General features: G+C 60.1%; 46 protein-coding genes and 12 pseudogenes (1 of these 58 only partly in view). 17 read left to right on the forward strand and 41 right to left on the reverse strand.

Translation table 11 applies throughout. The annotated features are described in order from the left end of the window. Both merP and BAY1663_RS23345 read left to right on the forward strand, forming a co-directional pair. Positions 1–237, forward strand: a 237-nt coding sequence (merP, locus tag BAY1663_RS06380; RefSeq protein WP_037038747.1) for a mercury resistance system periplasmic binding protein MerP, incomplete at its 5' end; no start/stop codon positions are given. A gap of 7 nt (positions 238–244) precedes the next feature. Continuing rightward, a complete protein-coding gene (locus BAY1663_RS23345) occupies positions 245–457 on the forward strand; it encodes a GDCCVxC domain-containing (seleno)protein (RefSeq protein ID WP_003089113.1) in 213 nt (70 codons plus the stop codon). Positions 458–469: 12 nt separating this feature from the next. Here the strand turns inward: BAY1663_RS23345 and BAY1663_RS06385 are convergent, their stop codons facing one another. From BAY1663_RS06385 to BAY1663_RS23350, 4 genes are all read right to left on the reverse strand, one after another. Further along, positions 470–3463 (reverse strand): Tn3 family transposase, encoded by a 2994-nt coding sequence (locus tag BAY1663_RS06385; RefSeq protein ID WP_037038750.1) that lies wholly within the window; start codon positions 3461–3463, stop codon positions 470–472. 3 nt (positions 3464–3466) lie between these two features. Next, complete coding sequence (locus BAY1663_RS06390) at positions 3467–3877, reverse strand: putative toxin-antitoxin system toxin component, PIN family (protein ID WP_003150546.1); 411 nt, start codon at positions 3875–3877, stop codon at positions 3467–3469. Further along, on the reverse strand, positions 3877–4116 hold the full coding sequence (locus BAY1663_RS06395; RefSeq protein ID WP_003089107.1) for a ribbon-helix-helix domain-containing protein: 240 nt from the start codon (positions 4114–4116) through the stop codon (positions 3877–3879). Before BAY1663_RS06395 ends, BAY1663_RS06390 begins: the two co-directional genes overlap by 1 nt. 192 nt (positions 4117–4308) lie before the next feature. Continuing rightward, positions 4309–5202, reverse strand: a complete 894-nt coding sequence (locus BAY1663_RS23350; protein ID WP_003291594.1) for an integrase — start codon at positions 5200–5202, stop codon at positions 4309–4311. 571 nt (positions 5203–5773) lie between these two features. Here BAY1663_RS23350 and BAY1663_RS06400 point away from each other — a divergent pair. After that, complete coding sequence (locus BAY1663_RS06400; RefSeq protein ID WP_017246346.1) at positions 5774–6208, forward strand: hypothetical protein; 435 nt, start codon at positions 5774–5776, stop codon at positions 6206–6208. A 257-nt stretch (positions 6209–6465) separates the two neighbouring features. Continuing rightward, positions 6466–7097: pseudogene (tcmP, locus tag BAY1663_RS06405) on the forward strand (three-Cys-motif partner protein TcmP); the annotation flags it as partial. A gap of 90 nt (positions 7098–7187) precedes the next feature. On the opposite strand, the gene BAY1663_RS06410 reads toward tcmP, so the two are convergent. Then, entirely contained in the window at positions 7188–7868 is a 681-nt protein-coding gene (locus BAY1663_RS06410) for a heavy metal response regulator transcription factor (protein ID WP_003292635.1), read from the reverse strand. A gap of 429 nt (positions 7869–8297) precedes the next feature. Here BAY1663_RS06410 and BAY1663_RS23355 point away from each other — a divergent pair, with 429 nt between their 5' ends. From BAY1663_RS23355 to BAY1663_RS06435, 7 genes are all read left to right on the forward strand, one after another. After that, positions 8298–8507 carry a co-regulatory protein PtrA N-terminal domain-containing protein gene (locus BAY1663_RS23355; protein ID WP_015275566.1) on the forward strand — a complete coding sequence of 70 codons (210 nt, stop codon included), beginning with the start codon at positions 8298–8300 and terminating at the stop codon, positions 8505–8507. Positions 8508–9055: 548 nt separating this feature from the next. Then, positions 9056–10897: a copper resistance system multicopper oxidase gene (locus BAY1663_RS06415; protein WP_019407031.1), complete on the forward strand. Its 1842-nt coding sequence runs from the start codon at positions 9056–9058 to the stop codon at positions 10895–10897. A 24-nt stretch (positions 10898–10921) separates the two neighbouring features. Then, positions 10922–11212 carry a hypothetical protein gene (locus BAY1663_RS23360; RefSeq protein ID WP_170934340.1) on the forward strand — a complete coding sequence of 97 codons (291 nt, stop codon included), beginning with the start codon at positions 10922–10924 and terminating at the stop codon, positions 11210–11212. Beyond that, complete coding sequence (locus BAY1663_RS06420) at positions 11202–12200, forward strand: copper resistance protein B (protein WP_037002812.1); 999 nt, start codon at positions 11202–11204, stop codon at positions 12198–12200. The genes BAY1663_RS23360 and BAY1663_RS06420 overlap by 11 nt, the downstream gene beginning before the upstream one ends. 9 nt (positions 12201–12209) lie before the next feature. After that, the gene (locus tag BAY1663_RS23365; RefSeq protein WP_017245517.1) at positions 12210–13025 is read left to right on the forward strand and encodes a c-type cytochrome; all 816 of its coding nucleotides are present in this window, start codon (positions 12210–12212) and stop codon (positions 13023–13025) included. Positions 13026–13494: 469 nt separating this feature from the next. Next, on the forward strand, positions 13495–13824 hold the full coding sequence (locus BAY1663_RS06430) for a four-helix bundle copper-binding protein (RefSeq protein WP_017245518.1): 330 nt from the start codon (positions 13495–13497) through the stop codon (positions 13822–13824). Beyond that, positions 13803–14528 carry an IS3 family transposase gene (locus BAY1663_RS06435; RefSeq protein ID WP_051497084.1) on the forward strand — a complete coding sequence of 242 codons (726 nt, stop codon included), beginning with the start codon at positions 13803–13805 and terminating at the stop codon, positions 14526–14528. The genes BAY1663_RS06430 and BAY1663_RS06435 overlap by 22 nt, the downstream gene beginning before the upstream one ends. Before the next feature lie 97 nt (positions 14529–14625). On the opposite strand, the gene BAY1663_RS06440 is transcribed toward BAY1663_RS06435, so the two are convergent. The 12 genes and pseudogenes from BAY1663_RS06440 to BAY1663_RS06475 all read right to left on the reverse strand — a co-directional run bounded on the left by BAY1663_RS06440 (position 14626) and on the right by BAY1663_RS06475 (position 28222). Beyond that, entirely contained in the window at positions 14626–16227 is a 1602-nt protein-coding gene (locus BAY1663_RS06440) for a hypothetical protein (RefSeq protein ID WP_238586985.1), read from the reverse strand. A 171-nt stretch (positions 16228–16398) separates the two neighbouring features. Further along, positions 16399–16734 (reverse strand): sensor histidine kinase KdpD, encoded by a 336-nt coding sequence (locus BAY1663_RS25045; protein ID WP_256206572.1) that lies wholly within the window; start codon positions 16732–16734, stop codon positions 16399–16401. Continuing rightward, positions 16700–17773 (reverse strand): histidine kinase dimerization/phospho-acceptor domain-containing protein, encoded by a 1074-nt coding sequence (locus BAY1663_RS06445; RefSeq protein ID WP_256206570.1) that lies wholly within the window; start codon positions 17771–17773, stop codon positions 16700–16702. The genes BAY1663_RS25045 and BAY1663_RS06445 overlap by 35 nt, the downstream gene beginning before the upstream one ends. Positions 17774–17989: 216 nt before the next feature. Next, positions 17990–18304 carry a co-regulatory protein PtrA N-terminal domain-containing protein gene (locus BAY1663_RS23370; RefSeq protein WP_041016062.1) on the reverse strand — a complete coding sequence of 105 codons (315 nt, stop codon included), beginning with the start codon at positions 18302–18304 and terminating at the stop codon, positions 17990–17992. Between the two features lie 140 nt (positions 18305–18444). Continuing rightward, positions 18445–18801, reverse strand: coding sequence for a copper-binding protein (locus BAY1663_RS06450; protein WP_017245526.1), 357 nt, complete (start codon positions 18799–18801; stop codon positions 18445–18447). 98 nt (positions 18802–18899) lie between these two features. Beyond that, positions 18900–19208, reverse strand: a complete 309-nt coding sequence (locus BAY1663_RS23375) for a hypothetical protein (protein ID WP_017245527.1) — start codon at positions 19206–19208, stop codon at positions 18900–18902. Positions 19209–19272: 64 nt separating this feature from the next. Then, positions 19273–19449, reverse strand: coding sequence for a hypothetical protein (locus BAY1663_RS24415; RefSeq protein WP_164838432.1), 177 nt, complete (start codon positions 19447–19449; stop codon positions 19273–19275). Further along, positions 19446–22603, reverse strand: a pseudogene (locus BAY1663_RS06455) (efflux RND transporter permease subunit). The gene BAY1663_RS24415 and the pseudogene BAY1663_RS06455 overlap by 4 nt, the downstream one beginning before the upstream one ends. Next, positions 22600–24050: pseudogene (locus BAY1663_RS06460) on the reverse strand (efflux RND transporter periplasmic adaptor subunit). Before BAY1663_RS06460 ends, BAY1663_RS06455 begins: the two co-directional pseudogenes overlap by 4 nt. Further along, a pseudogene (locus BAY1663_RS06465) lies at positions 24047–25299 on the reverse strand (TolC family protein). Before BAY1663_RS06465 ends, BAY1663_RS06460 begins: the two co-directional pseudogenes overlap by 4 nt. 92 nt (positions 25300–25391) lie before the next feature. Further along, positions 25392–25772: a hypothetical protein gene (locus tag BAY1663_RS06470; protein ID WP_014822249.1), complete on the reverse strand. Its 381-nt coding sequence runs from the start codon at positions 25770–25772 to the stop codon at positions 25392–25394. Positions 25773–25858: 86 nt separating this feature from the next. Continuing rightward, entirely contained in the window at positions 25859–28222 is a 2364-nt protein-coding gene (locus BAY1663_RS06475; RefSeq protein WP_081002777.1) for a heavy metal translocating P-type ATPase, read from the reverse strand. 668 nt (positions 28223–28890) lie between these two features. Between BAY1663_RS06475 and BAY1663_RS06485 the strand changes: the two genes are divergently transcribed. After that, a complete protein-coding gene (locus BAY1663_RS06485; protein WP_026006656.1) occupies positions 28891–29142 on the forward strand; it encodes a hypothetical protein in 252 nt (83 codons plus the stop codon). A 95-nt stretch (positions 29143–29237) separates the two neighbouring features. Next, positions 29238–29855 carry an HAD family hydrolase gene (locus BAY1663_RS06490; protein WP_019407037.1) on the forward strand — a complete coding sequence of 206 codons (618 nt, stop codon included), beginning with the start codon at positions 29238–29240 and terminating at the stop codon, positions 29853–29855. Positions 29856–30380: 525 nt separating this feature from the next. Here the strand turns inward: BAY1663_RS06490 and BAY1663_RS06495 are convergent. From BAY1663_RS06495 to BAY1663_RS06555, 13 genes and pseudogenes are all read right to left on the reverse strand, one after another. Beyond that, entirely contained in the window at positions 30381–30710 is a 330-nt protein-coding gene (locus BAY1663_RS06495; RefSeq protein WP_037038764.1) for an XRE family transcriptional regulator, read from the reverse strand. Between the two features lie 3 nt (positions 30711–30713). Further along, positions 30714–31066, reverse strand: a pseudogene (locus tag BAY1663_RS06500) (type II toxin-antitoxin system RelE/ParE family toxin). A gap of 48 nt (positions 31067–31114) precedes the next feature. Next, positions 31115–32098, reverse strand: a complete 984-nt coding sequence (locus BAY1663_RS06505; protein ID WP_037038837.1) for a tyrosine-type recombinase/integrase — start codon at positions 32096–32098, stop codon at positions 31115–31117. Beyond that, positions 32098–33377, reverse strand: a pseudogene (locus BAY1663_RS06510) (hypothetical protein). The gene BAY1663_RS06505 and the pseudogene BAY1663_RS06510 overlap by 1 nt, the downstream one beginning before the upstream one ends. A gap of 69 nt (positions 33378–33446) precedes the next feature. Continuing rightward, positions 33447–33725, reverse strand: a complete 279-nt coding sequence (locus tag BAY1663_RS06515; protein ID WP_256206573.1) for a hypothetical protein — start codon at positions 33723–33725, stop codon at positions 33447–33449. A 108-nt stretch (positions 33726–33833) separates the two neighbouring features. After that, the gene (locus BAY1663_RS06520; RefSeq protein ID WP_037038769.1) at positions 33834–34223 is read right to left on the reverse strand and encodes a hypothetical protein; all 390 of its coding nucleotides are present in this window, start codon (positions 34221–34223) and stop codon (positions 33834–33836) included. Beyond that, positions 34216–34434 (reverse strand): hypothetical protein, encoded by a 219-nt coding sequence (locus BAY1663_RS06525; protein WP_045429955.1) that lies wholly within the window; start codon positions 34432–34434, stop codon positions 34216–34218. Before BAY1663_RS06525 ends, BAY1663_RS06520 begins: the two co-directional genes overlap by 8 nt. Continuing rightward, positions 34431–34649, reverse strand: a complete 219-nt coding sequence (locus tag BAY1663_RS06530) for a hypothetical protein (protein ID WP_037038776.1) — start codon at positions 34647–34649, stop codon at positions 34431–34433. The genes BAY1663_RS06525 and BAY1663_RS06530 overlap by 4 nt, the downstream gene beginning before the upstream one ends. 609 nt (positions 34650–35258) lie before the next feature. Beyond that, a complete protein-coding gene (locus tag BAY1663_RS06535) occupies positions 35259–35948 on the reverse strand; it encodes a hypothetical protein (RefSeq protein ID WP_128576115.1) in 690 nt (229 codons plus the stop codon). 523 nt (positions 35949–36471) lie between these two features. After that, positions 36472–38100, reverse strand: a complete 1629-nt coding sequence (locus BAY1663_RS06540) for an NADP-dependent glyceraldehyde-3-phosphate dehydrogenase (RefSeq protein WP_037038782.1) — start codon at positions 38098–38100, stop codon at positions 36472–36474. Positions 38101–38162: 62 nt separating this feature from the next. Then, on the reverse strand, positions 38163–38849 hold the full coding sequence (locus BAY1663_RS06545) for a bifunctional 4-hydroxy-2-oxoglutarate aldolase/2-dehydro-3-deoxy-phosphogluconate aldolase (protein WP_051497085.1): 687 nt from the start codon (positions 38847–38849) through the stop codon (positions 38163–38165). Between the two features lie 165 nt (positions 38850–39014). Next, positions 39015–40839: pseudogene (edd, locus tag BAY1663_RS06550) on the reverse strand (phosphogluconate dehydratase). A 102-nt stretch (positions 40840–40941) separates the two neighbouring features. Continuing rightward, positions 40942–41972, reverse strand: a pseudogene (locus BAY1663_RS06555) (LacI family DNA-binding transcriptional regulator). Between the two features lie 345 nt (positions 41973–42317). Here BAY1663_RS06555 and BAY1663_RS06560 point away from each other — a divergent pair. Then, entirely contained in the window at positions 42318–42851 is a 534-nt protein-coding gene (locus BAY1663_RS06560; RefSeq protein ID WP_037038785.1) for a gluconokinase, read from the forward strand. A gap of 52 nt (positions 42852–42903) precedes the next feature. After that, on the forward strand, positions 42904–44280 hold the full coding sequence (locus tag BAY1663_RS06565; RefSeq protein WP_037038789.1) for a GntP family permease: 1377 nt from the start codon (positions 42904–42906) through the stop codon (positions 44278–44280). A 90-nt stretch (positions 44281–44370) separates the two neighbouring features. Here the strand turns inward: BAY1663_RS06565 and BAY1663_RS06570 are convergent, their stop codons facing one another. The 9 genes from BAY1663_RS06570 to BAY1663_RS06605 form a co-directional block, all read right to left on the reverse strand. After that, complete coding sequence (locus BAY1663_RS06570; RefSeq protein ID WP_037038791.1) at positions 44371–44970, reverse strand: nitroreductase family protein; 600 nt, start codon at positions 44968–44970, stop codon at positions 44371–44373. A gap of 177 nt (positions 44971–45147) precedes the next feature. After that, positions 45148–45288, reverse strand: a complete 141-nt coding sequence (locus BAY1663_RS24420) for a hypothetical protein (RefSeq protein WP_164838433.1) — start codon at positions 45286–45288, stop codon at positions 45148–45150. A gap of 61 nt (positions 45289–45349) precedes the next feature. Continuing rightward, positions 45350–46288 carry a VTT domain-containing protein gene (locus BAY1663_RS06575; protein ID WP_037038793.1) on the reverse strand — a complete coding sequence of 313 codons (939 nt, stop codon included), beginning with the start codon at positions 46286–46288 and terminating at the stop codon, positions 45350–45352. A 195-nt stretch (positions 46289–46483) separates the two neighbouring features. Next, positions 46484–46888 carry a DoxX family protein gene (locus BAY1663_RS06580; protein WP_037038795.1) on the reverse strand — a complete coding sequence of 135 codons (405 nt, stop codon included), beginning with the start codon at positions 46886–46888 and terminating at the stop codon, positions 46484–46486. 245 nt (positions 46889–47133) lie between these two features. Continuing rightward, on the reverse strand, positions 47134–49146 hold the full coding sequence (locus tag BAY1663_RS06585; RefSeq protein WP_128576117.1) for an amidohydrolase: 2013 nt from the start codon (positions 49144–49146) through the stop codon (positions 47134–47136). A gap of 92 nt (positions 49147–49238) precedes the next feature. After that, positions 49239–49511, reverse strand: a complete 273-nt coding sequence (locus tag BAY1663_RS06590; protein ID WP_037038799.1) for a XapX domain-containing protein — start codon at positions 49509–49511, stop codon at positions 49239–49241. Positions 49512–49588: 77 nt separating this feature from the next. Then, the gene (locus tag BAY1663_RS06595) at positions 49589–50281 is read right to left on the reverse strand and encodes a hydrolase (protein ID WP_037038802.1); all 693 of its coding nucleotides are present in this window, start codon (positions 50279–50281) and stop codon (positions 49589–49591) included. Between the two features lie 108 nt (positions 50282–50389). Next, the gene (locus BAY1663_RS06600; protein WP_037038804.1) at positions 50390–51094 is read right to left on the reverse strand and encodes a pirin family protein; all 705 of its coding nucleotides are present in this window, start codon (positions 51092–51094) and stop codon (positions 50390–50392) included. 307 nt (positions 51095–51401) lie between these two features. After that, positions 51402–52319: a LysR family transcriptional regulator gene (locus BAY1663_RS06605; protein ID WP_037038806.1), complete on the reverse strand. Its 918-nt coding sequence runs from the start codon at positions 52317–52319 to the stop codon at positions 51402–51404. A gap of 176 nt (positions 52320–52495) precedes the next feature. Here BAY1663_RS06605 and BAY1663_RS06610 point away from each other — a divergent pair. Continuing rightward, positions 52496–53199 (forward strand): annotated as a pseudogene (locus tag BAY1663_RS06610) (pirin family protein). A 142-nt stretch (positions 53200–53341) separates the two neighbouring features. Next, positions 53342–54858, forward strand: a pseudogene (locus BAY1663_RS24730) (MFS transporter); the annotation flags it as partial. Positions 54859–54954: 96 nt separating this feature from the next. Here the strand turns inward: BAY1663_RS24730 and BAY1663_RS24740 are convergent. Both BAY1663_RS24740 and mdtD read right to left on the reverse strand, forming a co-directional pair. Further along, positions 54955–57025: pseudogene (locus BAY1663_RS24740) on the reverse strand (AsmA family protein). Positions 57026–57171: 146 nt separating this feature from the next. Then, positions 57172–57246: pseudogene (gene mdtD / locus BAY1663_RS06625) on the reverse strand (multidrug transporter subunit MdtD); it runs 1349 nt beyond the window's last position.

Consider the following 57246-nt stretch of genomic DNA (forward strand, 5'->3'; position numbering starts at 1 on the left):
TTCGTGGCGCTGGCGGCTCCCCCGAAAACCGTCACGCTCGACGTGCAGAACATGACGTGCGGACTCTGTCCGATCACGGTCAAGAAGTCGCTGGAGAAGGTGTCCGGCGTGAGTGACGTCCAGGTCAATTTCGACCAGAAGACGGCGACCGTCACCTACGATCCCGATAAGGCCCAGCCCGAGGCACTGACTGAGGCGACCGCGAACGCGGGATACCCCTCCACAGTGCAGAAGTGAGGTCACGATGAGCGCCATTGTCCTTGAGTCCGTGCTGACTTGCCCGCGCTGCGGCTTCGCCAAGCCGGAAACCATGCCCACGGACGCCTGCCAGTTCTATTACGAGTGCAGCAACTGCAAGGCGCTGCTGCGCCCCAACCCAGGGGATTGCTGCGTTTTCTGTTCGTTCGGCTCGGTGAAGTGCCCGCCGATCCAGCAGCAGCTTGGGTGTTGCTCATAGCGTTTAGGGGGATCACAGGTCGTCGTCTGGATTACGCAGTGGCCGCAGCTCGCCGCGCGCAACTTCTTCCGGTACCGCAAAGGAATACCGCCCGAGCATGTTGATGTGCTCGTAGATCAGCGGCGATAGCCGGGCCAAATCCTCTTCCAGCACTGGATAGCCGTGCTGCTTGAGCCGTTCCACGGCCGCCGTCATGTAGAGGGTGTTCCACAGCACGATGATGTTCACCACCAGGCCCAGAGCACCGAGCTGGTCTTCCTGGCCTTCGCGGTAGCGCTGGCGGAGCTCGCCGCGTTTGCCGTGGAACACGGCGCGGGCCAGGCTGTGCCGGCCTTCGCCTCGGTTCAACTGGGTCAGGGTGGCGCGGCGCTTGGACTCGTCGTCGATATAGGTCAACGTGTGCAGAGTCTTTTCGATCCGCCCGAATTCGGCCAGCGCCTGGGCCAGCCGGGTGGGTCTATCTCCCGTTTGCAGCGTGCGCATGATGCCAGTCGCCGGCACCCGGCCGAGTTTGAGCGAGCCGGCCAGGCGCAGCAGGTCGTCCCAGTGCTCGGCGATCAGGTCGAGTTTGACCGACTGGCGGGCCAGCCCGTTGAGCTTGCCGTAGTCCGCGTCCGGGCGCGTGCGCCAGAAGCGGGTACCGCCGACATCGGCCAGCCGCGGACTGAAGTGGTAGCCAAGTAGGCGGAAGAGCCCGAACACCACATCGCTGTAGGCCCCGGTCTCGGTCATGATTTGCGTCGGCTGCAACTCGGTCTGCTGTTCCAGCACGACCGCCAGCAACACCAGGCTGTCGCGCAGCGTGCCGGGCACGGTGATGGCGTTGAGGCCGGAGAATTGGTCGGAAATCAGGTTGTACCAGGTGACACCCCGGCCGGTGCCGAAATACTTCGGATTGGGGCCGGCATGCACGGTGCGCACCGGTACGACGAAGCGCATGCCATCGGCGGAGGCGACCTCGCCGCCACCCCAGACTTGGGCCAGTTCCAGTTGGCTTTGCGCTCCGACCAGGATGGCGTTAGCCGCTGACAGGGTGTCGTCGCGGATATAATTCTGGCTGACCCAGGACAGCCGGTCACGGCGCAGCGCCGGGTTGTCGGTGCGGATCAAGGGCTCCAGGCCGGTGTTGCAGGCCCCGCCCAACAGCACCGCGCAGAGGCTGGTGACCAGGTTGTCGGCGCGTGCATTGCGTTCGGAGACATGGGTGAAGGCCTCGGAAAAGCCAGTGCGGGCGGCGATTTCCAAGAGGATTTCCGGCAGATCGACACGCGGCATCAGGTCAGACACGGCCGCCCGCAGTTGCAGCAACGAGCAGGGCTCGTCCAGCTTGTCCAGCGCCCCGAGCGACAGTTCGGTCTTGCCCTCGGTGTTCTCGCTCAGTTGAATCGCCGGGTTGTCGGGCAGGCGCGCGGCTACTGCCAGCCAGGTTGCATCCAGCTCGACGGACAAGGCGTCCAGGGTGGTTTTGGCGTCGATGGTCAGGCCCAGTGACCGGCAGATGATCGGTCGCGCCGCCAGCCATTCGGCACCGTCGAGCAGGCCAAGGCGCGGGTCGGCATAGCGCCAACTGGGCGAGACGAAGACATCGCGGCGGCGCAGGGCCGTGCGCAGCGCATCGAGCGTGCAGAACACATAGGCACCCATGTCGAGGGAGCCATCTTCGCGGGTGATGTGCTTCTGCCAAGCCTTGGCCACGATCTCCTGCGGCGCGTCATCCTCTGGCTTCCGGCGCGGCAGGTTCAGTTGCAGCCACTCCAGACTAGCCGCCACGCCCTTGCCGGCCGGGCTGAAGCCGAAGCGGATGTGCTTGAGCAGGTCGGGCAGGAAGCGGCGCACGCTGCGGTAGCGCGCTTCCAATGCAAGAAAATAGACGTCATCTACCGGGCGGATCAGCGCGTTGACCTCTTCCAGGGCCTTTTCCAGGGTGGTCCTCGGCAGGTCGTTGAACAGCCGGGCGCGCACGTTGTCATCGCTGATCGAGCTGTCCAGCACGACCTTGCACGCGGCGGCGAGCGTCGCGGCCGACCGATCCAGGTCTTTCAGGCTGCGCATGCGGGCTTTCTTGTCGGCCTTCTCCGCGTTGCTGAACAGGTCGCGCAGCAAGGCCTCCAGGACTTCCAGTGCGTCGTCGTGCGCAGTCGCCTCCAGGCAGAGTGCGAAGGCCACCAGTGTCGCCATCCGCCGCGACGCCGGCAGCCGATTAATCGCGGTGACCTTGGCCGTGTTGGCGAAGCGGGCCAGGGCGGCGATACGGCTGGGAGGGATGTGCGCCGCCGCCGGCAAGGTGATGCCGATGCCGCGCACGTCATCGAGCCGGCGCAGTGCCCGAATCAACGCGGGGCCACTGACCATGACCGGGCCGGAGCGCAATTGATCCAGCCGGGAGCTGCGGTTGCCTTCGGCCACCGTCAGCAAGTCTTGCAGTTGCAATCGCTGTTCCTCAGTCACGCTGCGGCCCAGCGTAAACCAGAGGCGTTCTTCGACCCGACTGCGCAACTGGGCGATAAAGCGCTCTAGTTGAGACACACCAGGCAGGAGGACTTTCTGTGTGAACAGCCACGAGGTGGCTCGCTCAAACAGCACTCCCGGCCGGTCGGTGCCCGTCCAGCAGAGGGCATACAGCCAGCGGCTCAAGCGAAAGCCGATGCCCGGATCGGTGAAATGACGATAGCCAAAGCGGTTCTGAATATCGGTGGCATGTATCCAGCGGCGATGATCGCTATAGCGCTGGAGGCAGTCGGGGTCTGGAATCGCCAGTTGTCGGCAAAGCACCTGCAGGACTTCCACCGGCACGGCGGCGGGCTTGTCCGGCAGAACGCCAACGAAGCGGACGGTGGTCAGCAGAACGGCATAACCCAGACGGTTATGGTTACCCCGCAGCACCTGGATGGCTTCACGGTCTTCATCGCTCAGGTGGAAGTAACGTTCCAGCTCTTCACGGCTGGGCGAATCAACATAGCGGCCAAAACCGTCGCGTTGCTCTTGAGTCAGAAAACCGACCGGCATTGATCACAGCACCTCGACGCAGAACACGGCGGGCGTGACGATCCGCGTGCGTTCGATGTGCCCGCGTTGCAGCAGGCCGGCGCGGCGATCACCGGTTACCAGGTAGTCCGCATCGCCCGCCAAGGCCATGGCCAGCAAAAACGAGTCATCCGGATCATCGGCTTCGACCTCGATGGTCAGGCGCTCCAGTACCACAGCCCGTTGCAGGTTATTGATCATGGCGCCCACCTTGGCGGGCTGTAGGATGGCCTGAAGCTTGGGATAGCGGCTGGCTCGACGAATTTCATCGAGTTGCATCCGCGAGGTCACCACCTCGAAACGCGCCGCCCGCCAGGCACGGTAGATCGCATCGGGCGCGCCATGTGGCGAGATCAGGGCGCTGAACAGGATGTTGGTATCCAACACGACCCGCATCAGCGCTTACGTGCCCAGTCGAGCGCTTCGTCAACCGCGTTGGTCAATTCTGCCTCACTCAGATGGGCGTTAGCGGCCTTGGCCTGCTCAGCGCTCAGCTCCAGGATGTGTGCCCGTACCGCTTCTTCGATGAAGCGCGACAGGTCGCCCTTACGGCCGCCGCCCTGGCTGGCCAGAAACATCCGAAGCGACTGGTCGGTGTCGGCCGAGACGGCGACATTCCAGCGAATGGTATTCATAGCGTTCTCCGCTAATAGGTGTTTGTGTGTTTATACGCCAATCACAAAGGGCGATGCAATGGTTCGACAAAACGAACAGATACCTGAGCGTTGACGACGTAAAGGTGGAAACCGCTATCAAAACCAGAGCTAGATACAAACGCTCTATAGCCTAAGGAATTCATGATTGTCCGCTGAAATGACCACATCACCTCAGCCGTCAGCGACCTCAGTCCTACGATCCAAGTCTCGCTGATCATTAAGAGCCACGGCGTCCGCACGCATTCGAGCAGGCACTGTATCTCTCACCTTTGAAAAGTCAGCATCGCTTGCAGGCTTAACCTTAACCGCTTCTGCACGTCCAAATCTTTTATCGCCATAGCGGCTAATCGAATCGGTAGCCTGGTGCCCCATGACGTATGCCATTTCAATTGCGGACATGCCTGAGGCTTTCAGATTTGAGCCGAACTGGTGACGAAGTGTGTACATACTCGGCACCTTCCTCCTACCGAATAGCTCAGTAGCGACTTGGTGAAGCGCAACGCGTATTGAATCCATACTGCGCGGCTGACATTTAAAAGCAGCGAGAGCGTTTCTCAAGATATTGCAGACGTCTCCATCAGCCTCAAGCGTTCGGCTAGCGCCGCGTAAACCGTTGTGGCTAAGCTTTGCACCGGATATATGGATGCGCCGGCCATCGATAGAAATTCCGTTAAGCTCGCATGGTCGCGCTCCGGTAAGAGATATCACCATTAAAGCTCCCGCTTCGACAGGCATATCTCGTTCAGCCAGACACCGTAGCCACGCTTCGAAATCAGCGGTAGAAAGCTTCTGCGGACGTCGCTGCTTTTTCTTTCGCGGCAGATTTAACACAGTGACCGGATTGAGCGTACGATTGATTTCTTGGGCAGCCCAGAAATTTCCTCGATGCTTTTGATCAAACGCCAAAGCGTTACGTAGGCGCCGATAATAATCCGGGCGGTAATCAGGGGCCGCCCGTAGTAAAGCACCAATAATATTGAGCTCATCAAGCTCAACGCCCTGCATCCGAGTCGCATAAAAATTACTGGCCAAACTAATATAGGCGCTTTGAGTCTCTGCATTCATATTATTCTTCTAATTATTATTTGCGTGACACATGCCACACAATCAATTATTGCAAATACGAAAACAAAAAAAACAACAACCAGAGCATTATTTTTTATATAACCCCAAAAGCCAAACATTGCAAAGGTGCAAAAATTCTATCCTTTCTATATCGCATTCCGGACTTTGGTTCGTTGGCCAAGAACGCACCATGTTACCTGACCCATCAAGACAACCCGCCGGGAGCAGCACATAGACCGACTGGATAGCGTCGGGTATCAGCAGGTGCTTCCACTCTTTCAGCCGATTCACATTTTAAAATGCGAGAACCAAGTAGAGTAATTTTAAATTGCGCTCACAGCCTGGGTCGGCGACGGACTGGCGCGATCGCTTACCGAGACACCACTGCCCACGACATACTGCTTGTGCCACTTTTAAATTATGAGTTTTGGGTCGAACACTCTACTAGATAGCCAGCCGAACGGCCTCCGGGGCATTAACCAGAGACTGCATAAAAATACAGTTAGCCTATTGCCTTTTTTAAGCAGAGCAACTTAGAATTATGAACAGAACAACAACCTGAGGAAAAATCATGTCTATCCTAATTCTTAACTGCGAGCGCGACGAAGTCGGCGGTCAATACCTAGTAGCAAGCATTCACGGTGTGGAACACTGCGTATCACTTGATGATGACTATCCGGAGAAAATCCCAGATTCAGATGATATAGTCCACCGCATTAATGCAGATGACTTCAATGAGCTTTCTGAGAAGGTACGCTCCTACGTGCGCAAGCACAGCATAGCCCCCATTCATTCACTCGATGACGTTAGGCTGCTGGCGATGCAGCTCGGCGATATGAAAGCAAAGACCTACGAAATCGACGAAGAAGGTCATGGCCTCACGCTCCGTGACTGTAGCGTAGATAAAGGTGTACGCATCCTAGCTCGTAAATTTCAGAGTACATATCAGGCGCATCGCTGGCTGACCGAGCAACTGGATATTTTGAGTTTCAATGCACCACGGTAAGCGTGCACGCGCTAATGTCCCGCCATTGCATTCCCAATCAAAAGCCGCATGCAACCGAGGCGCGCTATATATAAAGACGTTTAATCGACTAAATTGACTTCAATGTGACTCGGTTAGACGTTGGCTTTATTGTAGATCGCCTGATTAGCTTGAAGACTGCCCACTTCAAATCTTTACTGTCTCGGTAGCCTTTCATTTACTAATGCCCGGCAACCGACGCACGCTTATAGATTGCACCAACAAAAGCGCATGGCATGCTGAAAGAGCTGAAGGCACATCAGCCTCGCAATTGGCAGTACCTGATCCAACGCCATCTGTCTGAAGGGATCAAACAGGAAAGCGGTGCCCAGTACATGACCGTGTTCTTCATCCGCCCTGCTGGCAGCAACCCGATGGCCTATTGGTTTATCCATCTGGCGGACAACTACCGCGCCAACGATGTGATGAAGAAGATCCACTGGAAATACGGCAACAACTTTTCCCATATGCTGTCGCCTTCCAGCTTTTTCGGCTACGACGCCAATCGGATATCGCCGTGACAGGCCAACACGATTTGCTGTTGGATGAGCATCACTTCGACGATGCCACCGATGACCGCGTCCGAGGAGAACTTTCAGAGCTCTTGCCCAAACAGGTCTACGAGGTAGAACGGCAACCTTTTTTGGGCCTGATGAGCGGATTGACCAACTACACCATGGCTGACGAGTTTCGCGTAAAGCAGGCGCTCGATATCGCTGTTGCGACCGGTGATTTGCTGGCGGTCGGTAAGGATGGCAAGACCAGGCGTCGCAAGGGCACTAGCATCAAATCCAGTGATATTCTGATAGCTCCCCCGCAGAGCCCCATCTTCTTCGTGCCACAGCTGAAGAAATCCAGCTCGGAGAACTGAGGTTCGGCACCGCTCCTTGCTCGGTGGCTCGCCTTAACCGCATCGGTACCGGTAGCTTGGCCCATCGCGTGAAATGCCGAGCATTTCGCTCTAGGGGTCTGGCGCGTCGATCAAATAGCCCATCCCACGCGCGGTTTGTATGAGCTTAGGTTCGAACTCATCATCGATTTTTGCTCTCAGCCGTCGTACCGCCACCTCAATCACATTGGTATCGCTGTCGAAATTCATGTCCCATACTTGGGAGGCGATAAGGGACTTTGAGAGCACTTCCCCGCGACGCCGAAGTAATAGCTCAAGAAGTGCGAATTCCTTTGCAGTTAGGTCTATTCGTTTCCCCGATCGCGTAACTCGACGCCTGAGCAGATCGACCTCAAGGTCGAGGAGTTTGAGTATTGTTTGGTTGGGGACATTATTGCCGCGGCGAAGCAACGTACGGATCCTGGCTAGCAATTCGGAGAAGGCAAACGGCTTGATGAGATAATCATCAGCGCCCAACTCCAATCCCTTTACTCGATCCTGAACCCCGTCTCGGGCGGTGAGAAAGAGCACGGGAACCTCATTACCAGCAGCGCGGACTTTCTGTAAAACCTGCCACCCATCCAGGCCAGGCATCATCACGTCTAAGATGAGCAAGTCGTATGTGGTATGAAGCGCGTGCTGAGCAGCATCGGTCCCGTTTTCAACTCTATCGACTGTGAAGCCTGCCTCTGAAAGCCCCTGCTGTAGGTAGGTGCCTGTTTTCGGCTCGTCTTCAGCAACAAGAAGCTTCATGAAAGTATTCCCTCCGGCATTTGGAGCAGTGTGCCGATTGTCAGGGCGTGCAGCCAGTACCTTACAGAAACGTAATGCTCGCATCATCTGTCTGACAGCTTGTAGCGTTAACGTCTACATCAGCAGTTGCTCCCACACTCTGCTTTTTGGCCTTTTCCATGCTCCTTTGGCCTATCGGCGCTAGATGGCGCCCTTTTTTTGCCCGCTGGAAACAAGACCTATTTGCCTGAACGAAAAGGCACCATGCACGCTACCTGCGCTTTCGCTTGGGCTCACTGCCTTTATGCATTACTGACGAAACCGTAATGTCTAAATCAGGGTTCTGACAGGAACGCTCGGTTAGCTTAGACACAAGACCAAGCCAAAGCCAAAGCCTCTATTTATGGAGCTGCGCTGGGTCTCCCATGTCTTCGAACGAGGTAACAAGTAATGAAATTCTTCAGATCCGTTTCTGTACTGCTCGCCATCGCAGCAAGCTCTTCCTATGCAATGGCAGAAGGTGGTGGTGATCGTACCTTTGCTCGTATGGAGCAGGCTCGCCAAATAGCGATCGCTAGTTATCAGGCTGACCAGAAGGACCAAGCCCAGGAGGTAGCCTCAAAAGCAACTTCAGCGAAGCACGCCCACGCTAATTGCTGAAGCGAAACCTTACGCAACTGTGACCATGCACCTCTCGGAACTGTGGCAGCTTTCTCGGATGTTGTAGTTGCCACGGTGTTGGTAGTTGTAACATTCGTTGGAAGAACCGGCGATATCAGTATTAACAGCGCACATTATTTTAAGCGATTATTATCAAAGCTGCAGCCTAAATTAAACTATTAAGATGATCGGAATATAATAATGTGAAGGCAGCGGTTAGAGGCTGATGGTATTAGCCGTACATTGAGCAATCTTTGACTTCAATGAGTATCGTTGCAACCGGATCCTTGCACGGAAATCAAAAGCCATTGCGCAGCTTCCACCTGGAGATTGACATGCTCACAGGCGATTTTTTGGGCGATTTCTGAAGCGCTTTAAGCTTACAAAAATGTAATCCCGCGTCTTTCTTAGGCATGCCATATTTACGATTAAAGGCGAGTCGCTTGATAAGACAGACCGTGCGCGAGTTTCTAAGATCAATTAACGCTGGCAACACCAACCTTACGGCTGGTTTCGGCTTGGCTCCTTAGTTTGATTGGAACCTACACATGCAACGTAAAACCTCTAGGCGAACCTTTGTTAAAGGCTTGACTGCCGCAGGCATCCTTGGCGGTCTTGGCTTGTGGCGAGCTCCGGTCTGGGCAGTGACTAGCCCAGGCCAGCCCAGCGTACTAAGTGGCACGGAGTTCGATCTGCTGATTGGGGAGACGCCGGTCAATATCACCGGCGCGGCCCGGACAGCGATGACTATCAATGGGACCATCCCAGGGCCGCTTCTACGTTGGCGTGAAGGGGATACCGTCACGCTGCGAGTCAGAAATAAGTTGAGCGAAGATACATCGATTCACTGGCACGGCATGATCCTGCCGGCCAACATGGATGGCGTGCCTGGATTGAGCTTCCACGGCATCGCTCCCGATGGCATGTATGTCTACAAGTTTCAGGTTAAACAGAACGGTACCTATTGGTACCACAGTCATTCAGGCCTACAAGAGCAGCTTGGTGTCTATGGTCCCTTGGTCATCGATGCGAAGGATCCCGAACCGTTCAGCTATGACCGCGACTATGTGGTGATGTTGACTGATTGGTCCGATGAGGATCCCGCTCGAATCCTTTCTAAGCTCAAGAAGCAGTCCGATTATTACAACTTCCACAAGCGCACTGTCGGAGACTTCATTAACGACGTGAGCGAAGACGGCTGGGCCGCTACGATTGCGAATCGGAAAATGTGGGCTCAGATGAAAATGAGTCCCACCGACCTCGCCGACGTAAGCGGCTACACCTATACCTATCTAATGAACGGCCAAGCACCCGACGGGAACTGGACCGGCATCTTTAAGCCCGGCGAGAAGCTTCGTCTGCGGTTCATCAACGGCTCGGCCATGAGCTATTTCGATGTCCGCATTCCAGGGCTGAAGATGACTGTAGTCGCAGCCGATGGCCAATACGTCAACCCAGTTAGCGTCGACGAATTCCGCATTGCCGTGGCAGAAACCTACGATGTGATTGTCGAGCCTGCGACCGAGGAGGCTTACACGATCTTCGCCCAATCGATGGATCGCACAGGATACGCCCGTGGCACGCTAGCGGTTGCCGAAGGGCTGAGCGCTCCTGTTCCAGAAACCGATCCTCGACCACTAATCACCATGGACGACATGGGGATGGATCACGGCAGCATGGGCGGTATGGCGGGCATGGACCATGGCGGCGACATGGGCGCGATGGACCATAGCAACATGTCCGGCATGAACCACGGTGACATGCAAGGGATGGGCGACATGGGCGCAATGGCCGGCATGGATCACAGCAAAATGGGTGGGATGTCCGGGATGGACCACTCTGGAATGGCTGGGATGAGCGCAGGTATGCAATCGCACCCGCCCTCAGAGTCCAATAACCCACTGGTGGACATGCAGACCATGAGCCCAACTCATAGGCTGAACGATCCCGGTATTGGCTTACGAGACAACGGCCGCCGAGTCCTGACCTATGGCGACTTGAGAAGCACTTTCCCCGATCCGGACGGCCGTGAGCCCAGTCGGACGATCGAACTCCATCTCACCGGCCACATGGAGAAGTTCTCCTGGTCATTTGACGGCATAGAGTTCTCTGATTCGGAGCCCCTGCGGCTCAAATATGGCGAGCGGGTACGCATCACTTTGGTCAACGACACCATGATGACCCATCCGATTCATCTGCATGGTATGTGGAGCGATCTTGAGGATGAGAATGGAAAGTTCATGGTTCGCAAGCACACGATCGACATGCCTCCAGGTTCGAAGCGCAGCTACCGCGTGACAGCCGATGCACTCGGGCGTTGGGCTTATCACTGTCACCTACTGCTTCACATGGAAATGGGCATGTTTCGTGAAGTCCGAGTGGACGAGTAAGAGGAACTTTATATGGGAAATTTTATGAAGCGTAAAACTCTTATCGGCAGCGCGTTAATGTTCAGTCTGCTGGGCGTAATGAATATATCAGCTGCGTTTGCAGAGCAAACGCATGATCAGCACAAGCAACCATCGGCTTCGTCGCAAAATTCAGGCAACAAGCCGGCATCTCAGACACAAGGCTCCTCTAACTCAGAAATGGACCACGGCGACATGGGTCATGGCTCGATGGACCATGGTGAAATGGACCATGGCAAGATGGATCATGACCCGAAGGCTACTGGTACTGAGGTGGATTCGCACCATGACCACTAGATCTTCTCGCTTTGCTCTTATTGCGCTCGGAGTTTCGTTGAGCGCAGCGGCTGGACGGATAGCCAACGCCGCCGAGATGATGGATCACTCGATGCATCAAACCCCTCCTATTCCGGCAGCTCAAGCCCCTGCATCTTCTGCCAAGCCCGCGGCAATGAATCATGGCTCCGGTGGGCAAATGGACCATTCTGCAATGGGTCATGGTGCGATGGACCATAGCAAGATGAACCATGGCCAAATGAAGCATGACGATACGCTCGAAATGCCCGGCATGGTTCATCCCTCGTTCATTCCAGTATTGACCGATGCGGATAGAGAAGCGGCTTTCCCTGGTCTTCAAGGTCATACGGTCCATGACAAGTATCTGGCCTGGTTCCTTCTGCTAGATCAACTTGAGTACCAGGACGCAAATGAAGGTAGCACCCTCAGTTGGGAAGCTACTGCCTGGGTTGGTGGCGATATCAATCGGTTCTGGTTTCGCTCGGAAGGTGAGCGAACGAATGGCGTTACTGAAGACGCGGAAATTCAGGCGCTTTACGGGCGTGCAATCAGTCCCTGGTGGGATGTAGTAGCAGGTGTTCGCCAGGACTTTAAGCCCGAGTCGCCGCAGACGTGGGCGGCTTTAGGCGTCCAGGGGATGGCGCTGTATGGGTTTGAGGCGGAAGCCACCGCCTTCGTCGGTGAAGGTGGGCAGACAGCAGCACGTTTTGAAGGCGAGTACGACATTCTCCTAACTAACCGGCTCATCCTCCAACCAACTGCCGAGCTCAATTTCTATGGCAAGGACGATCCTGCACGCGGAGTGGGCGCTGGTCTAGCAAATACAGAGGTGGGGCTCCGCCTCCGATACGAAATCGTTCGTGAGTTCGCACCGTACATCGGCGTCACGTGGAGCCGGGCATACGGTAATACCGCTGATATGGCGAGAGATGAGGGCGAAGACCTAGATGAGGCGCGGTTCGTTGCTGGCGTCAGGCTTTGGTTTTAAGGACCTTCGATGAAAAGAATAATTATTAGCTTCGCTGCCTTCTGTGCTCTGGGCCTGTTGGTAGTGGCCGGAGTTGTTTTCTCAGGACTGATTAGCGTTGCCGCGGATGATCCTCATACGGGAGTCGTGCACGCATTCCTGGAAACTGCTCGCAATCGCTCGATTGAGGTTCGTTCCGAAGACATAGTCGTGCCATCTCTCGACGATGAAGACCAAATCCGCGCCGGGGCGGGGAACTACGACTCGATGTGTGTGGGTTGTCATTTGGCGCCAGGCATGGCTGAGACCGAGCTAAGCAATGGCCTTTATCCCGCACCACCCAGCCTGGCTGAAGCGGGGCTATACGGTGACCCAGCAAAAACATTTTGGGTCATCAAGCATGGCATCAAGGCCACTGGGATGCCTGCGTGGGGTAAAAGCATGGCTGACCCGTACATCTGGGGAATGGTGGCTTTTCTGCAGAAGCTTCCTGAGTTAGATGAAGGAGCGTATCGAGCACTCGTTGCGTCTAGCGGTGGTCACCAGCATGGTGGTGGGGAGACCCCAGCTGGGCACGGTCAACAACATGGTGAGGTGGCCTTGGACGACCACCATCAGGGCGACAGTGGCGACTCGGATCACCATGGCTCTAGCAGCTCAAGTGATGCAGCCGGCCAATCAAACTTTGGTCACCATGGTAATAATGAAAGCGATGACCATCATGCGTCAGAGGAGCCCCAGGCGGTTAAACACAGCAATGGCAATGGCGGTGACAACGCCGATGCGGAAGGCAAATCTCCTTCAAAAAACCATGTACACGCAGACGGGAAGCAACACGACCACTAACATCCGGTATGTCTGTACCTAAGCGGTTCTGACCAGGCTCTTAGAAAGACGCCTCGGCACAAGCAAAGGGGGTCGGTCTTAGGCCATCCTAATTCGACGCAACGGTACCGGAGGGCTTTTCACAACCATTAGGCCGCAGGTCTAGTGACTCTCATAGTTAAGGGCTTTCGCTCCGGCCGTTCCCCATTGGATGCTCCCAGTCGTGGCGACCGGGAGCTCCCCATACCCCACCGGTTATCTAGAACAGACTAGCGAAGCCGGCTAAGCCATCGGAAGTTTGGCTCATCGTCTCCAACTGTCACCGCATACATCATATTCGGTACCGTTGCGCACCTTACAGCATTGTAATGAAGTTGGTCGAAACGGGCTCGGTAGGAGCGTGTCGTAATTCAGTGCCTGCTAATACGCTTATGAGGTATTTGGCTAGTAGGCACCGACGACATACCACTATCGAACCCTGGAGAACGCAATGACAAACTCAATGTTCGCTTCCTGTATCCAAGCTTGTTCGAACTGTGCCCTAGTGTGCGAAACGTGCGCCTCTGCTTGCCTGCGTGAGGATGACGTAAAAATGATGGCTCGCTGCATCGAGTTGGACCGTGACTGCGCAGACATTTGTAGGTTGGCCGCCACACTGATGAGCCGTGAAAGTGAGTACGCCAAGGAGTTCTGTGCCCTTTGCGCCAAGATCTGCCGCGCATGCGGTGAGGAATGCGCGAAACATCAGATGGATCACTGCCAAGAGTGTGCCAAAGCGTGCATGAAGTGCGCTGAAGAATGCGAGCGCATGGCTGCGTAACAATCTCGACTTGCTGCTCTGGCAAAGCTCATATCTCCTACCGCCGGGTCTGGGCGCTCCTGCGTAGGCAGGCCGAACCGGCGGTCAATGTGAAACGGGTTTATCGGGTCATGCGCGACCATGACCTGCTGCTGGAGAAACGCCGCAAGCAGCCCGGTGTGGCTCGTCGTCATGAAGGCCGAGTGGCAGTGGGCGAGAGCAATACCCGTTGGTGCTCGGACGGTTTTGAATTTCGTTGTGACGATGGCGCCAAGCTGCGTGTGACCTTTGCCTTGGACTGCTGCGACCGTGAGGCCATCAGCTGGGTAGCCAGCCCGAGTGGCTACAGCGGTGACGACGTCCGTGACGTCATGCTTGAAGCCGTCGAGAAACGTTTTGGACAGGCACTGCCTGTCACTCAGATTCAATGGTTGAGCGATAACGGCTCGGCGTACACCGCCGAACAGACGCGCGCCTTTGCTCGGGAAATCGGCTTGATACCGCTGACCACGCCAGTGCGCAGCCCGCAGAGCAACGGCATGGCGGAGAGCTTCGTGAAAACGATGAAGCGCGATTACATCGCCCATATGCCACGGCCGGATCGCCAGACAGCGCTACGCAACCTGGCGATTGCTTTTGAGCATTACAACGAAGAGCATCCCCACAGCGCACTGAAGTACCGCTCGCCTCGGGAATTCAGGCGGTTGGCTGTAACATCAACTTAACAGGGTTACGATGTCCGGTTTGATAGGGGCAAGTCCAGGCAATGTTCATTTGGCTCTGCGCCCCGTAAGGAACATCTGGGCTGTGCGAGACAGGCTCTCACCCGCTTTTAAACAACAGTGCCTCAATTCGATCGTGTTCTTCCCGTGTCGGTAGAGCGGTTGAATTTACCTTGTCATCACTATTCGGCTGGCGATTTTCCGGTGGGCCAATTTCAGGGTGGTAAGCGCCATCTGCGTCGAATGCAACCCAGCCGTACCATTCTCGGATGACTTTGGAAGGATGGCCATCCTCCATTGCGACATACCAGTCCGCCAATCGGAAACGCTTACCGGCAAGCTTAGAAGTAGCCATTTCGGCTCGAACCAGCGCCAGATATAGCGGGTGCGGCAGTTCCTCTACGGCGCTGGTTTCGTCGAGCAAGAACGTGAACGAGGCGTGCGACGGTTGCTCTGTAGAACCGGCTCGCTCCTCTTCCTCGCCTAAGGTAAACACAGGAGCAAAACCGCCCCCCTCTGTTCTGAAGTTGGTCGTCTGGCCTTGGTAGACCCTGGCAGCGTTCCACTGCACCTCGCCAGCATAAGCGTACGCGCGCAGGTCAAACTTCATCGGTCGTACCTGAGGGTCGGCGACGGTTCTACGCTCGCCAGGAGCTACAAGGGACTGGGCGACGTAGTTTCCGCCAACGATTTCTTCCCAAACGCGCTTGGTGAGCTTGTCTCCTCGGTATGCACCGCGACTACCAAACCCGCTGACGGGCTTGAAGAAGAGGCTACGGCGGTTTTGCCAGAGGTGCTCTGCGTTACCATGCCCGACAGGCACGGTAAGCGGGACGTATTGGGCCAATACGGCTCGGATTTGCTGACCAACGCCAATCTCTTCCAAAAAACGTCCGTTGGTTAGGTCAACCAACCGGCGTTTGTCGGCATAAAGGGCATAGGCCTGAGGGTGCGGCGTTACCGTCACGACATCAGCCAAATAAGCGCTGCGCAGCGCGCTGCAATTGTCACCTTCCAGATAGAAATCGGTGAGTCGGTTATAGACGAGATCCACAGGCTTTCCGTCGACCAAGAGGCACTCGTTGTGAAAGGCCAGATCGGCTGGGTCTGCGATTAGGCAGTCGATTCCTGCTGACTCGAATAACCGCTGAAAAAGAAGGAACTCCGGATACAGGTATTGGGCTTGTGGGCTTTCATCCAAGATCACCACGCGCGTGAGCGGACGTTGCTCGCCGCTCGCAGACCATTCTTGGGCGAACATATGCAGAATCGATTGTTCGAAGCCTCCGGGCCATTCCTGCCCCGGCGATAGTCCGACTACGCCGCTGCAACAACTGCGCTGCGCGCGGGCGAGCAATACGTTTAGCATCGCTCCGCCCGCATTTGTGTTTATTTCGATGAGCCCAAGCTTGTCCTCATCCAGATGAAAATCGTAGCCAAAGAAGACGCCCCGCGCGCGACGAGGGTTGTGTTGCGCAATAGGGGGGGCGGAATCCAGAGCATGCTCGCGCCAAGCGGGCAAACTCACGGTTCGCTCGATGGCTTGGATGACCTCACGCACCTGACGCAGTCGCGACGGCGAAACAAATACCGGTCGAGCAGCAAATACATGGGGGCAACGTGACTTCAATAGCTCTGACAACTCGGGATTTCCAAGCTGTTCGGACAATGCATTTGTGAGCGCAACCTGATCCAGGCTCACGCAGAAGCACGCTTCGTTGAGCGCTGCGGCCGTCGTACCGCATTTTCTCGATGAGGACGCTGTCACGGGAACCTCCAGGATCAAACATACAGGTTCGAAAGGCGTGACCTCTTTCGGTTCAGCCAGGCATTTCTCTAAAGCGTAGGTCAGGGTCGTTGTGGGCATCTGCCATTAACTAGACATAAGCCTTGGAAGCGTCATTGTAAAAGTCGTGCGTCCCTCCGCTGATTCACAAGCGATGCGCCCTTTGTGCGCTTCTACTATTGAACGAGTGATAGCCATGCCGAGGCCCGCGTTCAACGTAGTACCTTCGCGCCTTGCGGTGTCGACCCTGTAGAAACGGTCGAATATCCGGGTTTGAAGCTCGGCTGGAATAGTTATGCCGCGGTTGGAAATAGCCGTGGAAACCGAAGCGCCGCTCTCGCTTATTTCAACGCTTATGGTGCTGCGTTCCTCCGCATACCGAACTGCGTTAGAGACTATGTTTGAAATAGCCCGTCTTAGCATTGATTTGTCCCCATTCACCGATCCATCGCCTGAAAGAGCGATTTTTACATTTTTTTTCCTCGGCTGCTAGCTCGTAATATTCGATAACGCTAGCGGCAATCTCAGCTATGCTGGCATCTTCGGCACTGGGCGTAATCTTTCCGTTGTCCGCCTTGGCTAGGAACAGCATGTCATCGACCATCTTTGACATGCGCCTAAGTTCTTCGAGGGCGGAATACAAAATGTTCTTGTAGTCGGTATTCTCGCGGTCGCGCAAGAGCGCGACCTCCATTTGGGTAAGCATGCTGTTCAGCGGCGTTCTTAGCTCATGCGCGATGTCCGCTGAGAAACCTGACAGCCGGAGGAAAGAATCATCCAAGCGCGAGAGCATTTCATTGAAGTTAGCAACGAGTTCATGAAGTTCGCCTGGTACTGACTCGGTCGGAATCCGCGTATCTAAGCAGTTGGCGGTTACGGTTGAAGATGTCTTGGATAGTTCGCCAATGGGCTTCAAGCCCTTTTTGATCAGAACAACACCTAGTGCCCCACTTAGAAGCGCACTGATCACGAGCGTATAAGCAAACCATTGCTGAATCATCTCGAAGAAGTGGACTCGATGCGTTACATCCAAAGCCAGATAGATGACTGCGTCTTGCCCTTCGACCCACTGATCTACTTTTCTGGTAATGCCACTGTACCGGTGCCCATCGAAATTTACTGCCCAGCGTTCCTCTTGATTATCCGTGACGAGAGGAAGCAAGCGCTCAGAAAAATTGTGGTGTGAGTAAACCGTTTTGCCGTCTATCACTACCGCAGTTGCAAACCCGAAAGAGTGCTCAATGACCGCATCGATCTTTGAGGTGGCCTCCTGTCCGAAAGCCGTACTGCTACGTAGCATATGCTCTACGGCAGCGGCTTTTTCACTCAGCACTTGCGCATCCTTGCGCTCGAAATGCAGCTGGCAGAAATAATAGAAGCTGATTGCGGCGACCATCAGCACAACCGTAACCACGAGCATGAAAGCCACCGCCATTCTGCTCGTCAGTGAAACTTTTTCCATCAGTACGGTCCTGGTTAGGCCAAGCACAAAAGCAGGCAGGGCGTCCGGAGGAGCCTTACCTGCTTCGATATGGTCGTTGCAGTATCGTTCGTATTCAAGACCTGGTCTGGACCTTCACCATTTTAGCGAGCTTCCGGCTTTGACGGTCTCCTTCATCCACCACATCCTTTCATCATTCCTCGCATGTCGCCTACCCTTGATATTAACTTTGACAGGTTAGCCGTTATTTACGCCAATCGGGGTGCTCAAAAACTCTACCGTATGAATTTTCCCGTCAGGTGTCTTTACCCTCATCTCGTAGGTTTGGACTTTGGCGTTAGTACGATAGTTTTGAATCATGTCAGTCTTGCCGTTCGCCCCTGCAGGTGCAATGTTAAGCACCTTACCTTCTTTAACCAACTCCTTAAGAGTGGACTTGGTTTCCGGATCATTCAAACGATGCAGCGTGCGTTCGCTTCCGCCTTCAGCTAACGCAAAAGATGAAGCAGCAGTTAGAATAAGCGGGAAAATCACTTTGTTCATACGGTTCATGGTTTTGACCCTTTGGTTAGTTGATACCGATATGTTATAAGTGCAAGACTTACAAGAAGCTGTTCTCAACGTTACAAAGCTGTAATTTCTCTCTTTTAATCGAGCTATGCCCGTCGCATATACGGCGAGCGGTTCTGCACTTACTGTTTTTCGATGCGGGTGACCGTGGAGTCCATTCCCTGCGAGGAGAAATCGAACTGGACCTTATCGCCTTCTTTTAGCTTTTGGAGCTGGTCAGGCTTTGCTTTGAATCCCATCGTCATTGCGGGCCAGCCCAAGGCCTTGACCGGGCCGTGGGCAATGGTGACGGTCCCGCTTTCGGTATTCACCTTCTTGATCGTGCCAGTAGCCGTAGCGGTCTGTGCGGCTGATTTATGGTCCATTTGCATGTTCATGCCTTTATGATCCATAGGCATGCCATCCATGGGCTTCTTGTCGGCAGCATAGGCGGCTGGGACCAAGAAAAGTGTGGCAAGGGTAATGGACATGATGTTCATGAATGTCTCTCCAGATCTGTAGGTTGCTGCGGTATGCAATTGCCGGCGGCGCAAGAGAAAAAATCTATCTATCCTTTGAGTGTGGTTTTTTGCGTTGCTTAACCGTTATTGAGTCCGAAGGGCAGTCCTCGGAATTCCACGATATGGGTCACGTCATCAGGCGTTCTGATTTTTATCTCAAACGTTTGGGGACGGCCATCATACTTGCTCCTTTGCATAACCCCACTTTTACCTGTGGCACCTGCAGGCCCTACACTTAGCACTTTGCCTTCCTCAAGTAGCGCCTTAAGTACTGGCTTGGCTTCTTTATGGCGCTGAATAACTTGATCAGAATTTTGTTCTGCCATTGCGAAAGAGGAGGCGGCAGCGAACATAGTAAAAAGGATGGTTTTGCTAATGGCTTTCATGACTAAACTCCTGATTGTTTGATGCCTATAGCTTAATGGCACAACACTTACAGTAAGCTGTTCTTCAAATTACAAAGCTGTAAGCGCAACCTTTTGTATTGCTGCGACCGCCGCGTATGTGGCGGTCGCTTGCTCCTTTGCTTTTTATGTGAATCGAATAGTCGAAACCATGCCTTTTCAAGATGAACTCTACATTCAACCAGGCCCCGTCTTTTAAGGAGCTGAGGTGCTTGATTTTCACGGATGTTCACCAGTGGGTTTGGTTGCGTGCTGGGCCTGCAATTGCCGGCGGCGCATCAGCAGGTAGGCTGCCGGCAGAACGAACAGGGAGAGCAACGGCGCGGTGATCATCCCGCCCACCATGGGCGCGGCAATACGGCTCATGATTTCGCTGCCGGTCCCGCCGCCCCAAAGGATGGGCAGCAGGCCAGCGATGATCACGGCGACGGTCATGGCCTTGGGGCGCACTCGCTGGACAGCACCTTCACGAATGGCGTCGAGCAGGACGCCTTCGCCATGGGCTCCAGCGTTAACCCGATCCGTCCAGGCGTTCTTCAAATACAGCAGCATAATGACGCCGAACTCAGCAGAAACGCCTGCCAGTGCGATGAATCCGATTCCTGTCGCTACGGATAGGTTGTACCCGAGCAGATATAGGAACCAGACGCCCCCGGTCAGAGCGAATGGCAGCGTAGCCATGATGAGCAGCGCCTCGCCAAAGCGGGCAAACGTTAGGTAGAGCAATACAAAAATGATCAGCAAGGTAGCCGGAACGACGAGCTTCAGCTTCGCGTTAGCGCGCTCCATGAATTCGAATTGGCCGGAATAGCTGATGCTCATGCCGGATTCGAGCTGGACCCCTTTGCTGATCTTTTCCCTCAGATCGCCCACCACAGCCGCCATGTCGCGGCCACGAACATCGACGTAAACCCAGCCCGACAGCCTTGCGTTTTCGCTTTTAAGCATGGGCGGTCCGTCTGTCACCTGTACTTTGGCCACGGTCCCCAACGTGATCTGGCTGCCTTGCGGCGTGTAGATCGGTAGGTTGCGCAGATCGGATATCGAGTCGCGCCACTCGCGGCCATAGCGGAGGTTGATCGGATACCTGGCGAGCCCTTCCACGGTTTCACCAATGGTTTGACCACCGATGGCACCGGCCACGATCGATTGCACGTCCGCGATATTCAGGCCGTAGCGTGCGGCGGCGACACGATCGATATCCACATCGATATACCTGCCGCCGGTCAGTCTCTCAGCAAGCGCCGAACTGACCCCAGGCACCGTTTTGGCGATTTTTTCCACTGCCTGGGTGGCTTTGTCGATCTGTGCCAAGTCAGTGCCATACACTTTCACCCCGATCGGGCTCTTGATACCCGTCGCCAGCATATCGATACGGTTTCGAATCGGCGGGATCCACAGATTGGCTAATCCAGGTACCTGTACGGTGCGATCCAACTCCTCAACCAGCTTGTCAGGCGTCATCCCAGGGCGCCATTGATCCTTCGGCTTGAACTGAATGGTCGTCTCGAACATTTCCAGCGGGGCGGGATCTGTAGCGGTGTCGGCTCGACCAGCCTTACCGAACACGTGTGCAACTTCTGGAACCGTTTTTATGAGCCGGTCCGTCTGCTGCAGTAGCTCAGAAGCCTTCTGAGCGGAGAGGCCTGGAAGCGCAGTGGGCATATAAAGGAGGTCACCTTCATCCAGCGGGGGCAAGAACTCCCCACCAAGCGAGAGGCCGGCCACAAGCCTGTCAGGAAGACCAGAACAGCCACCAGCAGAGTCATCTTGGGCCAGCGCAGTACCGCGTCCAGGGCCGGCTTGTAGATCCAGATGAGGCCACGGTTGAGTGGATTACGGTGTTCGTCAGGGATTTTGCCCCTGATCCAATACCCCATGAGCACCGGAACCAGCGTGACAGACAGGCCCGCGGCGGCTGCCATTGCATAGGTTTTGGTGAACGCCAGTGGACCGAACAGCCGGCCTTCCTGCGCCTCCAGGGTGAACACTGGAATGAACGACAGCGTGATGATCAGCAGGCTGAAGAACAATGCCGGCCCCACTTCAACAGCCGCGTCAGTAATGACCTTCCAGTGCTCCTGGCCCTTCAAGGTGGAGTCAGGATGCCGCTTGTGCCAGGCCTCAATGTGCTTGTGGGCGTTTTCGATCATGACGATTGCTGCATCGACCATCGCTCCGATCGCGATCGCGATGCCACCCAACGACATGATGTTGGCGTTGATGCCTTGCCGCTGCATGATCACAAAAGCAATCAGGATGCCGATCGGCAACGACACGATGGCGACCAACGACGAGCGCAGATGCCACAGAAAAATCGCGCAAACCAACGCAACGACAATGAACTCCTCGATGAGCTTGTGCGTGAGGTTTTCAACGGCACTGTCGATCAGCTTGCTACGGTCGTACGTCGTGACGATTTCGACGCCTTGGGGCAGGCTCGCTTTCAGCTCATCCAGTTTGGTCTGAACGGCAGCGATGGTTTCCCGAGCGTTCTTGCCGCTCCGCAGGATCACCACGCCGCCGACTACCTCACCTTCACCGTCAAGCTCGCTGATGCCCCGGCGCATTTCCGGGCCGAGCTGGATATGCGCAACGTCCCCTAGCGTCACTGGCACGCCGCCGTCGAGACGCAAAGGAATGGCTCGAAAGTCTTTGAGTGTCTTGAGATACCCGGTCGCACGGACCATGAACTCGGTTTCTGCGAGTTCCAGAACACTCCCGCCGGTTTCACGGTTGGCTTCATCGATCGCCTTTGCAATCTGCTGCTGCGTCACGCCCCTGCTTGCCATGCGCACGGGATCCAGTACGACCTGATACTGCTTGACCATCCCGCCTATGGGCGCGACTTCCGCCACGTTGGGCAGTGTCTTGAGCTCATAGCGCAGGAACCAATCTTGCAAAGAGCGCAGCTGCGAGAGGTCATGTTTGCCCGTTCGGTCTACCAAAGCATATTGGTAGATCCAGCCGACACCTGTGGCGTCAGGGCCCAAAGCGGGTTTGGCGGCGGCGGGAAGCCGACTCTGCACCTGACTCAGGTACTCCAGCACCCGAGAACGGGCCCAATAGAGGTCGGTGCCGTCCTCAAACAGGACGTACACGTAGCTATCCCCGAAGAAGGAGTAGCCGCGGACCGTCTTTGCGCCGGGGACAGACAGCATGGTCGTCGTCAGTGGGTAGGTGACCTGATTCTCAACGATCTGGGGCGCCTGCCCGGGGTATGGCGTGCGGATGATGACCTGAACGTCGGAAAGGTCTGGCAATGCATCAACAGCGGTGTTTTTGACCGACCAGACACCCCAAGCCACCGCGAACACAGTAGCCAGCAGGATCAGAAAGCGGTTGGCCACTGACCAGCGAATTATGGCTGCGATCATGGCTGGCCCCCCAGCTTCTCGATGTGCTCAATGACCAGGCCCTCTTCGCTTTCACGCACGCCCACACGGACGCGGTCGTCGACTTGCAAGCCTGACAGCAGGGATTGATCCGCAACCGGAAAGGACATGGTCATCCCAGGCATGTTCAGCGTCTTGAACGGCCCATGCGACAGGCCAACCATGCCATCTTCCAGGCTGACGATCGTACCTTCAGCCTCGTGCAGCGCAGGTTCTGTAGAAGTTGCAGGCTCCTCCAAACCCTGAGCGGTCAGCCCGCGTAGCTCGCCTCTGAATCCAGGAGAAACTGACCGGACGCCACGACCTTCTGACCGGCTTCCAGCCCTTCAAGCACCTCTGTCTGGTCATCGAATTCCCGGCCTGTGCGAACCTCAATCGGGCGGTAACGGCCTTGATCCTCGGCCAGCATCACCAATGCGCGCCGACCGGTGCGAATGACCGCCTCGGACGGGATGACCAAGACATCTTCGACGTTGCGACTCAACGTCACCTCGGCCGTCATGCCGGGACGAAGCCGTTGTTGCGGGTTAGGTAGCTCGACCCGGACACGCACAGTGCGGCTATCCAGGTTGGCTTGTGGTAGTACGGCCTGGATCGTCCCTTCCAGAACTTCACCTGCAAAGGCCGGGAGGCGCGCGTTGACCAGCTGCCCAGGCGCCACATTTGCAACCTGCGCCTCAGGCACCGCAACTTCTAACCATACCTTTTCCAGCCCATTAACACGTGCCAGAGACGCACCAGTGGATACGGTCATGCCCTCGCGAACGTCGAGGCTGTTCAGCACGCCGCCTATTGGACTCCTCACTGTCCAAACAGGGCGCGCTTTACCAGTTCGTTCTAGCTGCACTATGACTTCTGGCGGCATGCCAGCAAGGCGCAACCGCTGGCGAGCCGCTGCGAGCAGCTGGGGTTGGCCGACCCCTTTGAGCGCCAGGTACTCTTCCTGTGCGGCAGCCCATTCGGGAACCAAAAGATCGGCTAACGGCGCGCCTTTTTCGATGACATCCTCCGGTGCTCGGTCGTAAACGCGCTCGACAAAGCCACCGGCACGCGCCTGCACAACCGCCACGTCTCGCTCGTCAAACATCAACGCGCCTGTCGCTTCGAGCGACTGGCTGATCGATTCACGCGTTACGGTTGCCAAGCGCACGCCGAGATTCTGCGTCACGCTCGGGTCGATACTGATCGATGCCCCGTCGCTTCCCTCATCTGCATAGCGTGGAATCAATTCCATATCCATGAATGGCGACTTGCCCGGCTTATCGAACTTTTGCTGGGGGACCATAGGGTCATACCAATAGAGCACTTCCTTGTCTTCTTCTGCAGGCGATTGTCCGAAGGCTGCGGTAGGCAGACCGATTAGCGCTGCAGCGCTAATCATCAGAGGCAGACTGAAGGCGAGTACCAGCCGCTTGTGTTGGAATGTCATGGTCGGGTATCTCCAAAGGCGAAATGCAGGCGGGCATTGCTCAACGATCGATCGCGGGCGACGTCAATACGCCGTAGCCGGGTCTCCACAAGCTGTCGTCGCGCTTCGATCACAGCGGTCAGCTCACCGCTTCCGGAGCGGTAATCGGCCATGGCAAGGCGGACCTTCTCTTCAGCGAGGGGTAGTAAGGTTTTGTCGAGGCGGATGAGTGCGCGGTCCAGACGCTGATACTCAGCGAGGTCAGTACTCAGCTCTTGGTTGTACAGGCGCAAGGTCGCTTGGCGCTGAGCTCGATCTGGGCAAGGCGAGCTCGTTCGGCCGCGATCTTCGGATCCTGCCGAGAGCTGGTAAACAGCGGCAGGTCGAAGCTGACGCTGAGGTTCACCATGTCGCCGTACTCACGGCCACGTCGCAGGTAGTCGATCCCCCAGCTCCAATCCGGTGTTTTCTCTGCGATGGCCTGGTGAACCTTTGCCTCCGCTTCACGAGTCATCGGGTCGAAGGCGAGTAACGCCGGGTGCCGGTTCAGGTTGTGCTGATAGTTATCAACGGCGGCAAGCCATTGCGGCCAGTCACCTGTAAGCGGCTGGCCTGCTAGCTCGCCTATCCAGCGCCGGAGGCCGGCCCGCGCAACAGCCTGGTTACGCAGCAGCTCATCCTCTTGTTCAGCCAGCAATGCTGCCTCTTGCCTCGGAAGTACGCTGTCTGCGGTTTGTCCGCTGCCGCCAGCAATGCGGGCCTGAACAGCCCGCGAAAGGAGCTGATTCTCGCTGTAAAGCTGCTTGAAAAGGCTTAGCTTCTGCTCGACCGCGAAGCTAGCGATCCATGCCTCGGCGGTTGCTTGGCGCACACCGAGACGTTCAACCGTTTGCTGGGCGTTTGCGAGCGCAACACTAGCCTGCGCGGCCTCGACACGAGCGCGCCTTTTCGCTCGGTTTGGCACATCTTGCATGACCCCAACCATTTGCATGGTCATGGCCTCTTGCTCCAACTGCCAGCGAGCGTCACCTTCGATGGGCACGCTTTGCAGTCCAAGCTTAAGTTTAGGGTCAGGAAGCTCGCCGGCAGGGATTGCAGCGCTGCGTGCGGCCACCAGGTTGGCGGCTTGCGCATGCAGCGAAGGCGCGTCTTGCTCGGCCACGCTCAGAGCTTGTTCTAAGGTCAAAGCGGACGCTAACCCTGGAAACGAGAGCGCGCCCATGATCAAGGCGGCCACGTACGGCGGCGCCCAATAAATACGGGGTTTCATTTGCGAAGGATTCCTGATCTTTCATGCGAGCCAAAGGCGCGCGGTAGCCGGCCCGAATGCTCACTCGGGCGGTTCCTATAATTTGATCGGAATTAGACGCGGGGTGGATGCCAGACGGCGTCTAAAAGGCTAGAGGGGATCAGGCCGTTATAGGGAGTGGTCACGGGTTTAGCAGCAGGCATCAGCTGGGCTTTTATTGAGACAAGCTGAAGGATACTTGCAGTTTTGCATTCTTGGCCCGTCTTGCAGACGGTCGCCGTTCCATGCTCATTCGCTTCACAGCACTCGTGTTCAGCACCGTCATCGGCGCCAACCATCGAAGCGTGGTCGGTCGTCATGGCGCCCACACCTTCCATATCGGACATCACGTGATGCCCGGACGATCCAACCGGCATGAGCATTTCCGCTATCCCATTGATCGGAAGCGCAAGCACTAGCAGCAGGATAAGGAAGGAGCGCATGTAGGACTTCATATTTCCAGCTTACGGGGCAATTCATGAGCAATCAATTAGGCAATCGGTCGCTTCGCAACCGAAGCCTAAGCCTAAGCCGACAGGCTTCAAACTACACGCGTTTGACGGAGCCGGAGTGCGTTGAACACAACCGATGCTGAGCTGAGGCTCATGGCCAGGGCAGCAATCATCGGAGACAGCAACAGTCCGAAGAACGGATAGAGCAGACCTGCGGCAATCGGGATGCTCAACCCGTTGTACATAAAGGCAAACAGAAGGTTCTGACGCATATTGCGAACCGTCGCCACCGAAAGCGTGCGCGCGCGCAGTATCCCCATCAGGTCACCTTTAACGAGCGTAACTTGGGCGCTGTTCATGGCGACGTCAGTGCCCGTGCCCATCGCTATGCCGACATCAGCCCTGGCGAGCGCCGGCGCATCATTTATTCCGTCGCCTGCCATGGCGACTACTTTACCTAGGGCTTGTAGCTTAACCACCAGCGCCTCCTTGTCCTGCGGCTTCACTTCGCCATGCACCTCATCGATCGATAGCTCACGAGCCACCGCGCGGGCAGTGGTAAGCCCGTCGCCGGTGGCCATGATGACTTGCACGCCCTCCGCTTGGAGCCGCGCTACAGCTTCCTTGGAAGTCGGTTTGATTGGGTCCGATACGGCCAGCAAGCCGGCAAGTGCCCCATCAACAGCCAGGTACACAATGCTGGTACCGCTCTCGCGCATTTTTTCTGCCTGATCTCTCAACGGCTCGACGCTCACACCCGCATCTTCCATAAGCGCGGTGTTGCCTAGTTGTAGCTGCTTGCCTTCCACCAGACCACGGACTCCGATACCTGACCCTGACTCGAAGGTCTCTGGCTTCGCCAGCTGGATACCTTCGCTTCTGGCATGGTCTACGATCGCGTGGGCTAGGGGATGCTCACTACCTTGATCCAAGCTGGCAGACAAACGGATGACTTCCTGCGAGTCAAACGGCGTGACGCCTATGGCCCGATCGAAGACAGGTCGGCCCTCGGTCAAGGTTCCTGTTTTATCGACAATCAGCGTGTCTACCTTACGGACGTTCTCGATGGCGCCTGCGTCTCTGAAAAGCACTCCGCTTCCAGCCGCTTTGCCTGTGGCAACCATGATCGACATAGGCGTTGCAAGGCCAAGTGCGCAAGGGCAAGCAATGATCAGAACCGCAACTGCATTGATCAGGCCGAATACCCAGCCCTGCTCGGGTCCAAACAGGCCCCATGCAAAGAATGTCAGCAAGGCGATACCAATGACCGTCAGCACGAAATAACCCGCAACCGTGTCCGCCATTCGCTGCATGGGTGCTTTGGAGCGTTGCGCATTCGCAACCATCTGGACGATTTGTGAAAGCATAGTCCCGGAGCCAACCCTGGTGGCTCGCATGACAAGCGAGCCGCTCGTGTTCATCGTCGCGCCGATAAGCGAATCGCCTGTCCGCTTCGTCACCGGAACCGGCTCGCCCGTTAGCATGGATTCGTCGACGGCGCTCTCGCCCTCTAACACCTCTCCATCAACGGGTACCTTTTCACCAGGACGAACGCGCAGATGGTCGCCCTCGTGAACATGTGTGAGCGGGATGTCCTCCTCGGAACCATCCTTGGCGATACGGCGAGCTGTTTTGGGTGATAAGCCAAGCAGGGACTTGATTGCGGAAGATGTCTGAGAGCGGGCCTTCAGTTCGAGCAGCTGACCTAAAAGCGTCAGTGAAATGATGACCGCTGCGGCTTCGTAGTAAACGCCTATCCGGCCGCCCACAGTGAATGACTCTGGAAATATGCTCGGTAAGACGGTTGCTACGATGCTGTAAATATACGCAGCCCCTGTGCCAAGCCCGATCAACGTCCACATGTTTGGGCTGCGATGCTTAACTGATGCGAAACCGCGCACGAAAAATGGCCAACCTGCCCACAAGACAACCGGGGTCGTAAGGGCTAGTTCAACCCAGTTCTGGCTAGCGCCGTGAAACAGCGGTATCGCATGTCCCGCCATTGCCAACAGGGTTACTGCTACGGTCAGGGGCAGAGACCACCAGAATCGCTTCGAGAAGTCCTTGAGTTCGGGATTCTCCTCCTCGTCGAGTTCAGGGATCAGAGGTTCCAATGACATCCCACAGATAGGGCAATCACCTGGACCCATTTGGCGGATCTCAGGGTGCATCGGGCAGGTGTACTCTGTCGTTGCATCACCGGCGGGTGGTTTCTGTGCGGGTGGGGTAGATGCCCGAGAGGAGGTCCCATGAGCCTGCGGTGCAGCGAGATATCGAGCAGGGTCGGAACGAAACTTGGTCTGGCAACCCTGGCTGCAGAAGCGGTAAGTGCTTCCCTGATAATGCTCTTGATGCTCGCTATCCTCTTCCACCTTCATCCCGCAGACGGGGTCTGTGAGTGCTGCAGTACCTTTCGTTTGGTCGGGCTGGTGATGGCACTGCTGAGAGGACATACGGGGCACCTTATGGATTGGTTAGCGACGAACTTGGCCTATTGCAGGGACATTCGCGGTTTTTCAATGCTTGCAGCGTCTGACAGCCAATATATGCAAAGCGTCCTGACCAAAGGCTGAAGTAACCATTACATTTCTGTCAGGTTCTCTGGTATGTCAGGTCGTATGTATGTCCTGGGCGCGGTCAATGACTATTTGAGATCAAGACATCTCCACGGACGATGCGAGGCTGATCCAACCGGCTCGGAGTCGTCTTTTTGAATTTTGAAATTTCGCACCGTTGGTAATCACCACAAGCGAGGCGCGTCTGTGACGCGGAAGGGTGCCGCGACTCCTCGCGACTGCTTAAAATACAAACGAAAGCGGATGATCTGAGTAATTTGTAGCGAGGGGAAGGTTCGAGAAAGTCTGCGTACGCTGAGATCTGCTCACTAACACCTAGCTACCTATCTAGTGCACGCACGAAGCGCGCCACGCGTCGAGCTGTACGGCGAGGCCACAAAATGATGGAAATTATGGCTCAGCAATAATTATGGCTGAGCCATAATTCCATATAACCGCAGCGTCACGGAAAAACCGCAATTGTTTACAGCCTGCAATTGACCATGACAGCTGCCCCTCCAATGAGGGGATAGACTAAGTGGGTTAGCTAACTCGGGGCTGTGGAGATGATCGAGGATCGCGCCAATGAGCTGTTCATCAGCGCCGCTAGCATCTGGGAAATCGGCCAAAACGCGATGGGCAAAGCAAGCTTTCAGTTCGATTCAGGAGTACTAAGAAGGTCTCTTCTGGACGGCGACTACAAGGAGCTGTCCGTGACCAGCCGACACGCCATTACGGCTGCGGCCTCGCCTCTCCTTCACAGCGCCCATTTGATCGGATGCTCATCGGACAAGCAGCTTCGGAAGGCTTCATCCTAGTAACCAATAATCATGCTACAGCGAAGTATTCGGGGCCAATCAAGCACGTCGGTTGAATGCGCCAGCCTTCATACCCTGTCGTAACGGGATGTCTAATGACCATACAAGCCGTCATTTTTGATGCTTTCGGGACACTGATAAAGATTCAAGATGGGTCGCATCCGTACCGACAGTTGATGAAGATCGGAAAGGCGCATGGGCGGCGCCCCCGCCCGGACGACGCGTCTTTCCTGATGAAATCTGCGATAACGTTGACGCAAGCCGCAGCGCATTTGGGGATCACTGCAAGCCCTGAACAATTGAGCACTCTGGAAACTGTCCTGGCAGAAGAGATCGCAGCCGTTGAGGCATATCCTGACGGGCTCGAAGCGGTGAAACTGCTCCAAGAGCAAGGCATTCGAATCGGTGTTTGCTCGAATTTGGCTTTCCCGTACCGGCAAGCCGTCCTGCGTTGCTACCCCATGCTAGACGCATATGCGTTTAGCTGTGATTTAGGCGTAATGAAGCCCGAACCCACCATCTACAGTTGGATTTGCGATCAGCTTGGGGCGTCCCCGACCGCATCGTGGATGATCGGTGACTCCCAACGTTGCGACCGAGATGGGCCAACGGCAGTAGGCATCCGAGGCTTTTTTGTTGACCGAAACAGCACCAACGGTGACTGCCCTGAATTGGTTACGTTCGCTCGTAAGGTATTGGCAACCGCGCGTTGAGCGAGCGATGTCAGCCCCATCCATTTTCGCACCTCGCGATTGAAACCTGGAATCACACCAGGCAATCCTGCTCCATGAACCTTGAACCGCAGTCAAAATAAGACCGTAAATTGAGTTGAGGTGATTATGATCGGGTGCCAACGGGAACACCTTAGAAACCCAAGGCGCCTCCCTAGATCATTGGTAACTTCAAACTCAGGAGCGTTTGGCTTCAACGCAGCCTAAACCCAACCGACTGCGGGCAGCTCTACTCGCCAACGCACGCAAAGCCACTCTCACAGATAGGTGAATGCGATGCTTGACAAGGCTCGAAAGGTTCATATACTCGCGCTCACTGTGAGCAATCCAACAAATCAAGGTTTCTTGCATAATGCGCTGAAGCCTTGATTTGGCCGGGATATTGAAGTTTGGGATTCAAATCCCCCCGGCTCCACCAATTAGAAGCACTTAAAACCCTGATTTTCCTAGAGAATTTCAGGGTTTTTTGCTTTCTGAAGCAGCGTGTGTCGAAGAAGTGTCGAAGACTCACGCTTGCTGAGCGGCAGCTTCGATCTCGGCGAAGTTGCTGATCTTCACCGAACCATCTGGGAACCGGGCGATGACCTCAAGCTGCCCGCCCATTGCTTCGATGTGGCTACGCAGCGTAGAGATATACATGTCGGTGCGCTTTTCCATTTTCGCGATCGACGGCTGCTGTACGTGCAATAGCTCGGCCAGCATCTTCTGCGACAAACCACGGGCCTGACGCAGCTCGTTCAGCGGCATTTCAGCAAGCAGCTCCTGGGCTTTGGCTTCCACACGAGCCTGAGCCTCTGGCGACATCTTTGCGCGCAAGTCTGCGAATTTCTTGGCCATCGTTCAGCCCTCCTTCTCAAGCTGTTCCAGGTGCTCGTCATAGAGACGATCTGCCAACGGAACGTTGATCTCGTACCAGCGGTTGTCGCCCGTCTTGTCTCCGCCAATCAACAGGATCGCCGAGCGCCTGGGATCGAATGCATACAGCGTTCGTATCGGGCGCCGTTGTGCTGAGTTCTCAGCTCTCGCATATGCCCATGACGTGACCCATTGATAGCGCTGCTATGTGGGAATCCGAGCGACGGCCCACGGTCTTCCAGCAAACGCACGGAGACCGCTATGGACTCCTGCTCTTCCGCAGTGAGCGACTCCCACCAGTCACCAAACTCATCGGTGTACTCAACGTCCCAAGTCATGCGAAATATAGCCCCTATGGAAAATTCCATCAATGGAATGATGACACTCTACGACAAAGCCGGCCCTAACCGTACCGCATCCTGCAGATGATCCGGCGCCAAGTGCGCGTACCGCATCGTCATGGCCAGGCTCGAATGGCCCAGGATCTTCTGCAGCGTCAGGATGTTCCCGCCGTTCTGGATGAAGTGGCTGGCGAAGGTGTGCCGGAGTGCATGAGCGGCCTGCCCTTTCGGTAGCCTGATCGTGGTTCTTGCCAGCGCACGCCGGAACGAGGTTATCGCCGGGGTGAAATGCCCGTGGCGCTTCCAGTGCTGGGCGATCTTCTTTTCCAGCTCCGGCGAGATCGGGACCGACCGAACCTTCCCGCTCTTGGTCCTGCTGAACGTGATGACACCGTTTCGGATAGATCCCGGCTGCAGCCTTTCGGCTTCGGACCATCGCGCCCCGGTTGCCAGACAGATCATTGCCACCAGCTCGACATGCGGGTTATCGCAGCCGTTGCGGATCGACTCCAGCAGTTCGGCGATCTGCTCGTTCGTCAGCCATGAAAGCTCACGCTCCTGGATCTTCAACGGTTTCACCAGCGCGAGCGGGTTCTCGTACTTGATGACACCCAAGCCGCGAAGCTCGTTGTAGACCGAGCGCAGATAGCCCAGCTCATTATTGAGCGTCTTCGGCGAGGCGCCTGCCTCCATGCGAACCCGGCGATCATGCGCATAGGCTTGCGGATCGATCCGCGAGGCGATGGGATCTCGCAACCGCTTGGCCAGAGCATCGAGCTTCTTGCGACGCCGCAATCCATCCCTTAGCGAGTGGCCGTGCAGGTCATACCAGGACTCGATCAGCGCACTCAGCCGTCGCGTATCTGCCGTGCTGGGCGACCATTCCCGGTTCTCTATCACCTTTGCCCGACACGTCGCCTCGAACCGCTGGGCTTCGCCCTTGGTCTTGAAGGTTTTGCGGAAGCGCTTGCCCTTGATCGGCTCTACATCGACTTTCCAGCGGCCATCGTCGGTTTGCTGGATCGCCATCAGATCGCCCTGCCCCACCTCACATGGCGTTCCTGCAGCAGATCCTTGATGTGCTTGTACAGATCCCGCTCGCTCATGTCCTTGGCGGCATAGTGATCGCGGATGACCGGCCAGCAATCCCATTGCTTCAGGGTCTCGAATGCTTTCTTAGCGCCCACTCGCTCCCTTGCCAGCAGGCTTACGAAGTTTCCCAGGAACAGCTCCACGTTCTTCCCCGAGAAGCCTCGAGAGGTCTTGTAGTAGCGCTTGTACTCCGTCTCATCGACCAGGGAGTCCACTGGCAGATCAACCGTGCGTCTTCGCGCAGCAGCGTCCAGATGGGTTCGAAGTAGCCGGGCCGGGCGAGCAGCTTGAATTGGCTCATGCCGTAGCGCCACAGGCCTTCCAGATGGGCCGAGAAGGCTGCGAACGAGTCCGTGTCGATGGCTTGGCCGGTCTTCACGTCTGTCGAGCCGCTGGCGAACTGTTGGATGATCGAGTGGTGATAACGCAGCTCGACGCGCCACACGCCCTGGGTCGGATCGTAGTTCTCGGGATCTTTGGCATCGAACGAATCCCGGCGACGCCAGACGCTTTCCCAGTAGTCGAGCTTGTCATGGGCGCGGGCTTGCAGCGTCTTGTTGTAGATCCCGAGCTGTACGCCACCGGCAGAGCCAAACAGGAAGGACTGGCCCTTGCCGTAGGTGGCTGCCTCCATGGTCCACTCGATTTCCTTGATGCCCGAGATATCGCGATTGGCACGTGCGCGGCAGTGCATGCGGGCCGTCAGGTCAGCCGGAGGCGTCCAGCCTTGCAGATCCAGGGCGAGGTGGACGGCACACTGATTGCGCTCCCGGTGGGTCATCACGGCGGCGGCGTAGTAATCCATGCGTTCCTGGAGCCGCTCCGGCGACAGCGCGTCGATGGCGTGCGGTGACACCTCGATTTTCAGGTGCGGCCCGATCTGCTCCAGCTTCGCGTTGAAGTTCTTAATCAGCAGCACGAAGCCCAGGTCGGCGTTCTGCAGCTTGTACTGGTAGCCCGAGTCCCGGCCCACTCGCCCGGCGTGCCAGATCTCCCCGGCAAACTCGACCATCGCGCCCGGCTTCTCGAACAGCGCCATGATTTCCGGACGAATCAGCCCGCGGTACAGCTGGCGGACCGTATCGACGCCGCAGCGCAGCAAACGGACCTTGGACAGATCCACGAATGCCGCCGTGCCCGGATCGACAAACAGACGCCCGTTGCGATCTTCACGGGCAAGCATGTCCAGGCGGAGAAAATCTTTTGGTTTGGCCATTTGGTTTTACTTCCTAATGCTGACTAATGCGGTAGTTCATCTGGGTTTATCTGACGTGCTACAGGGACGTCAGCGGGGCGGCGCGCGCACGGCAGCACAGACGACGCGCTCGCCACGCTCGGCGTAGAGCTGTGCAGCCGTGCGCGCTTGCTGGAGTTGGGTTCTGGTAACCGGATCAGTGAAAACGACGGTCGGGTCATTCAGGCAAGCTTGTTCCTGGATGAAGGTCATCAGGTAGGGATGGTCGGGCGGCGGAGTGGCAGTCAGTGCGATGCAGAGCACAAGGCAGGCCAGCCCGAGAGGCAGGTGGGAAAGTCGGAGATCGGCGCGGCGCGACAGGAAGAACACCAAGGGCGCCGCCCTTGTCATCCCGCTCTTGCCGCCGAGGGCTCGGGAGCGTGGGGTGGAAAAGCTACCCTACACTCCCAGCGATAGGCTGGTCATGATCGTGCAGGGTCAAGGGTGCGCTGCGCCCGTGCTTCCGTTCGACGGAACGGTGGAGCTGTTCCGACGAGCCGGGAGCGCGGCCCTTGACCTTGCGTGCTTAGGAAGGGTGATACGGCCCAGTACGTTGCCGGAACCATGCCGGTCGCGGTGCCGCATCACCCTGATGGTGCAGATATCGGAGAAGTAGACTTCGTTCGGATGATCGAGCTGGCTGGAGACGTTCAACCCCATGAAATAGGCCAGGTCACAGACCCCTTCCATCGGCAGCACAATGCCCAGGATGTGCATGCACTGCCAGAAGGACTCGGGCTCTTCGTCCCAGCGCAGTTCCACCAGAACGGTTTGGCCGACATAGGCCATCGCGGTTTGCGCGTCGAGTGCGATGCGTTGGCTAGACATGGCTGTAATCCCCCGGTTGAAACTCCGTCTTGCCCTTGAGCAGGTCATCACGCAGGCGCGCCAGATTGACCATGCGGAAGTCGGCCAGCTTCATGCTCGGGATGGCGCCGGAGTCCGCCCAGTTGATGGCCTCCTCTACCGATACGCCGCTCATTTCGGCAAAGGTCTTGATGCTGCATAGGTCGAGGCTGTCGTCCTTTTTGGCGCTCATAGGGTCCACTCCTGTTCGAGAAGCTGCTGGTGCAGCAGGGCCACGTTGACCATGGTGCGCTTGCCCACTTTCTGCGACGGCAAGTAGCCACGGTCCAGCCAGGTGCGTACCACGATGGGTTCGTCGCCCATGCCGATCCACTCGGCGAACTTCGGCCACGGCATCAGGGGCGGGGCGCCGTGCAGCTTTTGCGGGTCAAAACCTTCCGTATCCATCCGCTTTACTCCACTATGTTCGGCTTTGATAACCAACCAACTAATGAGTAACAACTACCCATGGAGCGATTGTTACCCATCTTGCATGATGGAGCAATAGCTACTCAGGAAATTTTTCTGCATGCACAGCGCATCCGATAGAGCACGCGCGTTGCTCAAGCTGATCGGCCCCAAACGGGCAAGCGAACAAGGTGGTGATTACGAGCGCTGGCGGAACGTCAGCAAAGGCGCGGTGCGCGTAAGCGCAGACGAGATAGACGTACTGGTGAAGATCTACCTCAGTACGCCCTATGGTTGGCAAGCGGACAGATTGCCCCGGAGATCGGCCAGACCAGCCCGGTCTACGACGAGGCCAACCGAAACTTGAGCAAACCCAACGCGGGATAGCAATCACACGGAAAGTAGCTAGGCGATGGTATGCCCGAGCGCAGGGAGCTAAATGAGCTTTGGAAGAAGTCGCTAGGTTGAGCAACGGTACTTACAGAAGCAGCTAAACGACCTGCACTTCGTCACGATTTCTAGGCCGCTCAAGTTCACTGGGCGCCACGCCGCTCCGAAGTGAAGGCAAGGACGTCGGTCGCATCGTATTGCTCGGCGGCGTACCGTCTATCAACCTTCTCCGATGAATTTTAAGAAGCTCCTGCCTAGAGAGGTCACACCGAACGGCTTGGCCGCCGAGCTTCCTCCGACCAGAATATTTTGCCCTGTCGAAAACTCAGGGAGGTCTTCTACGTCAACTGCCAATATTAGTGACCTCGACTCCAGATCTTTGATGACAGAGCGAAAGTGAGCTCGCTCGATGCTACCACCGAGATAACGCTCAAGCTGGCTAAGCACCTGCTCTAGTGTTTTGACATGCGAAAATTGCCCGTCATGTTTGTTCAATGTACCCAACACCCGTAAGTGCGTTACCGATAGCTCGTCTACGTACCTCAAGAATTGAAAGGCAGTGTCCTCTTCAGGCATGTCACCCTTAGCAGTTGCCTCAAGTGCTTCTCGCAGTGCTCGAATCTTTTCTTCCCGATGGTTTCTCAAAGCTATCTGGGTAGCCTGGTAGAGAAACGAGATAAAGCGCTCGTCTTTCTGAAGGACGTCGGGAACTAGCCCAACCTCCTTGTGCACATTCTCAATGGCGGACGAAACCTCCATCAGCCATCGTTCCTTTCTCTTCTCGGCAGGATTGACAAAGAGATTGACCACTTCGGCGAGCAACCCTCCCGCAATAGGAATCGCCTGCAACGCCCCCTTGACGAGAGCAACTGCAATCTCGCTCTTTGCTTCTTCACGCGGAACCTGCATTGCATCCTCCCCCAATGTCATCCGTATTTATTAGCCGCATGCTCCACCGAACGAGCGCGCGCGCTCAGCTCCGCCGAGCTGTAATTGGATACCCATTTCTACTTCACCTTTGTAGTGTCGAAAATGTGTCGAAATCATTGCTGACTAACGCGGTACAAAGCCAGCGATTCGCAGTGAAATGGCTCATGATGTAGGACTTTGCAGGGTGAAGCGGAGCAAAAATTGGGGTTCAAATCCCCTCCCCCGGCTCCACCATCAAAGACGCAGAGCCCCGTACTTCGGGGCTTTGTGCTGTCTGAGCCTGTCGTTTTTGGCAGGTGAGACATCGAGTAGTTACATCCACATAGAGCATCGGCAGGCGCCCAGGATGAAACTCGTTATGCGTTTCGATTCGATCCCGGTAGAGCTTCGCGCATGAGCGTGCGCAACGACTACGGGCCCATATTGCAGGCGGCAACAGGGAACCTCCGTCGTGCTCAATGAGCAGTCCGACACACCCCCATAAGGGGCATCGGTACTGGCATCAGAAGATGTAGTCGGTGGTCAGGAAACTCGAATGGCGGCCCTGGATAATCTCGCTGAACAGCGCCTTGTTGTCTTCCCGATCCCGCGTGGCGACCAGGGTGCGGATGGAGAACACGCGCAGCGCATCGTGCACCGACAGGGTGCCTTCGGCCGAGTTCTTGCGCCCGTTGAACGGGTAGCGGTCCGGGCCACGCTGGCACTGGGTATTGACGTTGATGCGGCCGACCTGGTTGGCGAAGGCGTCGATCAACCGGCCGATCTGCTGCGGGTCGTTGCCGAACAGGCTGAGTTGCTGGCCGTAGTCCGAGCGCAGGACGTAGTCGATCACTTCAGCGAGGTCGTCATACGGCACCACCGGAATCAGCGGGCCGAATTGCTCTTCATGGTACAGCCGCATGTCCGCGCTGACCGGGCTGAGTAGCGCCGGGTAGAAGAAGGTTTCGCGCTGGCCGCCACCGCCCGGATTGATCACCTGTGCGCCTTTTGCCAAGGCGTCCTGCAGCAGGCCGTTGAGGTAGTCCACCTTGCCCGGCTCCGGCAACGGAGTCAGGGCCACGCCCTCTTCCCATGGCATGCCGGGCTTGAGTGCCGCCAGCCGGGCGCTGAAGCGATCGAGGAACGGCTGCAGAACATCGCGGTGGACGAACAGAATCTTCAGTGCGGTGCAGCGCTGGCCGTTGAACGACAGAGTGCCGGTCACGGCCTCTTCCACGGCGTTGTCCAGGTCCACCTGGGGCAGCACGATGCCGGGGTTCTTCGCATCCAGGCCGAGCACCGCGCGCAGGCGGTGCGGGCGCGGGTGGAGCTTCTTCAGATCGCTGGCACCCTTGTTGGTGCCGATGAAGGCGAACACGTCCACCTTGCCGCTGGCCATCAGCGCGCTGACGGTATCGCGGCCCTTGCCGTAGATGACGTTGATGACGCCGGGCGGGAAGCTGTCGCGAAAGGCTTCGAGCAGCGGACGGATCAACAGCACGCCGAACTTGGCCGGCTTGAACACCACCGTGTTGCCCATGATCAGCGCCGGGATCAGGGTGGTGAAGGTCTCGTTGAGCGGGTAGTTGTAGGGGCCCATGCACAACGCCACGCCCAGCGGCGCGCGACGGATCTGGCCAAGGGTGCCCTGTTCCAGCTCGAAGCGGCTGGAGCGGCGGTCGAGCGCTTTCAGCTCGTCGATGGTGTCGACGATGTAGTCGCAGGTGCGGTCGAATTCCTTCTCGGCATCCTTGAGGCTCTTGCCGATTTCCCACATCAGCAGGCGTACCACGGTGTCGCGCTGCTGGCGCATGCGCTGCAGGAAGCTTTCCACATGGCGGATACGCTCGGCCACGCGCAGGGTCGGCCAGGCGCCCTGACCGTTGTCATAGGCCCGCACGGCGGCATCCAGCGCCGCCAGGGCGGCTTCGGCGTCCATCAGCGGAGCACTGCCGAGGATCACCTGCTCGGTGTGGCCATCGCCGTGGGTCAGGCAGATCGGGCTGCGCACACTGGCCAGCGGGCCATCCCAGCGCTGCAGTTGGCCATCGAGCAGGTACTCGCGCTGTTCGATCGGAATGTCCAGCCGGTACTGCTCGGGAATCCGGGCTGCACTGGGAAAGAGATTGTTCAATGCGTTCTCTGAGCTCATGGTTCCGGTCCTTTCGGTCACTGCGAATAGGGGCGCCGCCAGCGGCGCCGGGTCCGACTGGCTCACGCCAGCAGTTGCAAGGCCTCGGAACCGGCCTGGGTGATGCGCTGCCAGTCACCGCTGCGCACCCAGGCATCCTCCAGCATCCACGACCCGCCGACGCACATCACGTTGGGCTGCTGCATGTAGTTCCGCAGGTTGCCCGGGTTGAGACCGCCGGTGGGGCAGAAACGCACGGTGCCGAATGGGCCGCGGAACGCCTTGAGCGCGGCGATACCACCGGCCAGTTCAGCGGGGAACAGCTTGAAACGGCGGTAGCCCAGAGCGTAGCCGAGCATGATTTCCGAGGCGCTGCTGACGCCGGGCAGCAGCGGTACCGGGCATGCGATGCCGGCTTCGAGCAGGGCCTGGGTACAGCCCGGCGTGACGATGAACTCGGCGCCGGCGGCCACCGCATCGGCCAGCATGCTTTCATCGAGCACCGTGCCGGCGCCCACGCACAGTTCCGGTCGCGCCTTGCGCAACTCGGCGATGGCCTGCAGGCCGAGGTCCGAGCGCAGGGTGACTTCCAGGGTGCGCAGGCCACCGGCGGCGAGGGCATCGGCCAGCGGCAGGATGTCCGCTTCGCGCTCGATCCTGATCACCGGAAGGATACGTGCCGCCGCGCACAGGCTGTCGATGCGCGCGATCTTGCTGGCCATGTCCGGCAGTGGTGCGGAGGTCGCCTCGTGGCGTTGCGGGTCGTTCATCGGTTCTATCCTCGGGGGCCGTGGCCCCTGACTGGGGGTTGGGAAAGGCGGAGACCGGCCACTGGGGCGACCCGCCTCGGCATTGCAGCGACGCGCCAAAGATAGCGCTGTCTTTTTGCGATGCAATCGTGATGGCCCGAGCGGGTCGTCACGATTGCAGTGGTTCTATTTCAGCGCCGCCAGGGCCTGGGTAAAGACGCTGGCACCGAGTTCGGCCGAACTGAAGGAGCCGCGCATGAAGCGAACAGCTCGCGGCCACAGCCCGCGCTCTCAGTGGCCAGGGGCTGCACAGGCTGGCGCGCGGCCAGCTCGGCGGCGTCGACGTTCACCTGCAGCTCGCCGCTGCGGCCATCGACCCGCACGATGTCGCCGTCGCGCAGGCGCGCCAAGGGGCCGCCATCGATGGCCTCGGGGTAGACATGGATGGCCGCGGGCACCTTGCCGGAGGCGCCGGACATGCGCCCGTCGGTGACCAGTGCGACCTTGAAGCCGCGATCCTGCAGCACGCCGAGGTAAGGGGTCATCTTGTGCAGCTCGGGCATGCCGTTGCTGCGTGGCCCCTGGAACAGCATCACCGCGACCAGGTCGCGCTCCAGTTCGCCGGCCTTGAAGGCATCGACCAACTGCTGCTGGTCATGGAAGACCCGCACCGGCGCCTCCACCACCTGGTGTTCGGGCGCCACGGCAGAGATCTTCATCACGCCCTGGCCGAGGTTGCCGCGCATCACCCGCAGGCCACCTTCGGCCGAGAAGGGCCGCGCCACCGGACGCAGGACGTTTTCGTCGAGGCTCCGTGCCGGGCCGTCGCGCCAGACCAGCCGGTCGCCGTCGATGAACGGCTCCTGGGCGTAGCGGCGCAGGCCGTGGCCCACGACCGTCGCCACGTCCTCGTGCAGCAGGCCGGCGTCGAGCAGCTCGCGCACCAGCAAGGCCACGCCGCCGGCGGCCTGGAAATGGTTGATGTCGGCCTTGCCGTTGGGATAGACGCGGGTCAGGGTCGGCACCACTTCGGAGAGGTCGGCCATGTCCTGCCAGGTCAGCTGGATGCCGGCGGCCTGGGCGATGGCCGGCAGGTGCAGGGTGTGGTTGGTGGAGCCGCCGGTGGCATGCAGGGCGACCACGGCGTTGACCAGCACACGCTCGTCGAGCAGGCGGCCGAGCGGCGTGAAGCTGCCGCCCTGGCGGGTCAGGCGCACCACCTGGCGCGCGGCCTCGTCGGTCAGCCACTGGCGCAGCGGGGCCTCCGGATTGACGAAGGATGCGCCGGGCAGGTGCAGCCCCATCACTTCCATGAGCATCTGGTTGGTGTTGGCAGTGCCGTAGAAGGTGCAGGTGCCGGGGTCGTGGTAGGCCTTCATTTCGGCTTCGAGCAGTTCTTCGCGACTGGCCCGGCCATCGGCGAAGCGCTGACGTACATCGGCCTTGTCCTTGTTGGGCAGGCCGGAGGTCATCGGCCCACTGGGCATGAACAGCGCCGGCAGGTGGCCGAAGCGCAGGGCGCCGATCAGCAGGCCGGGGACGATCTTGTCGCAGATGCCCAGGTACAGCGCCGCGTCGAACATGTTGTGCGACAGGGCGACCGCGGTAGACAGCGCTATCACTTCGCGACTGGCGAGGGACAGCTCCATTCCCGGCTCACCCTGGGTCACGCCATCGCACATGGCGGGCACGCCGCCCGCCACCTGGCCGACCGAGCCGATCTCGTGCAGCACGCGCTTGATCCGCTCGGGGTAATCGACGTAGGCTGGTGCGCCGACAGCATGTCGTTGTAGGCGGTGACGATGGCCACATTGGCCGAGTCCATCAGGCGCAGGCGCTGCTTATCGCTACCGCCGCAGGAGGCCACGCCATGGGCGAAGTTGGCGCATTGCAGCTTGCCGCGCTGCGGGCCGTCGCTAGCCGCGGCATCGATCATGGCGAGGTAGCCTGTGCGGGTGGCACGGCTGCGCTCGATCAGGCGCTCGGTCACCTCAAGGATGCGTGGATGCATGGGCGGACTCCAAATCGGGTGTTCGTATGGGCAGGAGCGGCACTGCGCCGCTCCTGCCGGTGGCTGGGGTGCCGCCGCGCGCGTCGCACGATGGCGTCAGGCTCAAGTGCTCTCGCGCAGCATCAGCTCAAAGCCCAGATCCTGTACCTGTTCAGGGAGCGTCTGGCCGCCCATCAGGCAAGCAGCATCTCGGCGGCGCGGCGACCAATCGCTTCACGCGGTGTGCGGATGCTGCTGAGCCGCGGCACGCAAAATGCCGAGGCGGGCAGGTCGTTGAAGCCGAGCACCGAAATCTGCTCGGGAATGCGGATGCCCAGGCGCAGGGCTTCGAGCAGGGCGCCCTGGGCAAGGTCGTCGTTGCCGAAGAAGATGCCGTCCAGGTCCGGATGCTCGGCGACCAGGCGGGCGAACAGCTCGCAGCCCAGGCCGACGGTCGAACGCCGGGGCGTCAGCACTTCCAAAGCGGGGTCGTAGAGCCCGGCCCGCTGCAGGGCGCGGCGAAAGCCCTCACCACGCAGCAGGGTGCGCTGATCCAGCTGGGCGCCGACGAAGGCCAGGCGGCGGCGGCCTCTGGCGACCAGGTGTTCGGCGGCGCTGGCGCCAGCCTGTACCTGGGAGAAACCCACGCAATGCAGGCCAGCGCCCGGATCGATGTCCATCATGTAGACGCAGGGAATACCGCTGGAATCGAGCAGGCGGCGGGCGCTCTCGGTACGCTCGAAGCCGGTCAGCAGGATGCCGCGGGGCTGGTATGCCAGGTAATTGCGGATCAGGTCTTCTTCTTCATCGCGCGAGTAGTGCGAGTTGCCGATCAGCACCTCGAGGCCGCGCGGGCGCATGACATCGTGGATGGCCTCCAGGGTCTCGACGAACAACTGGTTGGTCAGCGACGGCACGATCACGGCAATGGTCTGGCTGTGCGAGGAGGCGAGCGCGCGGGCTGCCGGGTTGACCACATAGCCCAGCTTGCTGGCGGCCTCGCGAACCTTGTGTGCCAGCTCCTCGGCGACGCTGGGGATGCCGCGCAGGGCGCGAGACGCGGTGATCGGGCTGACGCCGGCGTGGCGGGCGACTTCATTGAGGGTCGGCCGGCCGGTCGTGCGGGTGCTTCTACCTGTTTTGGAAGTGCTCATCGGGGACATATCGCATGTTCTATAGTTTTTATTCTGCTGCACTCGGCGCATGGATCGCGAGCCCTGCGAAGCAATCAGCCGGGGCGCCACGAGAGAAGACTTCGGCGCGCCCCAAGGCGGATACCCCGCATGACCTCCCGGCCTGCCGCTCTTGCCAAGACGAAATATGCCACCTAGGATAGCGCTGTCTTTCCAGCGTGGCAACGCTAAAGCGTCAAGCATAACCAGCAATAGCGGCATGTTGATGGCATTTTCGCTGCCGTTACGACAAAAACTACAATGTACTTTAGCGCCCTCTCGCTCCACCTCATTGAGATAGCGCTATTTTTACGAGGTACCGTACCTATGCAACCAAGCATCAATGCACTGGTGATCATGGGTGTCGCCGGCTGTGGAAAGAGCAGCGTCGGTCATGCCATCGCGACCCGTACCGGCGCCGCGTTCATCGAAGGTGACCAATTTCACCCCGCTGCCAACATTGCCAAGATGAGTTCGGGCATCCCCCTCGATGACGATGATCGTGCCGGCTGGCTGGCTCGTCTCGGCGAAGAGCTGTGCAAGGCGACCCGCAACGGTGGGCGCGCGGTGCTGACGTGCTCTGCGTTGCGGCATGCCTACCGCAGGCAGCTACGCCAGGCGGTCCCCGGCCTGGGCTTCGTCTACCTGGAGCTGACCCGCGAAACGGCGGGTGAACGAGTCGCCAACCGCCCCGATCACTTCATGCCGGCCAGCCTGATCGACAGTCAGTTCGCCGCCCTGGAGCCGCCAACCGTCGAGCCTCTGACCCTGGTGCTCGATGCCACCCAGCCCGTCGACCAGCTCAGCCGTCAGGCCGAAAGCTGGTGGAAGTCGATGGATGCCCTCGCGAGGCAGGCCTGACCGCAACTCGTTCACTTGCCATTCCTCTACGACAAGAATAATGAGGTAGACCATGAACCCACTGGCTTCCACACCCGACGCCACGGTATTGCTGCTCACCGCCACCGCTGCCGTCGCATTGCTGCTTCTGCTGATCATGCGCTTCAGGGTGCATGCCTTTCTTGCGCTGGTCCTGGTCAGCATCGTCACCGCGCTGGCGACGCACATCCCCTTCGATCAGGTCGTTCCCACGCTGCTGAGCGGCTTTGGCAATACCCTGGCTGCGGTCGCCCTGCTGGTGGGCCTCGGGGCGATGATCGGGCGTCTGCTCGAAGTGACGGGCGGCGCCCAGGTGCTGGCCGACACGCTGATCGGCACCTTCGGCGAGAAGCGCGCACCGCTGGCGCTCGGGGTTGCTGCGCTACTCTTCGGTTTCCCGATCTTCTTCGATGCCGGCCTGGTGGTGATGCTGCCGATCATCTTCAGCGTGGCCAAGCGCTTCGGCGGCTCGACCCTGCTGTATGCCTTGCCGGTCGCCGGCGCCTTCGCGGCGATGCATGCGCTGGTGCCGCCGCATCCCGGCCCGGTCGCCGCCGCCGATCTGCTCGGCGCGAACATCGGCCTGTTGGTCATCATCGGGGCGCTCATCGCGCTGCCAACCTGGTACCTCGGCAGTTACCTGTTCGGCCAGTGGGCCGGCAAGCGCTTCGACCTAAAGCTGCCGGCGACCTTTCTGACCGACACCGAGCGCGACAGCTCGGTGACGCCCCCCGGCTTCCCCCTGGTACTGGCCGTCCTGTTGCTGCCGTTGCTGCTGATCTTCCTCGATACCGGGCTCAACACGCTGACGGTCATGGGGCATGTCGAGGCCGGCGATAGCTGGGTGCAGCTGCTGCGCATGGTCGGCAAGACGCCCGTGGCATTGCTGATCACCACCTTCTTCGCGTTGCTGGTATTCAGCGGGCGCTACACCCCCAGGCATCTGGAAAAGGTCTGCGAGGGTGCGCTCGGGCCGATCTGTTCGATCGTGCTGGTGACCGGTGCCGGCGGTATGTTCGGCAGCGTGCTGCGTGCCAGCGGCATTGGCGATGCGCTGTCGTCACTGCTGGCCGATACCGGGCTGCCGGTGATCGTGGCGGCCTTCCTGATCTCCGCCGCCCTGCGTGTGGCGCAGGGTTCGGCCACCGTGGCGCTGACCACTGCCGCCGCGCTGATGGCACCGACCGTGGCCGCCACGCCGGGCCTGAGCCAATACGACCTGTGCTTCATCGTCGTCGCCATCGCCGGTGGTGCGACCGTGCTGTCGCATGTCAACGACTCCGGTTTCTGGCTGGTCAGTCGCTTCCTGCAGATGGACGAGAAAACCACCCTCAAGACCTGGACGGTGATGGAGACCCTTCTCGGCGGTATCGCCTTCCTGCTGGCGCTGATTGGCAGCTTGCTGCTCTGAGCCACCCGTCCCCCACATACGCAAGACCCGCCAGTGATGGCGGGTCTTGTCGTGCCGGGCAGTGTGGCGCAGCGGCGGCGCCCGGCCTTTTTAGGCGAACACGCGGAACCGCTGTTCGTCGTCGATGAAGGCCTTTTCGCCGAAGCCGCCCTTGTTGGCACCGAAAGGCATCTGGGCGCGCAGCTTCCAGCTGGTCGGCAGGTTCCATTCGGCGGCGACGGCCGCATCGGGCAGCGGGTTGTAGTGCTGGAGGCTGGCGCCGACGCCGGCGTTGGCCAGCGCGGTCCACACGGAGAACTGGGCGATGCCGCTGGCCTGCTCGGACCAGACCGGGAAATTGTCGGCGTAGGTCGCGAACTGCTTCTGCAGGCCGGCGATGACGTCCTGGTCTTCGTAGAACAGGACGGTGCCGGCACCGGCAGCGAAGCTGTCGATCTTGGCTTCCGTCGTGGCGAAGGCATCGCCCGGCACGATCTTGCGCAGTTCTTCCTTCACGAAGCCCCAGAACAGGTCGCTCTGGGAGCCGTACAGGATCACCGCGCGCGAGCTTTGCGAGTTGAACGAGGACGGCGACAGCCTGATCGCCTCCTGGATCAGCAGGGTGACTTCTTCCTGCGGCAGCGGCAGATCCTTGCCCAGCGCGTACTGGCTGCGGCGACTCTTGATGGCATTGATGTAGGCATTACTCATGCAGATGTTTTCCTATCGAAGGGTTCGGTCAAGATGAAACTCAAAGCCAGCGGCACCACGGGGTGCCGGGCCCTGCCAAGAGGCTCTGTGGCGACGATCATAAGAGTGCAAAGCGGATGCGAGAACAGGGGGAATCGAATAGCACGCTTTCCACTTTCACCAGGGTCGGTTGACGTTTCAGTGCGCGGGTAGCGTCGACATCGCAGCGGGGGCGCCGCATCCATGCCCGGCTTCCCTCATCTGCGGGTTGTTCCTGGCGAGCCCGGCTCCGGCCTTCTCGTTTTGGGAGAAGACTTGACTCCAGTCGTTGAGCAGCATGGCGTGTCTCCGATTGTGGGAGGGTGAAATGCCAGGGCCTTGTCCTGGCATGTGGCAGCATTCATTCGGGCGGGTTGGCCAGCGCCTCGCTCCAGGCACGGATGCCGCCCTGCAGCGCGAAGACACGGGGACGGCCCGTCGCCCGGATGCGTTCGGCCAGGTAGGCCGCCGACACCTCGCTGGGGCAGTCGCAATAGACCACCACCAGGGCATCGGCAGGCAGCGTGTTCAGTTCATGCGCCTTGGCGTCGAGGCTCATGTGAATGGCGCCGGGGATACGCACCTCGCCATCGCCGAGGTCGCTGCGTACATCCACCAGGACATGCGGCAGCCCCTGGGACTGCAGGGCCTGCAGGTCGCCGACCTGCAGCCGCGGCACCTTGTGGCTGCGCCGGATCAGGCGTGCCCGATGCGCCCATTTCCAGGCCAGGAAGGCCGCGAACAGGGCGAGCACGACAAGCGTGCCCGGCAGCACATAGCGGGTGAACAGCGCCAGGATGGCCCACACGGCGTTCTCGAAAACGATGCCCATCATCAGCGCCGAAGCGACCCAGATGGCGGAACCGGAGGCGTCATAGAGCAGGAAGGTCACCAGCGGAGTGCCGGAGGTGCCCGCCATCAGCGTGGTCATGGCCCCCGCCCCGGGCAGGAACTTGGCGATCAGCAACAGCCGCGGCCCCAGCTGGCGATAAAGGTGGGTGCTCTTGCGGATGCAGCTGTCCGGCGACAGCGAGACCCGGCAGATGCCGCGCATCAGCCAGGTGCCATGCCGGCGCCCGAGCCAGAACCAGACCGTGTCGGCGATCAGGCAGGCCAGGATGGCAAGCCCGAACACAGTGGCCACCGAGGCCCCATTGCCGCCTTGCGCCAGCGTCCCGGCCACGACCAGGGACGGATAGGCGGGGATCGGCAATCCTGCCTGCTCCAACAGGATGTTGAAGAACAGCAGGGCCAGCCCGTGCTCGGCCAGCAATGATTGAAGCGCCTCGGTGAAAGCCATCGGTCAGAACCGCTGCTGGTAGTAGAACTGAGTGAAATTTATACCAATCGGCGAGCTGAACCTCATGCGGCAGCGGCATGGACGGCAAGAGATATCTGTTTCATCGATTCACAACTTCCAACGGCTCGAAACCGAGCGCTTAGCAGCAATGAGCATCGCCCGAGGCCGATGCGATGAGGAGCACGGTCGCGAGGTTCAGCGCGCGCTGCGCTTGCGCCGGCTGTCCAGGCTCAGCAAACCACCGCCGAAGGCCACGATCTGCAGCAGGCCACCCGCGACGACGATGTTCTTGAGGAAGTGGATCGACTGGTTCTGGTCGCTGAGCTGCAAGTGGAAGACCAGCGCCGTCACGACCGAGAACACGGCCAGGATGGCTGCCGTCAGGCGCGTCTTGTAGCCCAGCACGAGCATGATCGGCAGCACGATCTCGACGAACAAGGCAATTGCGTAGCCCAGCGTGGGCACTGGCAGGCCGGCCGATGCGATATAGCCGATGGTGCCGGCTGGCGCAGCCAGTTTCCCGAAGCCACTGACCAGGAACAATGTCGCGATGAGTACACGGCCAATGACGGCAATGAGCGGGTGATTACGGTTTTCCATGATGCGTTACTCCAGTTGGTTGCGAAAAAAGTTACCCATGCCGTGGTCGCGGCGACCACAGCAGATCGTTCTGTATTCATTGGTCCGGCATTGGCCCTGAAGGCCGCCCGGCGGACTCAGGAATCGGGCCAGCGCCCTCCCCTATGCCCGCCCGGATGGGGCTTCGGAACCGCTTCGTAGGAACCCGCTTGCGGGCGATCGCTCCAGCACAACGCCGATCGCCGGCAAACGGTTGGGCGAGTGCCTCACACGGCCCAGCAGGAACAGCCCAGGGCGCCGAAGAAGCTCCTGGCGTCCGATACCGGCACATTGGAGCCCCAGGCACTGGCATGGTCATGGCCATGCAGGCCGCAGGAACTGGCGCAACCGCACGAGGCCGCAGCATGGGCGCGTACCGGCGCCAGCGAGTTCCGCCCTGCGCCATCCGGCTCGCCCCAGGCGCCGTAGCCCCTGAAGGTGCGCGTCGGCGACCAGTCGGGCATGGCCGGTGGCAGCGGGTTGTCGTCCAGCGGCCCGAAGTCGCCGGCGCCATAGACCACGCGCCCGCCGACCACGGTCAGGTCCGAGGTGAGGAAGGAGATCTCGTCCTCGGGCACCGTGAAGTAGTCCTTGCTCGGCACGATCAGGTCGGCGAACTGGCCCACTTCGATACGCCCGCGCTTGCCTTCCTCGTTGGAGAACCAGGCGACGTTCTCGGTCCACATGCGCAGCGCTTCTTCCCGGTCGAGCAGGTTGGCCCGCGGATACAGGCCGAGGCCGCCGACGGTCTTGCCGGTGATCATCCACGACAGCGACACCCAGGGGTTGTAGGACGCCACGCGGGTGGCGTCGGTGCCGGCCGAGACCTTCACGCCCTTTTCCAGCATGCGCTTGACCGGCGGCGTCGCCTCGGCGGCGCGGGCGCCGTAGCGCTCGACGAAGTATTCGCCCTGGTAGGCCATGCGGTGCTGCACGGCGATGCCACCGCCAAGCGCGGCGATGCGGTCGATGGACTTCTCCGAGATGGTCTCGGCGTGGTCGAAGAACCAGTTGATGCCCTGCAGGGGAATGTCCTGGTTGACCTTCTCGAACACGTCCAGCGCGCGGGTGATGGTCTCGTCATAGGTGGCGTGCAGGCGCCACGGCCACTTGTTCTGCGCGAGGATGCGCACCACTTCCTCGAGTTCGCCTTCCATCTGCGGCGGCATGTCCGGCCGCTCGACGCGGAAGTCCTCGAAGTCGGCCGCCGAGTACACCAGCATCTCGCCGGCGCCGTTGTGGCGGAAGTAGTCGTCGCCCTGCTTGTACTTCACGCTGGAGGTCCACTTGAGGAAGTCCTCCTTTTCTTCCTTGGGCTTCTGGGTGAACAGGTTGTAGGCCAGGCGCACGGTGATCTGGCCTTCATCGGCCAGCTTCTGGATGACTTCGTAGTCCTCGGGGTAGTTCTGGAAACCGCCACCGGCGTCGATCACCCCGGTCACGCCCAGGCGGTTCAACTCGCGCATGAAGTGGCGGGTGGAGTTGACCTGGTAGTCGAACGGCAGCTTCGGCCCCTTGGCCAGGGTGGAATAGAGGATCATCGCGTTGGGCTTGGCCAGCAGCAGGCCGGTGGGGTTGCCGTTGGCGTCGCGGGTGATCTGGCCGCCCGGCGGTTCCGGGGTGTCCTTGGTATAGCCCACCGCGCGCAGGGCCGCGCCATTGAGCAGCGCGCGGTCGTACAGGTGCAGCAGGAACACCGGGGTGTCGGGCGCGATGGCATTGATTTCGGCGATGGTCGGCAGGCGTTTCTCGACGAACTGGTGCTCGGTGAAACCACCGACCACGCGCACCCATTGCGGCGCGGGCGTGACGGCGACCTGGCGCTTGAGCATATCCAGCGCGTCGGCCAGCGAGCGTACGCCGTCCCAGCGCAATTCGAGGTTGTAGTTCAGGCCGCCGCGGACCACGTGGGTGTGGTTGTCGAACAGGCCGGGCAGCACGCTGCGGCGCCTGAGGTCGACGACGCGCGTGGCGCTGCCGGCCAGCGGGAGGATTTCCGCGTCGCCGCCGATGGCCAGGAAGCGACCGTCCTTGATGGCAACGGCGCTGGCGACAGGGTTGCTGCGATCCAGCGTGGTGATCCGGCCGTTGTGGAAGATGACGTCAGGTACGGAATCGGACATGGAAGACGCTCCTTTTCTGAATGCTTCAGCGACCGCGCCGCGGCCCAGGACGCTGTTCAGCGCCAGCGCGGACGCCAGCGTCGTCGCGGCACCGAGAACTTTTCGCCGGGATGTCATGGGTTTTGGCTCCAGTTGATTAATCGACTGCCTTCACCCGCCCCCCCTCGAGCCCGCCACTGCGCCGCAGTCTCGAGGGGGACGGGGTTTGCTCATGCGCGGTCCTCATCGGATGCCTTGCCTGCGGCGCTCCGGCCGGGCAACTGACCGAGTACGTGGTCGGTTGCCCGGGCCTTGTCGCAGGCGGCACTGAAGGCGCTGCCATTCAACAACTGCTTGCCGACCGGGATGACCTGCTCACCGAGCAGGATGCCAAGCAGGCCGACCAGGGCCACCAGCGGGGGCGCGGGAGAACGGACACTCAATAGACTGTAGATGATGCCGACGAGCAGACCGGCGCCCAGGGACAGAACATAGAGCTTCATGGCTCACCTCGGATCAGAGCGCGGAGTACGCCGGGCGGCTGCCGCGCTCGCGGCAGTGCCCGGTGCCTGTGCCTGCCTTACTGGGCCGGGTTCGGGCCGACGGTCTCGCCGTGCTGCACGCGCTCGGGCGCCTTGTGCACCATGGTGTAGGCATAGTCGACACCCATGCCGTAGGCGCCGGAATGCTCGCGCACGATGTCCATCACCGCGTCGTAGGTGTCGCGGCGCGCCCAGTCGCGTTGCCATTCCAGCAGCACCTGCTGCCAGGTCACCGGCACCACGCCGGCCTGGACCATGCGGTCCATGGCGTACTTGTGCGCGTCGGCCGAGGTGCCGCCGGAGGCGTCGGCGACCATGTAGATCTCGTAGTCGGTGTCGTGCAGGCACGACAGGGCGAAGCCGAGGTTGCAGACTTCGGTCCACAGGCCGGAGACGATGATCTTCTTGCGGCCCTGGGCGGCGCCGACGGCCAGCGCATCGCGCACGTTCTGGTCGTCCCAGGAGTTCATCGAGCTGCGCTCGAGGAGTTTGTGGCCGGGGAACACGGCCAGCAGCTCGGGATAGGTATGGCCGGAGAAGCTTTCGGTCTCGACCGTGGTGATGGTGGTGGGGATGTCGAACACCTTCGCCGCCTTGGCCAGGCCGACGACGTTGTTCTTCAGCACCTGGCGGTCGATCGACTGCACGCCGAAGGCCATCTGCGGCTGCTGGTCGATGAAGATGAGCTGGCTGTTCTGCGGGGTCAGCACTTCGAGGTATTTATTGGACATGATGCTTCTCCTTTGATGGGAGCGGATTGGGAGTCATGGAACGCAAGAGGCGGCGGGTAATGCGTGACGCAAGGGGCGCCGCCAGCTCCCCCTGCGCCAGGCGGAAACTCAGCCGGCGGCGTCCACCAGCACGAGTTCGGCATCTTCGAGGGCAGTGACGAGGATCACCTCCTCACCACTGATGGCCGCGCCATCGCGGGCATCGAGGCGCACACCGTTGACCTCGACCTTGCCGCTGGCCGGGACCAGATAGCCGTAGCGTTCGGCATCAGCGAAACGGTATTCGGCCGTCGCCCCCGCCTTCAGCGTGGCCCCGAGCAGTCGTGCGTCGGTGCGGATCGGCAGTGCGTCCTCGTCGCCGGCCACCCCGCTGGCCAGGGCGACGAACTGGCCGGAGCGATCGCCCTTGGGAAAGGGCTTGGTGCCCCAGGCCGGCGGCTCGCCGCTGCGGTCGGGAAAGATCCAGATCTGGAAGATCCGCGTGATGCCGGGTTCGAGGTTGTATTCGGAGTGACGAATGCCGGTGCCCGCGCTCATTACCTGCACATCGCCGGCGAGGGTGCGGCCCTTGTTGCCGAGATTGTCCTGGTGGGTGATGGCGCCTTCGCGGACGTAGGTGATGATCTCCATGTCCGCGTGCGGGTGCGGCGGGAAGCCGCTGCCGGGCTGGATGGTGTCGTCGTTCCAGACCCGCAGCGCACCCCAGTGCACGCGCGCCTCATCGTGGTAATCGGCGAAGGAAAAGTGGTGTTTGGCATCGAGCCAACCATGGTTGGCTCCACCGAGGCTGTCGAAGGGGCGACGTTCGATCATGACGTCCTCCTGTTGGCGTCTGATTACGATGGCCTCAGCTTATGCCGCGCTCTCCCCCTCCGGAATACGATTAATCGAATTACATTCTTTCCATTATTGCCATGCTGTTTTCATACACCCGTCATCGACGGGCGAGTGGATTTCCCGATTCGGCGCGGGCCACTTACCCGCGTCTGCAGACGAGACAAGCGAAGGAAAACTCGCGGTGTCATCCCAGGGGCTTGTCTTCCCTGAGTGGGAAATGGCCTGTGAAGCGCTATCCCCGCGCCACCTCAATTGCATTCCAGCCGGCAACCGCCCCCAACCCCTAACCGACCTGCGCCCACGGCGCGGCGGCGAAGCGTTCGGCCAGATAGTCGATCAGCGCCTGCACGCGGGCCGGGCGGCTGCGGCCCGGAGGAGTCACGATGTGCAGGGCGATCGGCTCCACCTGCCAGTCGTCCATCGCTGTCTCCAGCGCGCCCGACTGCAGGTCCTTCCAGGCCAGGAATTCCGGCTGCAGCGCCAGGCCCAGCCCCGCCCGCAAGGCCGGCGCCAGGGCCTCGGCGTTGTTGGCCAGCAGCGATGCGGAAATTGCCTGGGCGAATTCGCCATGCCGTTTATGGCGGAAGCGCCAGCTGCTGCCGCCGCGTGAATAGCTGTATTGCAGTGTGCGATGCCCGGTCAGCTCGCGTGGATGGCTGGGGCGCCCGTGGCGCTCGAAATAGGCCGGCGCGCCAACCAGCAGAATGCGCACGGTGCACAGGCGGCGGGCCAGCAGGCTGGAATCGGCCAGGGTCGAGATACGCAGGGCCAGGTCGAAGCCCTGGGCGACCAGGTCGACCAGTTCGTCGCTGAAATGGGCATCGAGTACCACGTCGGGATGGCGCGCCATGAATTCCGGCAGCACCGGTCCCAGGTGCGAGACGCCGAACGACATCGGCGCGGCGATCCGGATGGGCCCGCGCAGGCTGGTCGACTGCTCGGTCACTTCGGCCTCGACCGCCTCGCCCTCGGCGAGGATGCGCGCGGCGCGCTCCAGCGCGGCATGGCCGCTCTCGGTCAGCGACATGCGGCGCGAGGTGCGATGGAACAGCATGGTTTTCATGCGCCCTTCCAGGCGCGTGATGGCTTTGGAAACGGTGGCCTGCGACAGGCCGAGTTCGGCGGCGGCGCGGGCGAAGGAGCCCGTTTCCGAGACCGTGGCGAAGATCGCCCAGGCTTCGAGATCCGGCAGTTTTTTCATGGCAGTCCTGGAAATGATCCGATCACATGGATTCCATAGGATTCTCCACGATCAGCATGAAACCCGCCATACGCGACAACAAATTGGAAAGAATGGTTTTCCATCAATTCCATTCTCAGCATTCATTTCGCTGCCTATAGTGACTCCATCGAAACGAACTCGACCTGGAGAACAGCATGATCGAACGTCGCCCCTTCGACAGCCTCGGTGGAGCCAACCACGGCTGGCTCGATGCCAAGCACCACTTTTCCTTCGCCGGTTACCGTGATCCGCAGCGCGTGCACTGGGGCGCGCTGCGGGTCTGGAACGACGACACCATCCAGCCCGGCAGCGGCTTCCCGCCGCACCCGCACGCGGACATGGAGATCATCACCTACGTTCGCGAAGGCGCCATCACCCATGAGGACAACCTCGGCAACAAGGGCCGCACCGTGGCCGGCGACGTGCAGGTGATGAGTGCCGGCACCGGCATTCGCCATTCCGAGTACAACCTCGAGCCCGGCATCACGCGGATCTTCCAGATCTGGATCTTTCCCGACCGCAGCGGCGAGCCGCCGGCCTGGGCACCAAGCCGTTTCCCAAGGGCGATCGCTCCGGCCAGTTCGTGGCCCTGGCCAGCGGGGTGGCCGGCGACGAGGACGCACTGCCGATCCGCACCGACGCACGGGTGCTGGGCGCGACGCTGAAGGCCGGGGAAACGCTCGAGTACCGCTTCGCCGACGCCAGCCGTCATGGCTACCTGGTGCCGGCCAAGGGCACGGTCGCGGTCAACGGCGTGGCGCTGCAGGCGCGCGACGGTGCCGCGATCCACGGCGAGGAACTCATCCGTATCAGCGCCAGCGAGGATGCCGAGCTGGTGCTGGTGGACGCCGCAAGCTGAGCGGCAATACTCAAGGTGCGGTTTTCGCGGCACCTGCGTGCCGGCAGGGCCACGGCGACCGCCGCATGCAGGCTCCTGCCGGGCGGCGGTTCCAGGTGAGCAACCACTATTCGATGCATGACCAATCAGGAGTGCAGCATCCATGACAGCACCAGCGTCCACGTCTGCCGGCAGTTTCGCTCCGCTGCGGCAGACGCTGTTCAGCGTCCTGTGGGTGGCGACGATCATCGGCAACACCGGCAGCTTCATCCGCGACGTCGCCAGCGCCTGGATCATGACCGACCTGTCGCCATCGCCGGCGGCCGTCGCGCTGGTACAGGCCGCCGCGACGTTGCCGATCTTCCTGCTGGCGATTCCCGCCGGCGTGCTGTCCGATATCCTCGACCGGCGCCGACTGCTGATCGCCATCCAGCTCCTGCTGGCCAGCGTCAGCGTCTGCCTGATGCTGCTGTCGTTCGCCGGGCTGCAGTCGATCGCCTCGCTGGTGACCCTGACCTTCCTCGGCGGCATCGGCGCGGCGTTGATGGGGCCGACCTGGCAGGCCATCGTCCCGGAGCTGGTGGAGAAGAAGGACCTCAAGAGCGCAGTGGCACTCAATTCGCTGGGCATCAACATCGCCCGCGCCATCGGCCCGGCGATGGGCGGCCTGATCCTGGCCAGCCTGGGGGCGGCGTTCACCTATGGCGTCGACGTCATCAGCTACGTCTTCGTCATCGCCGCACTGCTGTGGTGGCGGCGCCCGAAAGCGGAACAGGATGTGCTGGCCGAGCGTTTCCCCGGCGCCTTCCGTGCCGGGCTGCGTTATGCCCGCGCCAGCCGCGAGCTGCATGTCGTGCTGGTGCGCGCCTTCGTCTTCTTCGCCCTGGCCAGTTCGGTCTGGGCGCTGCTGCCGCTGGTGGCGCGCGGCCTGCTCGGCGGTGGCGCCGGCTTCTACGGCATCCTGCTCGGTGCCGTCGGCCTGGGCGCGATCGTCGGCGCCATCGTCATGCCGAAGCTACGCGAACGGCTGAGTGCCGACGGCCTGCTGCTGCTGGCGGCGCTGGTGACGGCGGCGGTCATGGCCTTTCTCGCCTTCGCGCCGCCAAAGTGGGCGGCGGTGGCGGCCCTGCTGTTGCTGGGCGCGGCCTGGATCAGCGCGCTGACCACGCTCAACGGCGTGGCACAGTCCATCCTGCCGAACTGGGTGCGCGGGCGTTCGCTGGCGGTGTACCTCACTGTGTTCAACGGCGCCATGACCGCCGGCAGCCTGAGCTGGGGCGCGGTGGCCGAGCTGATCGGCGTCCCCTTCACGCTGCTGGCCGGCGCCGGCGGGCTGGTCGTGGCGGGGCTGGTCGCCCATCGTCTCAAGCTGCCCAGGGGCGAGGCCGACCTGATGCCCTCCCGGCACTGGCCCGAGCCGCTGACCGCGGCGCGGTCGAGCATGACCGGGGCCCGGTGCTGATCCAGATCGAGTACCGTGTGGCTCCGCAAGATCGCGCCGAGTTTCTCAAGGCGCTGGCCCGGCTGTCGGCCGAACGCCGCCGCGATGGCGCCTACGCCTGGGGCATCAGCGAGGATACGGCCGACCCGACGCTGATGCTCGAATGGTTCCAGGTCGAGTCCTGGGCCGAGCATCTGCGCCAGCACAACCGGGTATCCAAGGCGGACGCCGACATCCAGGCCGATGTGCTGCGCTTTCACCAGGGCGAGGACCGGCCCGTGGTGCGACACTTCCTGCGTTCAACCATCCGGGCGAAGGGCGGGCGTAGCGGGCGCTCAGCGGGCCGGCAGCTTTCTCACCTGCTCCAGCAACGGCCCGCACTGGTCCGCCTGGCCACCGCTGGGCGCGACCAGGGCGAGCAGGCCGGCCACCGGACCGACGGTGCTGCCCAGCACGATCAGGCCCACACTGCGCAACGCCAGCGGGCCGGCATGGACACCCGGGCGCGGATTCTTCAGGGTGCCGCGAACGTAGAGCGGCGAGCGCAGCGAGATGATGCGGATGCCCTTGGAACGCGGCACCACGTCCAGGTCGATGTTTTCGCTCTTGAAGTCGACCTGGCCGGTGACGTTGATCACCGCGTTCTCGGTGTCCAGCACGAACAGCCGGGGCGCGGCCAGGCCGTCCTTCATGCCCAGGTCGACCACCGCGCAATTGATCCGCACCTCCTCGTCGCCGAACAACCGGCCGACCAGGTAATTGCCGACGTTGAGCCCGGCCAGCTCCATCAGCCCGCGGCTCACGGTGCCATCGTTCATCAGCAGGCGCAGCTCGCCGTTGGCGCTGCCGAGCAAGGCGGCGACGGAGTTGCCGGTGCCCTGCAGGGCAGCCGTGCCATTCAGCTCGCCGAGGCTTTTCTGCATGGTCTCGACGGTGGGGAACAGCTGGCGCAGCTTGAGCGAGCGGGCCTCCAGCCGCACCCGGCCGGCCAGCGGCGTGCGCTGCCCGTCCAGGCGCACATCGGTTTCCAGGCGGCCGCCGGCCAGGCCGAAGCTCAGCGGCTGCAGGCGCAATACGCCGTCGTCGAGCAGCACATGGGCGTTCAGGTCCCGGATGGCAGGGCTTCGTCGTGGACGATGCGCTTGCCGACGAAGCGCACGTCGGCGTCCATGTCGCGCCAGCGGTCGGTGCGGAACGCTTCCACCGGCAGCGCCTTGGCCGCCGGCTGCTTGCCGGTGGCGCCGCGCGCCTGGCGCGATTGCTCGGAATCGGCGCCGATCAGCGGCGCCAGGTCGGCGAAACGCAACTGGTTGGAGGTCAGCTCGCCGCTCAGCTTGGGGCGCGGCTCGCCGGCGACGTAGCTGAGATCGCCGCGAATGTCGCTGCCGCCGATACGGCCGTTGAAGTCCTGGTAGTGGAACGCGGCGCCGTCCGGGTCCTGCAGGTCGGCACGCAGGCGGCCGTCGGTGGCATAGGCGCCAGTGTCGGGCAGGGTCACGCCGATCAGCGGGTAGAGGTTGCCCAGCTGTCGCCGGACAGGCGCAAGCGCAGGTCCAGCGCGCCCAGGTTGCGCGGGTCGGTCAGGGTGCCCTCCACCGTCACCCGGGTCTTGCCGGCGCGCAGGTCGACCTGCAGCGGGAAGGGCAATGTCGCATCCTGCAAGGCCAGCAGGCCACCCACACGGCCCTCGCCGGCCAGCGGCTGGCCAGCGTAGCGGCCCTTGGCGTTCCAGGCGAAGGCGTAGTCCTGGGTCACCGCGCCCTGCACCTGCCCCTCCCCGCTCCCTTCGCCCTGGGCCGCGCCGAGAATCTGGCTGTAGGGCACCGGCTCGCCCAGCGGGGTGACGTTCAGTTGCAACTGGGCGCGCGCGAGCGGGTCGTCGAGGCTGACGCTGCCCTGGTCGAAGCCGATGGTGCCGATGTCCAGCACCCAGGCCGAAGGCTTCTCGTCCGCCGCCTCGTCGCTGGCGGCCAGCTTCTCGAAGGTCCAGTTGGCGCGGCCGTCGGCGAGCCGCTCGAGATGCGCCGACGGCCCGCCCAAGGTGATGGCCGGGATGCTCACGCGCTTGCCCAGCAGCGCCAGCGGACGCAGCTCCGCCGCGACGCTATCCAGGTGAATGAAATAAGGCGCCTGGCCCCATTCGGCATTGCCCAGGGTGATGTCCTCGGCGGTCAGGGTCGGCTGCGGCAGCCAGGCGCGCCAGCCCGGCCGTTCGCGATCGCGCTGCCAGCGCAGGTCCAGCTCGCCCTGGATGGCGAACGGCCGGCCGAGGATATCGGACACCCGTTCGTTGAGGGTGGGCCGGAGCAGGTTCCAGTCGAAGGTGGCCAGCAACACGACCAGCGCCACGGCCAGCACCGCCACGCCGCCCAGCAATCCTAGGAGAAGTCCACGCGTTCGGCTCATCGCGCTCTCGCTGTTTCCGCTTAGCAGGCATGCTCGTCTTGTTTCGACTGGCATCGGACCGGATCGACTCCCCAACAGCCGGCATTTCCTTGCCCATCGGCGTCACCCCGCCAGCACCGGCGCGACGCCGAGCAGCGGCAGCCGGCTCACTCGGCGACGTCGACCGGGCGCCTTTCCTCGGAATGACTGGGGTCACGGCTGTCCAACTGCAGGAACAGCGC

It is taken from the genome of Pseudomonas sp. BAY1663, assembly GCF_000582595.1.
Lineage (GTDB): Bacteria > Pseudomonadota > Gammaproteobacteria > Pseudomonadales > Pseudomonadaceae > Stutzerimonas > Stutzerimonas stutzeri_AF.

Bases quoted from the DNA above. Each gene is read 5' to 3' on its own strand.
- BAY1663_RS23345 (WP_003089113.1), top strand. From the start codon at position 245: ATGAGCGCCATTGTCCTTGAGTCCGTGCTGACTTGCCCGCGCTGCGGC.
- BAY1663_RS06385 (WP_037038750.1), bottom strand. From the start codon at position 3,463: ATGCCGGTCGGTTTTCTGACTCAAGAGCAACGCGACGGTTTTGGCCGC.
- BAY1663_RS06390 (WP_003150546.1), bottom strand. From the start codon at position 3,877: ATGCGGGTCGTGTTGGATACCAACATCCTGTTCAGCGCCCTGATCTCG.
- BAY1663_RS06395 (WP_003089107.1), bottom strand. From the start codon at position 4,116: ATGAATACCATTCGCTGGAATGTCGCCGTCTCGGCCGACACCGACCAG.
- BAY1663_RS23350 (WP_003291594.1), bottom strand. From the start codon at position 5,202: ATGAATGCAGAGACTCAAAGCGCCTATATTAGTTTGGCCAGTAATTTT.
- BAY1663_RS06400 (WP_017246346.1), top strand. From the start codon at position 5,774: ATGTCTATCCTAATTCTTAACTGCGAGCGCGACGAAGTCGGCGGTCAA.
- BAY1663_RS06410 (WP_003292635.1), bottom strand. From the start codon at position 7,868: ATGAAGCTTCTTGTTGCTGAAGACGAGCCGAAAACAGGCACCTACCTA.
- BAY1663_RS23355 (WP_015275566.1), top strand. From the start codon at position 8,298: ATGAAATTCTTCAGATCCGTTTCTGTACTGCTCGCCATCGCAGCAAGC.
- BAY1663_RS06415 (WP_019407031.1), top strand. From the start codon at position 9,056: ATGCAACGTAAAACCTCTAGGCGAACCTTTGTTAAAGGCTTGACTGCC.
- BAY1663_RS23360 (WP_170934340.1), top strand. From the start codon at position 10,922: ATGAAGCGTAAAACTCTTATCGGCAGCGCGTTAATGTTCAGTCTGCTG.
- BAY1663_RS06420 (WP_037002812.1), top strand. From the start codon at position 11,202: ATGACCACTAGATCTTCTCGCTTTGCTCTTATTGCGCTCGGAGTTTCG.
- BAY1663_RS23365 (WP_017245517.1), top strand. From the start codon at position 12,210: ATGAAAAGAATAATTATTAGCTTCGCTGCCTTCTGTGCTCTGGGCCTG.
- BAY1663_RS06430 (WP_017245518.1), top strand. From the start codon at position 13,495: ATGACAAACTCAATGTTCGCTTCCTGTATCCAAGCTTGTTCGAACTGT.
- BAY1663_RS06435 (WP_051497084.1), top strand. From the start codon at position 13,803: ATGCGAGCGCATGGCTGCGTAACAATCTCGACTTGCTGCTCTGGCAAA.
- BAY1663_RS25045 (WP_256206572.1), bottom strand. From the start codon at position 16,734: ATGCTAAGACGGGCTATTTCAAACATAGTCTCTAACGCAGTTCGGTAT.
- BAY1663_RS06445 (WP_256206570.1), bottom strand. From the start codon at position 17,773: ATGGAAAAAGTTTCACTGACGAGCAGAATGGCGGTGGCTTTCATGCTC.
- BAY1663_RS23370 (WP_041016062.1), bottom strand. From the start codon at position 18,304: ATGAACCGTATGAACAAAGTGATTTTCCCGCTTATTCTAACTGCTGCT.
- BAY1663_RS06450 (WP_017245526.1), bottom strand. From the start codon at position 18,801: ATGAACATCATGTCCATTACCCTTGCCACACTTTTCTTGGTCCCAGCC.
- BAY1663_RS23375 (WP_017245527.1), bottom strand. From the start codon at position 19,208: ATGAAAGCCATTAGCAAAACCATCCTTTTTACTATGTTCGCTGCCGCC.
- BAY1663_RS06470 (WP_014822249.1), bottom strand. From the start codon at position 25,772: ATGAAGTCCTACATGCGCTCCTTCCTTATCCTGCTGCTAGTGCTTGCG.
- BAY1663_RS06475 (WP_081002777.1), bottom strand. From the start codon at position 28,222: ATGTCCTCTCAGCAGTGCCATCACCAGCCCGACCAAACGAAAGGTACT.
- BAY1663_RS06485 (WP_026006656.1), top strand. From the start codon at position 28,891: ATGATCGAGGATCGCGCCAATGAGCTGTTCATCAGCGCCGCTAGCATC.
- BAY1663_RS06490 (WP_019407037.1), top strand. From the start codon at position 29,238: ATGACCATACAAGCCGTCATTTTTGATGCTTTCGGGACACTGATAAAG.
- BAY1663_RS06495 (WP_037038764.1), bottom strand. From the start codon at position 30,710: ATGGCCAAGAAATTCGCAGACTTGCGCGCAAAGATGTCGCCAGAGGCT.
- BAY1663_RS06505 (WP_037038837.1), bottom strand. From the start codon at position 32,098: ATGGCGATCCAGCAAACCGACGATGGCCGCTGGAAAGTCGATGTAGAG.
- BAY1663_RS06520 (WP_037038769.1), bottom strand. From the start codon at position 34,223: ATGTCTAGCCAACGCATCGCACTCGACGCGCAAACCGCGATGGCCTAT.
- BAY1663_RS06525 (WP_045429955.1), bottom strand. From the start codon at position 34,434: ATGAGCGCCAAAAAGGACGACAGCCTCGACCTATGCAGCATCAAGACC.
- BAY1663_RS06530 (WP_037038776.1), bottom strand. From the start codon at position 34,649: ATGGATACGGAAGGTTTTGACCCGCAAAAGCTGCACGGCGCCCCGCCC.
- BAY1663_RS06535 (WP_128576115.1), bottom strand. From the start codon at position 35,948: ATGCAGGTTCCGCGTGAAGAAGCAAAGAGCGAGATTGCAGTTGCTCTC.
- BAY1663_RS06540 (WP_037038782.1), bottom strand. From the start codon at position 38,100: ATGAGCTCAGAGAACGCATTGAACAATCTCTTTCCCAGTGCAGCCCGG.
- BAY1663_RS06545 (WP_051497085.1), bottom strand. From the start codon at position 38,849: ATGAACGACCCGCAACGCCACGAGGCGACCTCCGCACCACTGCCGGAC.
- BAY1663_RS06560 (WP_037038785.1), top strand. From the start codon at position 42,318: ATGCAACCAAGCATCAATGCACTGGTGATCATGGGTGTCGCCGGCTGT.
- BAY1663_RS06565 (WP_037038789.1), top strand. From the start codon at position 42,904: ATGAACCCACTGGCTTCCACACCCGACGCCACGGTATTGCTGCTCACC.
- BAY1663_RS06570 (WP_037038791.1), bottom strand. From the start codon at position 44,970: ATGAGTAATGCCTACATCAATGCCATCAAGAGTCGCCGCAGCCAGTAC.
- BAY1663_RS24420 (WP_164838433.1), bottom strand. From the start codon at position 45,288: ATGCTGCTCAACGACTGGAGTCAAGTCTTCTCCCAAAACGAGAAGGCC.
- BAY1663_RS06575 (WP_037038793.1), bottom strand. From the start codon at position 46,288: ATGGCTTTCACCGAGGCGCTTCAATCATTGCTGGCCGAGCACGGGCTG.
- BAY1663_RS06580 (WP_037038795.1), bottom strand. From the start codon at position 46,888: ATGGAAAACCGTAATCACCCGCTCATTGCCGTCATTGGCCGTGTACTC.
- BAY1663_RS06585 (WP_128576117.1), bottom strand. From the start codon at position 49,146: ATGACATCCCGGCGAAAAGTTCTCGGTGCCGCGACGACGCTGGCGTCC.
- BAY1663_RS06590 (WP_037038799.1), bottom strand. From the start codon at position 49,511: ATGAAGCTCTATGTTCTGTCCCTGGGCGCCGGTCTGCTCGTCGGCATC.
- BAY1663_RS06595 (WP_037038802.1), bottom strand. From the start codon at position 50,281: ATGTCCAATAAATACCTCGAAGTGCTGACCCCGCAGAACAGCCAGCTC.
- BAY1663_RS06600 (WP_037038804.1), bottom strand. From the start codon at position 51,094: ATGATCGAACGTCGCCCCTTCGACAGCCTCGGTGGAGCCAACCATGGT.
- BAY1663_RS06605 (WP_037038806.1), bottom strand. From the start codon at position 52,319: ATGAAAAAACTGCCGGATCTCGAAGCCTGGGCGATCTTCGCCACGGTC.